This is a genomic window from Natronosalvus vescus, from assembly GCF_023973145.1.
Taxonomy (GTDB): Archaea; Halobacteriota; Halobacteria; order Halobacteriales; family Natrialbaceae; genus Natronosalvus; species Natronosalvus vescus.
On record NZ_CP099546.1, the window covers coordinates 2,725,411 to 2,780,185 of the forward strand.

General features: G+C 62.0%; 61 protein-coding genes, 1 tRNA gene and 2 pseudogenes (2 of these 64 running past the window's edge). 31 read left to right on the plus strand and 33 right to left on the minus strand.

Going from position 1 to position 54,775, the window contains the following annotated elements; translation table 11 throughout:
- Positions 1-193: the end of a VOC family protein gene (locus NGM68_RS13110; protein ID WP_252698688.1), read on the plus strand. 212 nt of this gene lie to the left of the window's left edge; only the last 193 of its 405 coding nucleotides appear in the window; the start codon falls outside the window, past its left edge; its stop codon occupies positions 191-193.
- Between the two features lie 9 nt (positions 194-202).
- Here the strand turns inward: NGM68_RS13110 and NGM68_RS13115 are convergent, their stop codons facing one another.
- Entirely contained in the window at positions 203-1,039 is an 837-nt protein-coding gene (locus tag NGM68_RS13115; RefSeq protein ID WP_252698689.1) for a universal stress protein, read from the minus strand.
- A 133-nt stretch (positions 1,040-1,172) separates the two neighbouring features.
- On the opposite strand from NGM68_RS13115, the gene NGM68_RS13120 reads away from it, so the two are divergent.
- The 4 genes from NGM68_RS13120 (at position 1,173) to NGM68_RS13135 (ending at position 4,315) form a co-directional block, all read left to right on the plus strand.
- On the plus strand, positions 1,173-1,607 hold the full coding sequence (locus NGM68_RS13120; protein ID WP_252698690.1) for a universal stress protein: 435 nt from the start codon (positions 1,173-1,175) through the stop codon (positions 1,605-1,607).
- Between the two features lie 104 nt (positions 1,608-1,711).
- The gene (mobA, locus tag NGM68_RS13125; protein ID WP_252698691.1) at positions 1,712-2,374 is read left to right on the plus strand and encodes a molybdenum cofactor guanylyltransferase; all 663 of its coding nucleotides are present in this window, start codon (positions 1,712-1,714) and stop codon (positions 2,372-2,374) included.
- Between the two features lie 227 nt (positions 2,375-2,601).
- Positions 2,602-3,141 carry a hypothetical protein gene (locus NGM68_RS13130; protein ID WP_252698692.1) on the plus strand — a complete coding sequence of 180 codons (540 nt, stop codon included), beginning with the start codon at positions 2,602-2,604 and terminating at the stop codon, positions 3,139-3,141.
- A gap of 283 nt (positions 3,142-3,424) precedes the next feature.
- Positions 3,425-4,315 (plus strand): hypothetical protein, encoded by an 891-nt coding sequence (locus NGM68_RS13135; RefSeq protein ID WP_252698693.1) that lies wholly within the window; start codon positions 3,425-3,427, stop codon positions 4,313-4,315.
- A 105-nt stretch (positions 4,316-4,420) separates the two neighbouring features.
- Here NGM68_RS13135 and NGM68_RS13140 read toward each other — a convergent pair whose 3' ends face one another.
- Complete coding sequence (locus NGM68_RS13140; protein ID WP_252698694.1) at positions 4,421-5,785, minus strand: DNA cytosine methyltransferase; 1,365 nt, start codon at positions 5,783-5,785, stop codon at positions 4,421-4,423.
- Between the two features lie 149 nt (positions 5,786-5,934).
- Between NGM68_RS13140 and NGM68_RS13145 the strand changes: the two genes are divergently transcribed.
- Positions 5,935-6,135 (plus strand): hypothetical protein, encoded by a 201-nt coding sequence (locus NGM68_RS13145; protein ID WP_252698695.1) that lies wholly within the window; start codon positions 5,935-5,937, stop codon positions 6,133-6,135.
- Between the two features lie 10 nt (positions 6,136-6,145).
- Here NGM68_RS13145 and NGM68_RS13150 read toward each other — a convergent pair whose 3' ends face one another.
- The 3 genes from NGM68_RS13150 to NGM68_RS13160 form a co-directional block, all read right to left on the minus strand.
- Positions 6,146-6,994 carry a TdeIII family type II restriction endonuclease gene (locus tag NGM68_RS13150; RefSeq protein WP_252698696.1) on the minus strand — a complete coding sequence of 283 codons (849 nt, stop codon included), beginning with the start codon at positions 6,992-6,994 and terminating at the stop codon, positions 6,146-6,148.
- A gap of 134 nt (positions 6,995-7,128) precedes the next feature.
- On the minus strand, positions 7,129-7,392 hold the full coding sequence (locus tag NGM68_RS13155; protein WP_252701429.1) for a DUF7521 family protein: 264 nt from the start codon (positions 7,390-7,392) through the stop codon (positions 7,129-7,131).
- 5 nt (positions 7,393-7,397) lie between these two features.
- Positions 7,398-7,772, minus strand: a complete 375-nt coding sequence (locus NGM68_RS13160) for a winged helix-turn-helix domain-containing protein (protein ID WP_252698697.1) — start codon at positions 7,770-7,772, stop codon at positions 7,398-7,400.
- Positions 7,773-7,888: 116 nt separating this feature from the next.
- On the opposite strand from NGM68_RS13160, the gene NGM68_RS13165 reads away from it, so the two are divergent.
- Positions 7,889-9,610: a carbamoyltransferase family protein gene (locus NGM68_RS13165; protein ID WP_252698698.1), complete on the plus strand. Its 1,722-nt coding sequence runs from the start codon at positions 7,889-7,891 to the stop codon at positions 9,608-9,610.
- Positions 9,611-9,682: 72 nt separating this feature from the next.
- Here the strand turns inward: NGM68_RS13165 and NGM68_RS13170 are convergent, their stop codons facing one another.
- Positions 9,683-10,288: a flavodoxin domain-containing protein gene (locus tag NGM68_RS13170; RefSeq protein WP_252698699.1), complete on the minus strand. Its 606-nt coding sequence runs from the start codon at positions 10,286-10,288 to the stop codon at positions 9,683-9,685.
- Positions 10,289-10,467: 179 nt separating this feature from the next.
- Between NGM68_RS13170 and NGM68_RS13175 the strand changes: the two genes are divergently transcribed.
- A complete protein-coding gene (locus NGM68_RS13175; RefSeq protein ID WP_252698700.1) occupies positions 10,468-11,232 on the plus strand; it encodes a DUF2270 domain-containing protein in 765 nt (254 codons plus the stop codon).
- A 117-nt stretch (positions 11,233-11,349) separates the two neighbouring features.
- Here the strand turns inward: NGM68_RS13175 and NGM68_RS13180 are convergent, their stop codons facing one another.
- Together NGM68_RS13180 and NGM68_RS13185 are read right to left on the minus strand one after the other, a co-directional pair.
- Entirely contained in the window at positions 11,350-11,910 is a 561-nt protein-coding gene (locus tag NGM68_RS13180; RefSeq protein ID WP_252698701.1) for a hypothetical protein, read from the minus strand.
- On the minus strand, positions 11,907-12,455 hold the full coding sequence (locus tag NGM68_RS13185) for a hypothetical protein (RefSeq protein WP_252698702.1): 549 nt from the start codon (positions 12,453-12,455) through the stop codon (positions 11,907-11,909). Before NGM68_RS13185 ends, NGM68_RS13180 begins: the two co-directional genes overlap by 4 nt.
- A gap of 269 nt (positions 12,456-12,724) precedes the next feature.
- Between NGM68_RS13185 and NGM68_RS13190 the strand changes: the two genes are divergently transcribed.
- The 9 genes from NGM68_RS13190 to NGM68_RS13230 all read left to right on the plus strand — a co-directional run bounded on the left by NGM68_RS13190 (position 12,725) and on the right by NGM68_RS13230 (position 23,198).
- The gene (locus tag NGM68_RS13190; protein ID WP_252698703.1) at positions 12,725-13,453 is read left to right on the plus strand and encodes a DsbA family protein; all 729 of its coding nucleotides are present in this window, start codon (positions 12,725-12,727) and stop codon (positions 13,451-13,453) included.
- A 516-nt stretch (positions 13,454-13,969) separates the two neighbouring features.
- Complete coding sequence (locus NGM68_RS13195; protein ID WP_252698704.1) at positions 13,970-14,317, plus strand: four-helix bundle copper-binding protein; 348 nt, start codon at positions 13,970-13,972, stop codon at positions 14,315-14,317.
- A 3-nt stretch (positions 14,318-14,320) separates the two neighbouring features.
- Positions 14,321-14,848: a DUF2243 domain-containing protein gene (locus tag NGM68_RS13200; protein ID WP_252698705.1), complete on the plus strand. Its 528-nt coding sequence runs from the start codon at positions 14,321-14,323 to the stop codon at positions 14,846-14,848.
- 257 nt (positions 14,849-15,105) lie between these two features.
- Positions 15,106-16,257, plus strand: coding sequence for an MBL fold metallo-hydrolase (locus NGM68_RS13205; RefSeq protein WP_252698706.1), 1,152 nt, complete (start codon positions 15,106-15,108; stop codon positions 16,255-16,257).
- A gap of 125 nt (positions 16,258-16,382) precedes the next feature.
- Positions 16,383-18,866 carry a cbb3-type cytochrome c oxidase subunit I gene (locus NGM68_RS13210; protein ID WP_252698707.1) on the plus strand — a complete coding sequence of 828 codons (2,484 nt, stop codon included), beginning with the start codon at positions 16,383-16,385 and terminating at the stop codon, positions 18,864-18,866.
- 162 nt (positions 18,867-19,028) lie between these two features.
- Complete coding sequence (locus NGM68_RS13215; protein WP_252698708.1) at positions 19,029-19,850, plus strand: endonuclease/exonuclease/phosphatase family protein; 822 nt, start codon at positions 19,029-19,031, stop codon at positions 19,848-19,850.
- Between the two features lie 61 nt (positions 19,851-19,911).
- Positions 19,912-20,568: a phospholipase D family protein gene (locus tag NGM68_RS13220; RefSeq protein ID WP_252698709.1), complete on the plus strand. Its 657-nt coding sequence runs from the start codon at positions 19,912-19,914 to the stop codon at positions 20,566-20,568.
- A gap of 136 nt (positions 20,569-20,704) precedes the next feature.
- Positions 20,705-22,279, plus strand: a complete 1,575-nt coding sequence (locus NGM68_RS13225) for an AMP-binding protein (protein ID WP_252698710.1) — start codon at positions 20,705-20,707, stop codon at positions 22,277-22,279.
- A 112-nt stretch (positions 22,280-22,391) separates the two neighbouring features.
- Positions 22,392-23,198, plus strand: a complete 807-nt coding sequence (locus tag NGM68_RS13230; protein WP_252698711.1) for an enoyl-CoA hydratase/isomerase family protein — start codon at positions 22,392-22,394, stop codon at positions 23,196-23,198.
- A gap of 772 nt (positions 23,199-23,970) precedes the next feature.
- On the opposite strand, the gene yqeC is transcribed toward NGM68_RS13230, so the two are convergent.
- A complete protein-coding gene (yqeC, locus tag NGM68_RS13235) occupies positions 23,971-24,705 on the minus strand; it encodes a selenium cofactor biosynthesis protein YqeC (RefSeq protein WP_252698712.1) in 735 nt (244 codons plus the stop codon).
- Between the two features lie 289 nt (positions 24,706-24,994).
- Here yqeC and NGM68_RS13240 point away from each other — a divergent pair, with 289 nt between their 5' ends.
- Both NGM68_RS13240 and NGM68_RS13245 read left to right on the plus strand, forming a co-directional pair.
- Positions 24,995-25,399 (plus strand): helix-turn-helix domain-containing protein, encoded by a 405-nt coding sequence (locus NGM68_RS13240; protein WP_252698713.1) that lies wholly within the window; start codon positions 24,995-24,997, stop codon positions 25,397-25,399.
- 4 nt (positions 25,400-25,403) lie between these two features.
- Positions 25,404-26,645, plus strand: a complete 1,242-nt coding sequence (locus NGM68_RS13245; protein ID WP_252698714.1) for a M20 family metallopeptidase — start codon at positions 25,404-25,406, stop codon at positions 26,643-26,645.
- A gap of 43 nt (positions 26,646-26,688) precedes the next feature.
- Here NGM68_RS13245 and NGM68_RS13250 read toward each other — a convergent pair whose 3' ends face one another.
- From NGM68_RS13250 to trxA, 4 genes are all read right to left on the minus strand, one after another.
- Positions 26,689-27,795 carry an aminotransferase class V-fold PLP-dependent enzyme gene (locus NGM68_RS13250; RefSeq protein WP_252698715.1) on the minus strand — a complete coding sequence of 369 codons (1,107 nt, stop codon included), beginning with the start codon at positions 27,793-27,795 and terminating at the stop codon, positions 26,689-26,691.
- Between the two features lie 50 nt (positions 27,796-27,845).
- A complete protein-coding gene (locus tag NGM68_RS13255) occupies positions 27,846-28,436 on the minus strand; it encodes a vitamin K epoxide reductase family protein (protein WP_252698716.1) in 591 nt (196 codons plus the stop codon).
- Between the two features lie 272 nt (positions 28,437-28,708).
- Positions 28,709-29,734 carry an NAD(P)/FAD-dependent oxidoreductase gene (locus NGM68_RS13260; RefSeq protein ID WP_252698717.1) on the minus strand — a complete coding sequence of 342 codons (1,026 nt, stop codon included), beginning with the start codon at positions 29,732-29,734 and terminating at the stop codon, positions 28,709-28,711.
- The gene (trxA, locus tag NGM68_RS13265) at positions 29,731-30,093 is read right to left on the minus strand and encodes a thioredoxin (RefSeq protein WP_252698718.1); all 363 of its coding nucleotides are present in this window, start codon (positions 30,091-30,093) and stop codon (positions 29,731-29,733) included. The genes NGM68_RS13260 and trxA overlap by 4 nt, the downstream gene beginning before the upstream one ends.
- A 257-nt stretch (positions 30,094-30,350) precedes the next feature.
- Here trxA and NGM68_RS13270 point away from each other — a divergent pair, with 257 nt between their 5' ends.
- The gene (locus tag NGM68_RS13270; protein ID WP_252698719.1) at positions 30,351-31,274 is read left to right on the plus strand and encodes an ABC transporter ATP-binding protein; all 924 of its coding nucleotides are present in this window, start codon (positions 30,351-30,353) and stop codon (positions 31,272-31,274) included.
- Complete coding sequence (locus NGM68_RS13275; RefSeq protein WP_252698720.1) at positions 31,267-32,052, plus strand: ABC transporter permease subunit; 786 nt, start codon at positions 31,267-31,269, stop codon at positions 32,050-32,052. Before NGM68_RS13270 ends, NGM68_RS13275 begins: the two co-directional genes overlap by 8 nt.
- Before the next feature lie 84 nt (positions 32,053-32,136).
- Here the strand turns inward: NGM68_RS13275 and NGM68_RS13280 are convergent, their stop codons facing one another.
- The 9 genes from NGM68_RS13280 to NGM68_RS13320 form a co-directional block, all read right to left on the minus strand.
- On the minus strand, positions 32,137-32,523 hold the full coding sequence (locus NGM68_RS13280) for an ArsR/SmtB family transcription factor (protein ID WP_252698721.1): 387 nt from the start codon (positions 32,521-32,523) through the stop codon (positions 32,137-32,139).
- A 562-nt stretch (positions 32,524-33,085) separates the two neighbouring features.
- The gene (gene rpsJ / locus NGM68_RS13285) at positions 33,086-33,397 is read right to left on the minus strand and encodes a 30S ribosomal protein S10 (protein ID WP_425493624.1); all 312 of its coding nucleotides are present in this window, start codon (positions 33,395-33,397) and stop codon (positions 33,086-33,088) included.
- On the minus strand, positions 33,394-34,659 hold the full coding sequence (gene tuf / locus NGM68_RS13290) for a translation elongation factor EF-1 subunit alpha (protein ID WP_252698723.1): 1,266 nt from the start codon (positions 34,657-34,659) through the stop codon (positions 33,394-33,396). Before tuf ends, rpsJ begins: the two co-directional genes overlap by 4 nt.
- Positions 34,660-34,887: 228 nt before the next feature.
- The gene (locus NGM68_RS13295) at positions 34,888-35,832 is read right to left on the minus strand and encodes a homoserine dehydrogenase (RefSeq protein WP_252698724.1); all 945 of its coding nucleotides are present in this window, start codon (positions 35,830-35,832) and stop codon (positions 34,888-34,890) included.
- A complete protein-coding gene (locus NGM68_RS13300; protein WP_252698725.1) occupies positions 35,832-36,410 on the minus strand; it encodes an amino acid-binding protein in 579 nt (192 codons plus the stop codon). Before NGM68_RS13300 ends, NGM68_RS13295 begins: the two co-directional genes overlap by 1 nt.
- Positions 36,411-36,644: 234 nt before the next feature.
- The gene (locus NGM68_RS13305; protein WP_252698726.1) at positions 36,645-37,007 is read right to left on the minus strand and encodes a NifU family protein; all 363 of its coding nucleotides are present in this window, start codon (positions 37,005-37,007) and stop codon (positions 36,645-36,647) included.
- Between the two features lie 86 nt (positions 37,008-37,093).
- Positions 37,094-38,650, minus strand: a complete 1,557-nt coding sequence (locus NGM68_RS13310) for an LVIVD repeat-containing protein (RefSeq protein WP_252698727.1) — start codon at positions 38,648-38,650, stop codon at positions 37,094-37,096.
- A gap of 104 nt (positions 38,651-38,754) precedes the next feature.
- Positions 38,755-39,732: an ROK family protein gene (locus NGM68_RS13315; protein ID WP_252698728.1), complete on the minus strand. Its 978-nt coding sequence runs from the start codon at positions 39,730-39,732 to the stop codon at positions 38,755-38,757.
- A gap of 261 nt (positions 39,733-39,993) precedes the next feature.
- Positions 39,994-41,130, minus strand: a complete 1,137-nt coding sequence (locus NGM68_RS13320) for a thiolase family protein (protein WP_252698729.1) — start codon at positions 41,128-41,130, stop codon at positions 39,994-39,996.
- A gap of 369 nt (positions 41,131-41,499) precedes the next feature.
- Here NGM68_RS13320 and NGM68_RS13325 point away from each other — a divergent pair, with 369 nt between their 5' ends.
- The 6 genes from NGM68_RS13325 (at position 41,500) to NGM68_RS13350 (ending at position 43,807) form a co-directional block, all read left to right on the plus strand.
- A complete protein-coding gene (locus NGM68_RS13325) occupies positions 41,500-41,670 on the plus strand; it encodes a DUF7560 family zinc ribbon protein (RefSeq protein WP_252698730.1) in 171 nt (56 codons plus the stop codon).
- A 185-nt stretch (positions 41,671-41,855) separates the two neighbouring features.
- The gene (locus NGM68_RS13330; RefSeq protein ID WP_252698731.1) at positions 41,856-42,494 is read left to right on the plus strand and encodes a rhomboid family intramembrane serine protease; all 639 of its coding nucleotides are present in this window, start codon (positions 41,856-41,858) and stop codon (positions 42,492-42,494) included.
- Positions 42,495-42,560: 66 nt separating this feature from the next.
- A tRNA-Ala gene (locus tag NGM68_RS13335) sits at positions 42,561-42,632 on the plus strand.
- A gap of 177 nt (positions 42,633-42,809) precedes the next feature.
- Complete coding sequence (locus NGM68_RS13340) at positions 42,810-43,040, plus strand: DUF7563 family protein (protein ID WP_425493573.1); 231 nt, start codon at positions 42,810-42,812, stop codon at positions 43,038-43,040.
- Positions 43,033-43,491: a J domain-containing protein gene (locus tag NGM68_RS13345; protein ID WP_252698733.1), complete on the plus strand. Its 459-nt coding sequence runs from the start codon at positions 43,033-43,035 to the stop codon at positions 43,489-43,491. The genes NGM68_RS13340 and NGM68_RS13345 overlap by 8 nt, the downstream gene beginning before the upstream one ends.
- A gap of 1 nt (position 43,492) precedes the next feature.
- On the plus strand, positions 43,493-43,807 hold the full coding sequence (locus NGM68_RS13350; RefSeq protein ID WP_252698734.1) for a GNAT family N-acetyltransferase: 315 nt from the start codon (positions 43,493-43,495) through the stop codon (positions 43,805-43,807).
- A 127-nt stretch (positions 43,808-43,934) separates the two neighbouring features.
- Here the strand turns inward: NGM68_RS13350 and NGM68_RS13355 are convergent, their stop codons facing one another.
- The 5 genes and pseudogenes from NGM68_RS13355 to NGM68_RS13375 all read right to left on the minus strand — a co-directional run bounded on the left by NGM68_RS13355 (position 43,935) and on the right by NGM68_RS13375 (position 47,431).
- A complete protein-coding gene (locus tag NGM68_RS13355) occupies positions 43,935-44,435 on the minus strand; it encodes a GNAT family N-acetyltransferase (RefSeq protein ID WP_252698735.1) in 501 nt (166 codons plus the stop codon).
- A 124-nt stretch (positions 44,436-44,559) separates the two neighbouring features.
- The gene (locus tag NGM68_RS13360) at positions 44,560-45,783 is read right to left on the minus strand and encodes an RNA-guided endonuclease InsQ/TnpB family protein (RefSeq protein ID WP_252698736.1); all 1,224 of its coding nucleotides are present in this window, start codon (positions 45,781-45,783) and stop codon (positions 44,560-44,562) included.
- A gap of 195 nt (positions 45,784-45,978) precedes the next feature.
- Positions 45,979-46,110 (minus strand): annotated as a pseudogene (locus tag NGM68_RS13365) (ribbon-helix-helix domain-containing protein); the annotation flags it as partial.
- A gap of 98 nt (positions 46,111-46,208) precedes the next feature.
- Entirely contained in the window at positions 46,209-46,568 is a 360-nt protein-coding gene (locus NGM68_RS13370; protein WP_425493574.1) for a chorismate mutase, read from the minus strand.
- Positions 46,565-47,431 (minus strand): shikimate kinase, encoded by an 867-nt coding sequence (locus NGM68_RS13375; protein ID WP_252698737.1) that lies wholly within the window; start codon positions 47,429-47,431, stop codon positions 46,565-46,567. The genes NGM68_RS13370 and NGM68_RS13375 overlap by 4 nt, the downstream gene beginning before the upstream one ends.
- Before the next feature lie 133 nt (positions 47,432-47,564).
- On the opposite strand from NGM68_RS13375, the gene NGM68_RS13380 reads away from it, so the two are divergent.
- Positions 47,565-47,993 (plus strand): DUF5796 family protein, encoded by a 429-nt coding sequence (locus NGM68_RS13380; RefSeq protein WP_252698738.1) that lies wholly within the window; start codon positions 47,565-47,567, stop codon positions 47,991-47,993.
- Positions 47,993-48,247, plus strand: coding sequence for a DUF7508 domain-containing protein (locus tag NGM68_RS13385; RefSeq protein WP_252698739.1), 255 nt, complete (start codon positions 47,993-47,995; stop codon positions 48,245-48,247). The genes NGM68_RS13380 and NGM68_RS13385 overlap by 1 nt, the downstream gene beginning before the upstream one ends.
- Positions 48,248-48,364: 117 nt before the next feature.
- Here NGM68_RS13385 and NGM68_RS18210 read toward each other — a convergent pair whose 3' ends face one another.
- From NGM68_RS18210 to NGM68_RS13400, 5 genes and pseudogenes are all read right to left on the minus strand, one after another.
- Positions 48,365-48,499: a DUF7128 family protein gene (locus NGM68_RS18210; RefSeq protein WP_256469886.1), complete on the minus strand. Its 135-nt coding sequence runs from the start codon at positions 48,497-48,499 to the stop codon at positions 48,365-48,367.
- A 75-nt stretch (positions 48,500-48,574) separates the two neighbouring features.
- On the minus strand, positions 48,575-49,168 hold the full coding sequence (locus NGM68_RS13390; protein WP_252698740.1) for a DUF7097 family protein: 594 nt from the start codon (positions 49,166-49,168) through the stop codon (positions 48,575-48,577).
- Between the two features lie 122 nt (positions 49,169-49,290).
- Entirely contained in the window at positions 49,291-49,536 is a 246-nt protein-coding gene (locus NGM68_RS13395) for a hypothetical protein (RefSeq protein WP_252698741.1), read from the minus strand.
- 1 nt (position 49,537) lies between these two features.
- Positions 49,538-49,672, minus strand: coding sequence for a hypothetical protein (locus NGM68_RS18215; protein ID WP_256469887.1), 135 nt, complete (start codon positions 49,670-49,672; stop codon positions 49,538-49,540).
- A gap of 172 nt (positions 49,673-49,844) precedes the next feature.
- Positions 49,845-51,080, minus strand: a pseudogene (locus tag NGM68_RS13400) (RNA-guided endonuclease InsQ/TnpB family protein).
- A 220-nt stretch (positions 51,081-51,300) separates the two neighbouring features.
- On the opposite strand from NGM68_RS13400, the gene NGM68_RS13405 reads away from it, so the two are divergent.
- A complete protein-coding gene (locus tag NGM68_RS13405) occupies positions 51,301-52,368 on the plus strand; it encodes a DNA-methyltransferase (protein WP_252698742.1) in 1,068 nt (355 codons plus the stop codon).
- Positions 52,369-52,518: 150 nt separating this feature from the next.
- Positions 52,519-54,375, plus strand: coding sequence for an ATP-binding protein (locus NGM68_RS13410; RefSeq protein ID WP_252698743.1), 1,857 nt, complete (start codon positions 52,519-52,521; stop codon positions 54,373-54,375).
- Between the two features lie 31 nt (positions 54,376-54,406).
- Here the strand turns inward: NGM68_RS13410 and NGM68_RS13415 are convergent, their stop codons facing one another.
- A protein-coding gene (locus NGM68_RS13415; protein ID WP_252698744.1) for an HhH-GPD family protein crosses the window boundary here: on the minus strand, positions 54,407-54,775 show its 3' end. It continues 702 nt past the right edge of the window; 369 of the gene's 1,071 nt are visible here — the last part of the coding sequence; the start codon falls outside the window, past its right edge — the gene reads right to left on this strand; the stop codon is at positions 54,407-54,409.

A 54,775-nucleotide genomic window follows, 5' to 3' on the forward strand; every position in this document is an offset into this window, starting at 1 on the left:
GTCGCCCGAACACATTCCGATTCACCTCGATCTCAACGTGGCGGATCGCGACGCTGCCGTCGAGCGGCTGACCGAGTTGGGAGCGACCGTCCTCGAAACCAAGACCGAAACGACCGGCCCGTACACCGAAACCTGGACTGTCATGCGCGACCCCGAAGGAAACGGGTTCTGTGTGCAGTCGCCACCTCGATAGCTGCCCGTCCTATTTCGAGAGCGTCCGAACCGTCAGGACGGGTGCCGGAGCGGTCGCGACGACCCGCTGTGAGACGCTCCCCACGACGAGTCGCTCGAGCGACGACAGGCTCTCGACGCCCATGACGACGAGGTCGATATCTCGTTCGTCGGCGTAGGCGACGATTTCCTCGTGCGGGATGCCCCGCTGTATCGCCCGTTCGCTCGAGAGCCCGCGTTCGGCCGCCCGGGCGGCGATGACGGCCGTCGACTGCTCCCCGACGGCTTCGAACGACTCGAGGACGACGTTCGTTCGCGAGTGAACGTCGTCGACGACGTACAGCGAGTGGACGGTCGCCCCGGCGGCCTCCGCCAGGTCGAGGCCTGCGTCGACGGCCCGATCTACCCCGGGTCGGCCATCGGTTGCGATCAGAATGTCGTCGAACTGCTCCTGTACGGTCTGGACGGAGCCGTTGACCGTCAGGACGTGACACCGTGCTTCGCGGACGACGGCGCTCGCGACGCTGCCCATGATCCAGCGCTTGAGCCCCGTCCGGCCGTGGGTGCCGAGGACGACGAGGTCGATTCCGTTCTCGTCTGCGTACTCGAGGATCGCACGGCTGGGATGCCCTGTTGGAACGCTCGTGACGACGTCACACCCGCGGTCGATCGCCGCCGATTCGATTTGCTCGACCCAGTCACGGTGGCGCTTTCGCTCGGTGTCAGTGGGGGTTTCCCCCTCTAACTCCTCGAGAACGGAGACGACGTGAACGGTCGCACCGGCCGCTTCCGCGATGGCGAGCCCCTGTTCACCTGCTCGTGTCGCGAGGTCGCTTCCGTCCGTCGCGATGAGTACGTGGTGGTACATTGCGTCTCCTACGACGGCTGGCCCCTTGAACGACTGTCCTCAGTGTCAGCTACCGGGAAGGCGCCGACTCCCTCTGGCGCGGTCGAGTCATTCCATCCCACACGTTTTTGCGACCGGCTTCGAAGTTTTCCGTATGGCCACACACGTTCTCGTTCCGGTCGACGGCTCGCCAGCCGCCCGAAAAGCGCTCAAGTACGCCATCGAACAGCTTTCGGACGGGACGTTAACGCTGTTGTACGTGATGGATCCGATGATCGAGTTCAGCCGCCAACAGGCCTATCCCGGCTTTAGGCTGGACGACGAGTTCAAAAACGAACGGGAGAAGGGCCAACACGTCCTCGAGTCGCTCCTCGAGACGGTTCCGGACGGTATGTCGGTCGAGACGGAACTCGAGGCTGGGCGGCCCGCGGAGACGATCGTCCGCTACGCCGACGATCACGACGTCGATCAGATCGTCATCGGGAGCCACGGCAAGCGTGGGGTCGCCCGCTTTTTGCTCGGGAGCGTTGCGGAAACGATCGTTCGCCGGTCGGTCGTTCCCGTCACGGTGGTTCGCCCGACAGCGTAGCGAAGACGGTAGTTCGTGGGTCTTCGGGCTCGAGGCTCAGTACGGGACGACGTCTCTGGAGAGCGGGCAGACGTTAATAGTGTCGGATACGAACGCGTACGGTGATGACCGATCCCGAACGCGCTGGCGTCATCCTCGCGGGTGGCTTTTCGACCCGGTTCGGTGAGTCGGACAAAGCCGTCGCCGACCTCCAGGGGACTCCGATGGTCGCTCGCGTCGCGGAGCGAGTCGCTTGCGTCACGGACGAACTCGTCGTCAACTGTCGGGCTGAACAGGTCGAGGTTCTCACGAGCGCACTCGAGGAACTCCCCGTAGACTATCGATTCGCCGTCGATCCGACGCCCGATCTGGGGCCGCTTGCGGGGATCCTGGCGGGCCTCGAGGCCGCCGAGGCACCGCTTTCGGCCGTCGTCGCGTGTGATATGCCGTTCGTCGACCCGCACTTTCTCGCGTTTTTGTTCGAGGTGGCCGAAGGCGAGACGACTGTCGCCGGCGAGAATACGGAGTCTGTGGCCACGGAACCGGCGGCCGTCGTCCCGAAACTCGAGGACGGCTGGTATCAGACGACCCAGGCAGTGTACCAAACCGAGCCGATGGCCACCGCCTGTATGGAGGCCCTCGAGGCGGACGAGGGCAAGATTCTGGCCGCCCTCGACCGTCTCGAGTGGGTAGTCGTCAAGGAATCGGCGGTGCTGGAACACACCACCCTCGAGACGTTCGACAGCATCGACACGCAGGCTGATCTCGAGACGGCTCGAGAGCGGTGATCCGTGTGGTCGCAGTAGCGGCTCGACTCGAGGGTGCTGTGTCGACGGTAACCTCGTCGATCTCGATCAGCACCGCTGACCTCGAACTATACTTTTTGTAGTTACGGCGGTTTCGTAACTATATATTTTGTAGCATTGTACACACTCACACTTCACCATCTGTAGTAGTGGGGACGATCGAACCTGAGCCGGAACTATCATTCCACTTCGTTACGTGGCGATGACACATGGATCACGCCGACAAACCCGCCGACACCGAGGACAAAACGCCGTGGCTACGCTTCGGCGAGCAACGCGAGGGGACGTTCCTCGAGTCAGTCGCCCCGGAAATTGGACTGGACGCCGACCGAAACCCGGCCAAAGACGACGATCCAACCGCCCTCGACCTCCTCGTCGACGGCGAAGCGGCCGACCTGAAGACCCAGGAGACGCCGTTTTTCACCGCGGAATCGAACTACGACCTCCCGCCGCAGTACGTCGTCACGTTCAACGCCAACGACTACCGTCGATACCAGCGGAAGAACGACCCGGCTATCCTCTTCTGGGTACGATGGCACGACGAACTCAGCGGGTACGGAGCCTCCGTGGAGGAGATGGAGGGGGTCTGGCGGCTGTCCTTCGACCGCCTCGAGTCGATGATCGAGTCCGGGGACGCACCGTTGCACCAGTACAGACGCCGCATCGGAGATCGAATGAACGCGAACGCATCCTACCTCCTCGACCTGCGACGGATGGACTGTCTCGCCTGTTTCGTCGGCCCCTGTTGAGTGCCCTGAAACGAGTCACCAGCCACGACGATTCGTCCGTTTTCGTGTCGACGACTTTCTGGTCGCCAGTAAGGGATACTCGAGACCCAGGGTAGCAGTAAGGAACTCGAGACCCTGGATGGCGGTGAGAAGTTCGAGCGACGAAATCCCGACAGCGGCGCGTACCCGGAGGCAGAACGCACGTTCCTCAACCGGTTCGACTGCGGTGACCGTTCGGCCACGCCGGCAGTCAGACCGATCGCCTACATGATTTACAACCAGCGATGTCGTGCTACGCCGTGACATGGGAACCGAACGCGACAATCAGGTAATCCGCCGCCGAACGCTGCTTACGGTGGCGGCCGGGACAGCGGGTCTGTCCGCATCGGGGATTGGAACGGCGACGGCGAACCGATCCGAGGGCTTCAGGAGCGTTTCGCGGTGTCCGGACGCGACGATCGGGACGGATATGGCTCCCTGCGAGGGGGCGAGCGTGGACGGGTGTGCGGACGACCATCCGAAAACGATGGAACTCAGGGAGCGAGCGCGGGAGACGATCGACACCAGGTACGACACCGTTGGGAAGTTGATCGATCGAGGTTTCGTTCCGTACTTCGACGTCAAACGCCCGGGTACCTCGTCCGGCTGGTCACACTGGTTGAACCCCGAGTACATCGGCGACCACGTGCTGCTCGACCCCGACCGCCCCGAATCCGTTCTCGTCGACAACGAGTTATGGCGACCGATCGGCCTCATGTTCATCGCAACCATCGACGGCGATCCGGTCGACGTACCGCCGACGCTCTACACACAAGATGGGGCGGAGGATGGCATCGACGGCACCGACGACACGGACGACACGGACGGTCGATGTTCTCCCTGGCACTATCACCGGGGGTTACCCGGTCGATTCGCCTGGAAGTACTACCGGCAGGTGTACGAACGCGACTATCGGGACGGGGAACTGTCGATTCCGTGTCGAACCCCGTGCATGATGCACGTCTGGGCCGTTCCACATCCTGACGGAACACACGCTCACGGTGCGCCGCCGCCGGAGAATCGCGGCGGCCCGCCGGCGAACGACCCCGGGTTCGACACTGACGTGGATCCCGACGAGGAGCCACTCGGCTGGTCGGTGCTCCCTGACGCGGTCGTCCCTGACCGGAAGCCTCGAGACCTCTTTGGATCGTGGTGAGGCTCGAGCGTCCGCCGGTCGTCGATCGTCGAAGCGGTGGCAGGTGCATGTAACGAGAGCAAACGGGCCTAGGTCAGGACGTTCTCAGAAGCGAGACGGCATCGCTCACTGCGGATGGGGTGGTTTCTTCCCCGCGATATCGAGTACGTGCTCCCCCAGCCGTTTTGCCATCAGCGGCGGTACCGCGTTCCCGATCTGATTGGCGACGTCGTCGAATCGACCCTCGAACACGAAGGTGTCCGGGAAGCTCTGAATTCGCGCTCCCTCGCGGAGCGAGAGTCCCCGGTTTTCGGTCGGATGCAGCTTGTCCCGTGGGTTGAAATCCGTCGTCATGATGGTGTTCGACTGGCCGTCCGGCTCGAGGCGCATGTACCGCGGCCGGATCCCCGATTTGGTGTTCAGGTCGTAGCCGAGGGTGCCATCTTCCTCGTCGGTACGGATCCACCCGTCGTCGTGGAGCCGCTCGAGTGCCTCGTAAACCTCGTCATCGTCGTGGTCGATCCCCTCGGCGATGAGATGGTCGGGCACCGCGCCGACGGACTTACCGTTCATCCTGTACGCCTTCCGGGTTCGGTGACGGGCGATGAAGTGGAGGGCGTCCCGTTCGACGGCGCTAAAGCGGTGTGCCAGCAGATCCCAAACCTGGCGATAGCGGTCGCCAAAGCGGCTCGAGCGGTACATCTCGCCTGGCTCGAGGGCGTCGACGATGTGGCGGGTGTCCTCGTCGGTCGCCGGCTCCTTCGCCGTGTGATTCTCGGTCGTGGTTGCACCGTCGCGTACGAGCGGGAGGTACTCGTTGTCGGGGAACTCGGACAGTGGCGGCAGGTCGACCGTCCCGTCTTCGGTCGGGTCGGGAAGATCCTCGAGGGCCGCCGAGACGGTCGTCCAGCCCTGCATCCGCTCGCCCTCGAGGGTCAGTTGCCCGCCCCCGCCTTCACTGTGGGTGCCGGTCGGGAGCGACGGCTCGACGGTGAGATCCTCGCGGACGCCGCAGTAGATCACTCGCTCTCGGGTCTGTGGGACACCGAAGTCGGCGGCGTTCAGCGTCTCCCACTCGACCCGGTAGCCGGCGGCCGCGAACTCGGCTTCGATCGCCTCGAGGAACGCCTCGCCGATGGTGGTCATGCCGGCGACGTTCTCCATCATCACGTAGTCGGGTTCGAAGTGGGCGACCCACTGGATGAAGGAGAAGACGAGCTGGTTGCGCTCGTCGTCCAGCCGCCTGGAGCCGCGAGCGTCGCTGAAGCCCTGGCAAGGTGGACTGCCGAAGACGACGTCCACATCGAGATCCTTGATTTCTGAGGGAACGCCCTCGCTGATGTCGTGTAGAATGCCGGTTCCCTCGTGGTTGGCCTCGAAGCTCTCGAGGGCGCGCTCGTCGGTGTCGACCCCGTAGCGAACGTCGATGCCGGCGTCCTCGAAACCGGCGCTGAACCCACCCGCACCACAGAACAGGTCGATCGCGTTCATTTCCTATCCTCGATTGACTGCGGGGGTATATATGCATCGGGGAACGGCCGCGAGGTGTGTCTCGAGTTCGTATACACGCTGCTACCGTAGTTGGTTGAAATAATTTCTATTCAGCACTTTAATAACTAACCGCCGATAACGCCTGATACATGGCATCCACGACGAATAGCGTGATGAAAACACTCGGGATCATAGCAGTGTTCGTACTGCTGGGGGTACTTTTCACCGGTATAACGCTGCTGGACATCGGTGCGATGTATCCGGTCTTCCACACGACAGTCGTGTTGATTGTGCTGTATTTATTTTACAGGCTCGTGGTCGCCGTGGAGACGATCGCCAATAACGAGTGAGTTGACAACGCTACAGCGTTTCGTCCCCGGCGAGCGCTTTCAGCTTCTCGATGTTGCCAGCTGACTCCTCGAGCAAGAAGTTAAAGAGCCCCTCCATCGTCCCCGGGCCGCCGATCCCGTCCCAAAACTCCTCGGCGATGAGCATCCCGTCGCTCGATTTGACGTCGAAAAACGCCTGCGGAGGCCACCAGCTATAGTCCTCGAGGCTGCCGTAGGGATTGAACGGGAAGACGTACCGACAGATCGGCGTCGGTTCCTTGCGGTGTTTGTAGGCGGCAACCGTCTTCAGCATCTGACGTTTCGACTCCATCGTCTGATCACGGTTGGGTTTCGGCGTCTTGATTTCGGCGGCGAGGGGCTGCCCGTTTCGAAAGTCCTCGATCCAGAGATCCCACGTAATCCGTCCGATCGGCTTGAAGCTCGACTGGCTCGAGTCGACCGCCAGCACCTCGGCCGTTTCGCGCTCCCAGTCGGGTTCACGGTCGCCGTCGGCTAGCTCACCGATGATCGTCTCGATTCGATTCTCCTCGGCGTGGCTCAACTCGAGGTCGGTACAGGCGTGCTGGGTTTCGGCCGGGCCGACGGCGTCGTTCGTGTTCGCCACCGCGCGCCCGAACTCCTCGTACATCTGCTGGCCGAGTTTCTGGGTGAAACTGCGTTCGAAATTAGCGAGTACCCAGAACAGTGGCGAGGGCATCATGATCGCCTTGAACGCCTCGTTGCGCTTGAACTCCGGCCAGTCGAAGTTGCCAGCCTTCTCGAGGGGGCGCTCGAAGAAGCCGTCGGTCACCGCCCGTAGTTCCGCCTTCGTCGCCGGATCCAACTCTGTGTCACCGATGTGCTCGAACCGTTGCTCCATCGACCGATCCTTACGCCGTCTCCGCAAAATGGTTTGGGTGTTTGACTGTCGGCTTTTATGGTGCGTCCTCGGTCTCTACGGAACCATCCACCACATTCGATTCTCGGTCATCCTGCAACACCCACCGCAATCGATTACTTCGTCAGCGAGACCAGCACGAGAATCAGCCCGCTCGAGACGATGACCGCCTGAATGAGGCCTGCAGAGAGGATCGACGTGCCAAAGACCAGGTAGATGAGTCCCTCACAAATCGCTCCCGCGCCGATGAAGACGAACCCGGCGGAGACGTACAGCATCGGTTCGCGACCGTTGCGACGGTAGCCGTGGTAGGCGAGGTAGGCGACGGCGAGGCTTAACACGAGCGTAATCAGTTTCGCGAGTACGAACGGCGCCTCGATCGAACTCATCGGTCGCCTCGTAATTCGTCCCACAGCGCCGTAAAGTTGTCAGCGAGTTCGTCACGCGTCTCGAGCGTGAGCGTCAACTCCCCGCCCGTGAGGCTGACGTGCAGTCCCTCGAGGACGGTCTCGAACTCGCTTCTGTGCGAGCCGTCGGGCCCGATCGTGGTGCGTTCCTCGAGGAGGTCGTGTTCCTGTAACATCGACACCCGTCGATAGATGGTCGCGAGCGAGGCGTCACACGCGTCGCTCAGCGCTTTTGCGGTCATCGGTTGTCGATCCGCCTCGAGCAGTATCTGGCGCGCGTAGTCGTCCGCGAGTACTTGGAAAATCTCCGACGACTCCGACGACCCACCGTGCGCGGTTCCCTTCGAATGCACGGTGGCCCGCTCACCGTTCTCACACAAATAAGCGGCGATTTGCCTGGTCAGCAAAAGTCCACTGGTGTTTTGTACCAGTCCGTTACCCTAGAGGGTAGCGACGAATTCACGGAACCATGACTGACTATCTGCTCGCATTTAAACCCGCGATCGGTCTCTACGGACAACACGACCCGAGTGCCGTCCTCTTCGAAGACGGCACGCCGGTGTTCGGTGTCGAGGAAGAGCGCTACACGCGGGAGAAACACGCCACCGAGACGTTCCCCGAAAACGCGATTCGAGCGTGCCTCGAGTATCGCGACCTCCACCTATCGGACGTCGACCGGATTCTGCTGCCGTACGATCCCTCCCTCCGTAGCGAGATTACCGGGCACTACCTGACCGACGCGATACGCGTCCCCGGCATCGTACGGAAAGCGTCGGCGCTCGAACACACCCTCGTCACGCAGGTGCGCAGCCGGTTCGTCCCGACCCGTCAGATCGAGTCCCGCCTCGAGGAGATCGGCACGCCGGTACCGCCGGTCGAAACGCTCGCACACCACCGCTGTCACGCTGCCAGTGCGTTCCACCCGTCTGGGTTCGACGAGGCCGTCGTCCTCACGATTGACGCCAAGGGGGAGTACGATTCGACGGTCGTCTGGTACGCCACACCCAACGGGCTCAGGCGAATACGGACGTACGATCACCCAAACAGTCTGGGCCTCCTTTTCGCCATCGTCACGGAGTTCCTCGGCTACAGGATGTTCAACGGGGAGGGGAAGGTGATGGGGCTCGCTCCCTACGGGGAGGACAACCCGCAGATCGAGCGCGTCCTTCGCGATCTAATCGAGACCGGCGTCGACTACGACGTCACCGAACTCACCAAACGATGGGGGACGGGCTACGGAATCGAACGGCTCGAGGATGCCTTCGGACGCTCGCGAAACGAGACGCGCGGGGAGTTCGACCAGTGGGAGAAAGACCTCGCCCACACCGTCCAGAAACTACTCGAGGAGACGGTCGTCGATATCGTCGAGGACGCAGTAAGACAACTGGGCACTGCGAACGTCGCCCTGGCCGGCGGCGTCGCCCTCAACTGCAAGCTCAACAAGTACGTCCGGGAGTCCCCGGCGGTCGACGACGTGTTCATCCAGCCGGTCGCCCACGACGCGGGGCTCGCACTGGGTGCCGGCTGGGCCGAGCAACGCTCCGACGCGGTCGACCGGCAGACGACCGTCTACCTCGGCCCGTCCTACGACACCGAGGAGATTCGAGAGACCCTCGAGACGAACAAGATCGCCTACACGGAGCCGAACGACCTCGAGCGCTACGTCGCCGAGCGACTGGCCGACGGACAGCTCGTCGGCTGGTTCCAGGGACGGATGGAGATTGGGCCGCGTGCGCTGGGTAGTCGAAGCATCCTCGCCGATCCCAGAACGGCCGCCTCGCGCGACCGGGTCAACCGCTTCGTCAAGCACCGCGAGGAGTGGCGTCCGTTCGCCCCGTCGATGCTCGAGGAGGCAGCCCCGGAGTACCTCGTCGACGGCGGGCCCGCACCGTTCATGATCGACGCCTACGACACCAACCCGGACAGGGTGGACGACCTCGAGGCCGTGATCCACCCCGCTGACGATTCGACGCGACCACAGACCGTTCGCGAGGAGCAACATCCCCGGTACTATCGACTCATCTCGGAGTTCGCGGACATCACCGGCGTCCCGGTCGTGCTCAACACCTCGTTCAACGACCACGCCGAACCGATCGTCCGGACGCCGACACACGCGATCAAAGACTTCTACGGGATGGGGCTGGACGTGCTCGTGCTCGAGGATCTCGTGGTCGAGAAGGGGTCATCGTAGCGTCGCTGGTTCGGTCGCCTGTTCGAGTCGTCCGACATCACCACACGATTTCTCGGTTCGAACCGACTGCGATCAGCCGGGATCGCTGCTCGAGTCGATTTCCGGATCGCTCTCGGGGGGCGTCACGCCGAGTAGCCCCTCCACGAAAGCGGCGATGTCGGCGGCGAACGCCTCGACTTCGTTCCAGTCGGTGAACTCGATGTCGCCCGCTGGGTCGGGATCGGGTGGATCCTCGACCGTTCGCTTCGCAATTTGTTTCATCAGAAGTCGTTTGAGGAAGCCGTACTCCGAGTAGCGCAGCGCCCCGCCGAACAGCCCGATTCGGTCGGGATGCCAGCCCGTCTCCTCGATGAACGTCTCGACGTAACCTGCGGCCTGTTCGGCTCCCTGCTCGTCGGCAGAGGAGAGCGATACCTGGAAAAACGCCGTCGGCATCCCGGCCAGCGTATCTCGGTTCACCTGTACGAACTTCCTCACTGTAGATTGCTGTTTTCCGGCGTGGATGGACGACCCGACGAGTACCGCGTCGACATCCTCAAGCGCGACGTCGCCGTTCCGGACGCTCACGTCGACCGTCGTCGCTTGGTGTCCACGATCGGTGAGAACGTCGGCGATTCTGGACGCTACCTTCGCAGTCTGGCCTTCTCCAGTTCCGTAGACGATGTAAAACGAGCGCATGGGACACTCGAGGGGACTACTCGATCGAGGACGATAAAGGAAGGAGGCCAGCTATCGTCGACGATTGATGCCCGACTCGACCGGTGGCGTTCCCACAATCCGGGTCGCTCGAGACACCCTCCTCCCTAAATCCGGGGGACGTTATATCGCATCGCCGGTGGAAGGACGACCGATCGACGATGCCCGAGACTTCCGACGACGGAACCGACACCGCTGGTAGCGGAACCGACAGTTCCGCCGACGGAACCGACACCGTCGACGAGGAGTCACCGGACGGCGAACTGGGTGCCAGACTGAGCGAGGACGAATCGGATCTCCAGTCGATTCTCGGCCACGCCTACCGTGGGGAACTCGACCGGGAGACGACCTGGCGGTCGCGGCTCGACCAAACGACCACCTGGAGCGTTACCGTCATGGCCGCTATTCTGACGTGGGCGTTCTCGAGCACTGACAACCCCCACTACGTACTCCTCGTTGGCGTCCTCGCGGTTGGACTGTTCCTTCTGATCGAAGCACGCCGGTACCGAGATTACGACGTCTACCGGGCGCGGGTACGACTGTATCAGCAGTATTTATTGGCGAACGCGCTGGATCCGTCGGACACGCTCGAGCGGGAGGACTGGCGAACCGAACTCGGCGACGATTATCGGCGCCCAACGCTCAAAATCTCGCTGTTCGAGGCGGTGGCGAACCGACTCCGACGAATCTACCTCGCCCTGGTGAGCGTGCTCTGTCTCGCCTGGCTCTTCCGCGTGACGGCGTTTCTCGCCGATCAGCGCCTCCCGGAGTCGGCTTCGATCGGGACGGTTCCGGGTACCGTCGTCATCGCGGTTGTCGTCCTCGGCTACGGATCTCTCCTGGCGATCGTATTCTGGCCACACGAACGTGAGGCGAAAGGGGAGTTCCGAGATACCGAAATCGCCGACTGGAAGGATCGGGAGTGAGCCTGGACTGAGCGGGCTGATATACTGATGCACCGTCGAACGCCGACGTCATAGCGGCTGGTCGATCGGAGCGTGCTGACAGCGATTTCCCAGCGCCCATCGGTCACTCCGGGGCGGTTACCGACGGCACCGCCGACACGTACGTCTGTGCCGGACGACTATCAGCCCCGCGAGTATCGCCACCGAGAGTGCCCCGAGAATGGGACGGTACGGATCGAAGTACGTCATCAGGGTGGAGGAGCCGAACAACACCAGCAGGAACGCGTTACAGGTCGGGCAACCGACCGCCAGGAAGCCGCCGATCAGGCCGACGAACGCGCCGCGATCGGATTCGGTCGCGTCATCCCTCGCCGTGACGTTACCTGTCGTTCCGCCGGCCGTCGCGTCGTCAGATGTCGTTCCGGTTCCAGTAATTTTGTCACCCGTCTCGAGTTCGGATCCTGCGTCGTTCACCGTGATGGAAACCCGTTGCGTTGCGTACCCCCCGGCTAACAGCGCCGTCAGCGTCAGGAACAGATATTCGACCGGCGTCCGGGGAACCATCCGCATATAGAACGGGTTTGGGATGAGGCCCGTGACGAACCCGAACAATCCGAACACGCCGACGGCGACCAGCGCTCCCAGACTGATGGCTCGTCGACCGGGTCGAATCGGGCGACACGCGTAGTCGTCGGTCACGTCGCCCCCTCCGTTCCGAGCCGGCACCGTTCAGGATGGCCTGCCCGCCCTAAGAAGAAGAGGATGAGCGCCAATCCGGCGATCCGAAGGAGCGCACCTTCGTATGGGAGCATCGCCAGCCCGCCGGCGAATCCGAGAAAGCCGAGCAGGCCCGCACCACAACTTGCACACCCCGACGCGAGAAGACCGGGGAGCACGCCCGAGAGGTCGGCGAGACTCGAGGGGCCGACGATCCGAAGCTGTGCGACGACGTTGACGACCGCGACGCCCGTCAGGAGGGCGTAGAGGACGACGATGCCGAGGCCCGTCCAGCCGTCCGTTCGGTAGATGGTCTCCGTGAGCGAGCGAAGCACGTAGTCGAACCAGTGGAGGCCGTCCCCGAGCATCTGGATCGTGAACTCCGGCATCGTACTCAACACGAGGACGACGTAGGTCACGGCGGTGACGACCACCAGGCCAGCCGTCCCCCGCCAGGATTCGAACGGATACGTGACGGCCTCGTGGAGGTTCCTGACGAAGCCGTCGATCCGTTCGCGCCAGTTCATCGAACCCCCACCTCGTAGCGGGAATCGTCGGTCCGTCCCACGACCTCGATCAGTTTCACAAACGCGGTCAGTGGAGTCTCGAGCGACGAAACTGGTGCGGTGACCGGGAAAACGGCCTCGGGGGGCGAACAGGTACCTGTCTCGCCGATCGACGTCACTGTTAGGTGGGAAAAGGGGGTCGATCCCCAAATGTCCACCCGCGATTTGCTGGGCCAGCAAAACGGCGATTCCGTTTAGAACCGGGAGTATGTATGGGTGGTGAGAACGATATGTCGCTGGATCAGCCGTCGCGTCGAGCCGTCGTCGCCGGAGCTATCTTCGCCCTCGGTGGTGGGGGTGCCTACTACCTCTCACGCGCTGAAAACGACCCAGGTCACGCCGTGGATCCCGAGGTACACGCGAGCGATGAAATGTCTGACCTGGGCGTCGAACTGCGTGGTAAACCGATTCTGGGATCGCCCGATGCGCCGCTCGAGATCTACTACTGGACGGACTTTCAGTGTCCGTTCTGTGCACAGTTCGAACACGAGTCGCTGCCCGCCGTCGTTCGCGACCACATCGAACCGGGGCGGGTTCGCATGGTCGTCATCCCGTTGCCCTACTTCGGCGAGGACTCGATGACGTCGGCAGTCGCCTCGCGGTGCGTGTTCGAACACGTTCGAGGGGACGACCGCTCGACGTACTGGGACTGGCACGCGGCGGTCATCGATGCACAGGGTGAACGCAACTCGGGGTGGGCGGGGGCTGACAACCTCGTCGAGATCACCCGGTCGGTCGATGGCGTCGACGCGGGGGGACTCGAGGCGTGTCTCGACGACCAGCGGTCGACCTACGAGAGTGAGACCGAGGCCGACGCGGGGCAGGCACGGTCGTTCGGCGTCACGGGGACGCCGACGTTCGCCGTTTTCGACCCCGAGACGGAACGGGTCGGGACGCTCGTTGGGGCGCAGCCGCCGGAACGGTTCGACGAGGCGATCGACCGAATCGAGAACGAATAGTTGTCGTTGCTGGCAGCGTCAAGGGGGTTACCGTAAGCGTTCGTCTCGAAACCCAACACCTCATTACGTGGTTGCAGATATCGTCAGTGTGACTACAGGCCCCTCTCACGACTAACTCGAGCACCTCAGAGAGCAGGTCGAGGCGGTAGAAGCCCGACTCGATGCACAATCCTCCCAGTTGCGACTGTTCTGGGGACTCCTCCTCGGTGGAATCGTGACCATCGTTCTCCTCTCGCTCTCGTTGCCAGTGACAGTCCTGGTGGTGTTGTTGGGCCCGCTGATCGTGGTCGTAGTGGCGCTTCTGTTTGCCGTTCTCAAGCGGGTGCGGTGACAGCAGTCTGCACATTACCCACAGCCGCCGAATCGCCCGTCTCAGGTGCCTTCGGACGGTAGTCAAACACGCAGACACTGTTCTGCGAGCTATTGGGCGCTCCCTCGAGTCACGGCACGCGTCGACGATGGCTTGCACCGGCATGTGAGACGTTGATTGACCCGAGAGGTGTGCGTTTGCCCGTCATGGCGGTAGAAGCTATTTCACACGCGGACGACCAGATGCAGGAGTGTATCGACAACTGTCTCGAGGCAGCCCAGGTCTGTGAGTGGTGTGCGGACGCCTGTGCGGACGAAGGCGAAGCGATGGCCGAGTGTATCCGCCTCTGTCGCGACGTCGCCGACCTGGCGACCCTCCACGCGCGGTTCATGGCTCGGAACTCGAGGTACCACGCCGACCTCGCGTCGATCTGTGCGGACGCGTGTGAGGCCTGCGCCGAGGAGTGTGCCCAACACGACCACGACCACTGCCAGGCCTGTGCCGAACTCCTCCCGGTGTGTGCGGAAACCTGCCGCGAGATGGCCGCCCACTGATCGATGGCGGATCGGGAGGATACCTGGTTCGGACTCTCCGAGCGAGTGAAACCGCTCGCGCAATCCGGAATCGTCCTCGGCGTCGGGCTGGGCGGTTTCGTCGACGGCATCGTCCTCCACCAGCTCCTTCAGACCCACCACATGCTGTCCGCTCGGACGGACACGACGAACCTCTCCGAGCTACAGCTGAACGTCCTCGCCGACGGCCTCTTTCACGTGGGCACGTTCCTCTTCACCGTCGTCGGCATCGGCCTACTGCTGCGCGCCTGGAGACGACCCGACGTCCCGCCCTCGAGTCGCGTCTTCGCCGGCTCGATCCTCGTGGGCTGGGGCCTCTTCAACCTGGTCGAGGGGATCGTGAATCACCACGTCCTCGAGTTACACCGCGTCTGGCCCGATGGCCCCGGCGGCGCCCCCCTCTGGGACGTGGCGTTCTTGCTGTTCGGCGTCGCTTTGCTCGTGGCGGGCTACGGGCTCGCCCGGAGCGCGGACGCGTCGACGCCCGATTCACCCATCGATTTCGAGGGCTGACCCTCGAGTCGATTCTGCAGAGCCGCTGTCACGGTTGCCTGTGCAAGGGAGGGTGCTGTTTTGCGGAGCCGTGGACGACTACGAATCCTCGTACCTCCATATTAGGGGGTCTCTCGATCCGTGGCGACGAGATGTGACTGGTGCCGTGGGAAAACAGGTTTCCCGATGCGGGTCGAAACCGATCCCGCTAGCTTCCGGCACCCGCGCAAGGCCGAGCACTTTCACCGATCACGACATACTCCAACGAGACAATCCTCATGGTATCCCAGATTTCGACGGCACAACTCGCAGAGCGGATCGACAGCGGCGAATCGTTTGCACTCATCGACACTCGTCTCGAAGACAGCTACGACGGGTGGCACATCAACGGTTCAGCGAACGTCCCCTTCCATCCTGACGACGGACTCTCCGAGGACGACCTCGATCGGGTCGAGGCAGCCGCCGACGGACAACCGGTCGTCGCCATCTGTGGGAAGGGACTCACGTCGGCCCCATTCGCCTTCGCCCTCGAGGATCACGGCTACGACGTCACCGTCGTCAAAGGCGGGATGGAAGACTGGAGCACGGTCTACGAGGTCGTCCCGGTCGAAACGGCCACCGACGACCTCGTCGTTGTGCAGCTCCAGCGACGGGCGAAGGGCTGTCTCGGCTACGTTATCGGCTCGAAACGCGCCGGTGAGGCCGTCGTCGTCGACCCGACCCGCCAGACCGATCGGTTCAAAGTCGTCGCCCAGGAGGCTGGTCTCACCATCGACCGCGTCCTCGATACACACGTCCACGCCGATCACATCTCGGGCGGGGCAACGCTGGCCGGGGAACTCGAGGTACCCTACCACCTGGGCGAACACGCGACCGACCGAGCCGTCGAGTACGACTACGAACCGCTGGCAGATGGCGAGACGATCTCGGTTGGTGACGTCGAGATCGAGGTCACAACGCTGCACACCCCGGGACACACGACCGAGATGGTCAACTACCTCGTCGACGGCGAGATCCTGTTGACCGGCGATACGTTGTTCGTCGAGTCGGTCGGCCGGACGGAGCTCCAGTTCGGCGACGAGGACGCCTCCGAGGGAGCTGCACTGCTGTACGAATCGCTCCACGAGACGATCCTCGAGTTGCCCGACGACACGCTCGCGTTGCCGGGACACGTCTCCGTCGCGGCCGACGGCACGTACGCGGTTGGCTCGCCGGGGGAGACGATCGGTGCCCACCTGGGAACGCTCCGCGAGGAACTCGAGTTGCTCGGACTGAGCGAGGACGAGTTCGTCGAACGGCTGACGGAGAACGCCCCCGAGAAGCCGGCGAACTACGAGCAGATCATCGCGATCAACACGGGGTCGGAGGCGCCAGACGACGAAAACGAGGCGACGGAACTCGAGACCGGGCCGAACAACTGCGCGGCTTGATCGGCCGACGACGGTGCCCCAGTCCAAATCATCACCCTACCGAACGGCGTCGTGACGGGGCGTATGCAGGTTGTACCTATTACTACCCGATGGATGTGTGAGTCAACGACACACGGGTCACTTCTATGGCAGACGACTTCCCGCCAATGACGTCGGCCAAGCGGTGGCTAGTTACCACCAACCACAAGGACGTGGGAATTCTCTACCTGGTGACCGCCCTCTTTATATTCGTAGCTGCTGGTCTGCTGGCGATGCTATTTCGCCTGCAGCTGTGGTCACCCGGCGGCGGTTTCCTGTCCGATAGCGCGTTCAATCAGGCCGTGACCGGCCACGGGATGTTGATGGTCTTTTGGTTCATCTCGCCGCTTGCCTCGGGCTTTGCGAACTACGTCGTCCCGCTACAGATTGGGGCCAAAGACCTCGCATTCCCCCGACTGAACGCGCTGAGTTACTGGTTTTACCTGTTTTCCGCCATACTCGTTATACTCTCGTTTTTCGTGGGATCGACCTACGCCGGCGGGTGGACGATGTACGCGCCGCTGAACGTGCCGACGTACACGCCGGCGATGCAGGCGACCACCGGTGGCAACGTCACCATCCTCGCGCTGATCATGTTTATTCTCTCGATCACCCTCGGGACGGTGAACTTCCTGACCACGATTCACCGCTCGCGGGCGGAGGGACTCGGGCTGTGGAACATGCCGCTGTTCACGTGGTCGTGGCTGCTGACGGTCTGGATGATGCTGTTCGCGTTCGCAACGCTACTCGCCGCCGTGGTGTTGCTCGCAACCGATCGCATCCTTCTAACCCAGTACTTCGCGACCGACCAGGGATCGAGCCTGTTGTGGGCGCACCTCTTCTGGTTTTTCGGCCACCCGGAGGTGTACATCGTCTTCTTCCCCGCGCTGGGGATCATGTTCGAGACGTTCCAGACGTTCTGTGGCCGGCGACTGGTCGGGCGCAAGTGGGTCATCATTTCGATGGTGCTCGTCGCGGTTCAGTCGTTCCTGGTCTGGATGCACCACATGTTCTTGACCTCGATCAACCTCGAGATCAAGACGCTGTTCATGGCGACGACGATCGGGATCTCGCTGCCGTTCGACCTGATGGTGTTCGCGCTGATCTACACGATGGTCAAGGGTCGAATACGGTTCACGACGCCGTTCCTGTTCAACCTGGGGGCCCTGGTATTGTTCATCCTCGGCGGTATCACCGGGGTGTTCCTGGGCGCGGTCGTCCTGGACTACGAGTTCCGTGGCACCTACTGGGTCGTCGCCCACTTCCACTACGTGATGTTCGCGGGTGGGACGGCACTGATCGGCGGTATCTACTACTGGTGGCCCAAGATCACCGGGAAGATGTACGACGAAGCCCTCGGCAAGATTCACTTCGCCGTCTTCTTCGCTGGCTTCAACCTGCTGTACTTCCCGATGTTCCTCGCCTGGGAAACTCCGAGACGCGTTTTCCACTACCAGGAGGGACTGCAACTCTATCACCAGATGGCGACCGTCGGCGCGTTCGTCCTGGGGGGATCGTTCCTGATCATGTTTTACGCACTCGGCAAGAGCCTGGTGGCTGGCCCCGACGCACCGGACAACCCCTGGGAGTTCTCCCGCACTGCCGAGTGGGCGATCCCGTCGCCGCCACCGCTCGAGAACTGGGCCGGCCGGCCGAGCTACGCCAGCGGTCGCCTCGAGTTCGTCGATCAGCCGTCAGCGACGACCGACGGCGGTGCGTTGCCAACTGAAACGGGCACGATGGAGACCGGCACGGGTACGGCCGGTGAGCACGACGGCGAACACGTCGACCACGCCAGCATCTGGCCCTTCGGTATCGGCCTCGCGATGTTCGTCTTCTTCCTCGGGTTGTCGGGGCTGACGCCGTATCTCGCGAATTTCGCCGAGCCGAGAGGGGCGACAATCGTCGATTCACCGGAGCCAAACGCGGTCTATCCGATTCTCACCCTGATCGGCCTCGCGATGCTGTTTTACACCCTCTGGCAGTTCGGAATGGAGCAGTTCAACGCCCCAGATCAACCGATTGCCGAACGCTGGCCGTTCGACGGCGTCGGAAAGACGAAACTCGGCGTCTGGTTCTTCCTGGCCTCGGACGTGATGGTCTTCGGTGCCATCATCGGCGCCTTCCTCTTCCTGCGGATTCATCTGGGCTGGAGCGAGTGGACGACCGTCCCGCCTGCCGCGTGGCCCGGCCTGCTCAACACCTACGTGCTGTTGACCTCGAGTTTCACGGTCATCCTCGCGCTCGTCATGGCCGAACGCGGCAACAAGAAGGGACTGCTGGCGGCGCTGTCGGCGACGATGCTCCTCGGACTGACCTTCATGGGCGTGAAAGCCTGGGAGTACAGTTCGAAATTCGCCGAGGGCGATTACTGGTTCAGCGGCCTCGAGTACTCCGTGTACTACGTGACGACCGGCATGCATGGCTTGCACGTTCTCTTCGGCCTGTTCGTCGCCGGGTTCATGCTCGTTCGAATTGCGACGGTTGACGCCTACCTCGAAGATCCACGTCCAGTGGAGTTCTTCGGGCTTTACTGGCACTTCGTGGACATCGTCTGGGTGTTCCTGTTCCCGCTGTTCTACCTGATGTAGCGTCTCATTTTTGGGTGGTGATCCCCGATTCCCCATTCGAGCCTCCGGCAGCATTCCAGGTCGGAGAAATAGTTATGGTCGCTACGGCCTGACTGTATGCACGCGTGGATGGTCAGTCTCCGTGGCCCGTAGGGTAACTGACCGCAACACACTCGAAACCGCATGAAAATTCTGTCGTGTAACGCGGGGTATCTGCTCGGCTATCAGAACGTGTGCTGGGGCTACGTTCCCCCGCCGATTGGGTCGCTGGTCGGCGACGGGAACGTTGAACGCCAAAAGCTCGAGCAGCTCGTCTCGGTGATCGATCGCGAACGCCCCGACATCGTCTCGCTGCTCGAGGTCGACCAGGGCTCCCACCGGACGGTCACCGACGGGCAGTTCCGCACCATCATCGAGTCGCTCCGGGAACAGGGACTCTCGTACACTGGTGCCGTGCGCAACAAGTACGGCAACGCTACCGGCAGCGCCAGCGACAAGGGCTACGGCTACACTGTTGGCCCCGAGTCACTCCCCTTCTTTCGCCACCTGGGCAACGCCGTCCTCTCACACTCGAGTGTCGCCAGCACGCCGACGCCCCACTACCTGACGGCGGGTCGCAAACGGCTCGTCCTCGAGGTCGAGCTTACGGCAAACCTGGTCGTGTTCGTGGTACATCTCTCCCTGGGATCCCGGAGTCGGGTACGACAACTGACCGAGCTGGCCGACCTCGTAGCCGACCGCTCCAACGGGCGGAACGTCGTTGTGACCGGCGACTTCAACACGTACGACGAAACGGGTTCACTGGGCACCTTCGCCGACCGAACCGGCCTCGAGATCCGGGTTCCTGGCGAGACGGTTCCTGAGAGACCGTTCGACGACTTCTTCGTCGACTCCCGTAGCCTCGACCTGTTCGTGTGCTCGCCAGGTCTCGAGATCGACCGCTGTGACGTCCTCGACGTCCAGCTGTCGGATCACCGCCCGATCGTCCTCGAGACGAGTGGATGATTGGACGGGGCTCGAAATCGAATCAACTACACTGATTACCGTCGACGGTAGACACCAGCCAATGAACGAGATCGAGGCCAGATCGTCCCATACACTCCTGGGAACGAACGACGGTGATCGACGCGTTCAGGCGGCGCTGGCCGACCTGCTTGCCGAGGACGGGACGGTCTACATCGTCAGCGGATACTTTACCTACCAGGGGTACCGCCAGATACGCGACCACGTCGTGTCCTTTCTCGAACGATCTCGGGAGAACGAACTCGTCGTGGTCGTCGGCCCCGCATCCGACCAGTTCTCCTCGCGAATCGCCTACGACCTGTGGTCGCTGGACGGATACGATCAGGTGTCCCTGTACAAGCAGCCGCGAGGACTGCACGCGAAGCTCTACGTCCGCGACGGGCCGAACCCACGGTGTATCCTCGGCTCGGCGAACATCACGCAGGTCGCGTTCGAGTACAACATCGAACTGGGTCTCGAGATGATCCGGGATAGTCCCGACCACCCGGACATCCGGCCGCTTCTCGAGTGGGTCGACGAGTTGGTGGCGACGTCCGAACCGCTCAGGCGACGCGACCTCTTCGGCCCCGTACAGGTCGGCAGTTCGTTCGTCAACTGGTCGAACAAAGCCCGATTGCTCCCCATGCGGAACGTGGCGCTCAGGGTGATCCCGATTCTGTTGTTGATCTTCCTCTTTTCGGGACTGTTCCGCTTCGTGTGAGTCCCAGCTCCGTCTCGAGACGGTCGCCCGTTCTCCGTGCCCTGCACCGGTATCGACTGCCGTCGTAGCCGCGTGAGCGTACCGGGTTCGATGACCAACGTCAGTGTATTTAGAGGCCGTTTCACAACAACTAGTCATGACTCCCGAGGCGTTCGACTGGGTTCACGCACACGCGAACCGCACGCCGGAGCGAACCGCCGTCGTTGACACCGCCACCGGTGATGAGCTGACCTACGAGGCCTTCGACGAACGAGCCAGTCGCTTCGCTGACGTCCTCCGGAACGCCCTCGAGGTCGACCCGGGAGCACGCGTCACGATCCTCGCCCACAACGGGGCCCGGTATCTCGAGGTGCTGTACGGCTGTGCCAAAGCCGAGACGCTGTACGTCGCGCTCAACTGGCGGCTGGCCCCGCCGGAACTCGAGTACGTCATCGACGACGCCTCGCCCGACGTGCTCGTCTACGATCCGGCGTTCGCCGACGCCGTCGAACAGCTTCGCTCGCGTATCGACGTCGACCATTACATCTCCTTCGGGGAGCCCGATCACGACGATGACCGTGCCTACGACGCGGCGATGGAGCGCGCCAGCGGCGACCGGATCCGGATGCCCGACCGCGAGCGAACCGACACGTGGGGACTGTTGTACACCTCGGGGACGACCGGCCGGCCGAAGGGCGTTCGCCAGACGTTCGACATGGTGCTCTACAACGCGCTCAACATCGGCATCCCGACCGACCTCACGGCACGGGACACGACGCTGAACGTGCTCCCGTTCTTCCACACCGGTGGACTGAACCTCTACACCAACCCGACGCTCATCCAGGGCGGTACCGCAATCGTGCAGCACTCGTTCGATCCCGGCGAAGCGCTGGCGATTCTCGAGGATCGGGCGACGGTGTTCTTCGGCGTCCCCGCCGTGTACCGGGCGCTGTACGACCATCCGACGTTCGCGGAACGTGACCTGTCGTCGGTTCGCTCGTGGGCCTCCGGCGGGGCACCACTCCCGGTCAGCCTACTCGAGGCGTACGCCGACCATGATATCGTGATCCGCCAGGGCATGGGGATGACCGAAACCGGGCCGACAGTGACCCTGATCGACCGGGAACGGGCCCTCGAGAAGGCCGGCTCGATCGGCCAGGCGTCGCCGTTCGTTCGTACTCGAATCGTCGAGGTCGATGGGAGTGGTGATGGCGACGGCGATGATGGCGATACTGGCAATGCCGGTACCGCCGAGACGGTTCCACCCGGCGAAACCGGCGAACTCCAGGTCAAAGGGCCGGGCGTCACGCCCGGCTACTGGAACCGACCGGACGCCCAGGAGGAGGCGTTCACCGACGGCTGGCTCCACACCGGCGACGTCGCCAGACGGGACGAGGACGGCTACCTCTACATCGTCGATCGGCTGAAGAACATGTTCATCAGCGGGGGCGAGAACGTTTACCCGGCCGAGATCGAACACGCGCTGGACGAACACGACGGCATCGCTGAGGCTGCTGTCGTCCCCGTCCCCAACGACCAGTGGGGCGAGGTCGGGTACGCGTTCGTCGTCCCCGAACCCAACGTCGACCTCGACGAGGACGGCGTCCTCGCGTTCTGCCGCGGCCGACTCGCCGGCTACAAGGTACCGAAGACGGTCGACCTGATCGACGAACTGCCGCGAAACGCCGCGGGTAAGATCGAACGGCCGACGCTCGAGGAGCGGGCCCGATGACGACGATCGGGCGTATTTCGGTTGGTACGCCAACGAGTACGAACGGAGGGGAGATGACGACGAATCGCGGCGTCTCGAGCCCACCGGCAGCAGGGTTCGACTGGGCCGACCGATGACCGCGAGCGAGTTCGTCGATACGTCCGTCTCGGAGGGGATTGCGACGATTCACGTCGATCGAGCCGACCGCCACAACAGCCTCGTCCCCTCGCTTCTAACGGAAATGCTCGAGGCGGTCGAGCGAACGGCCGATGACGAGTCCGTTCGCGTTATCGTCCTTCGGACGGCCGGACCGACGTTCTCGACCGGCGGCGACGTCGCTTCCTTTTACGATCACTGGGAGTCGATCGTCGACTACTCGAGCGAGGTCGTCGGCGCGCTGAACGACGTTATCGTCGCGCTCCGGACGGCTCGCCCGCCCGTTATCGTCACCGTCGACGGACAGGTCACCGGCGGGTCACTCGGACTCCTGCTCGCGGCCGACATCGTGGTGATGAACCGGAAGGCGACAATCACACCCTACTACCCCGTCGTCGGCTTCAGTCCGGACGGCGGCTGGACGGCTCTGCTTCCGGAAATTATCGGACGAACGCGGACGATGCGGATTCTCGCGACGAACGAGACTATTTCCTCCGAACAGGCGCTCGAGTGGGGTTTGGCAAGCGAACTCGTCGGCGGTGATGGCGACGGAGACAGCGACAACATCGGCGAGGGCGACGGTGCCGTCCACGAGCGAACCGACGCCATCGCTCGAGAGATCGCCTCGATGAAGCCCGGCTCGATCGAGCGGTCGAAACGACTCGTGGGACTCGAGCTTGCCGAGGTCGAACGGCGGTTAGAACGCGAGCGCCGGGCCTTCATCGAGCAGATCCAGACCGAGGAGGCGCTGGAGGGAATGGCAGCGTTTCTCGAGACGTTGTAAGCTTCTGCGTATGTGGAATTTTCGGTGGATGAACGGGAATTGGTTGCTGAAAACAGACAACGAGTTCAGCACGAGAATGAGTTTTAGTTCATCAGACTTTACTGAACAGCCATCCATTTCGGATCCAAACTAAGCGGTGGTAACAATTGATACTACGAGGGAGGATAGATCAGACTCCACTTCCGATCAAGGGTTGTGGGACAGACTTTTAACGAGGGTAAATACGCCCAGTGAGAGGACTATTCCTCCAGCGAGGGACCAAATGAGCGTTTGATACAATCGGCTCGTTTCGATTCCCGTGGCGTAACTATAAAAATGAATATACAGGTGAAGGCCCCGGACGAGCGCGAGTGCTCCGAGACCAATGAGCACTCCCGAACCGATCAGGTAACCGCCAACCGTCATTCGTTGAACGACTTTCGATAGTGTGTCTCCGAAACTGGCGTTTGTTGTTTCAGTAGAATTCATATTCCGACTACATTGATACGGGGCAAAAGAATTACCCAAGTTAAAATGGTCACTTTAGGTACGAAGCGAGTGCTTCGCTCACTGCACTACCTGGATGTTACACACTGTTTTTGCCAGTTGGCGGTTGGGTCATATTTTATACCGATACACTACCAACCTGTATTGAGCGTTCGCCCCTCGCGTAGACCGCACTCTACCGAGTGCCATATTCGTACGTTGAGTTCAGCACGACAAATCTTGAAACGTATCAGTGATGCATGATTTCAACAGGATCACGTCTCTCGAGGCTCGTCACAACGGTGACTCACTCGAGTACGTCGATCACCGGCTCCTCCTCGAGCAACCGCGTGATGACGACCCTCGAGACGGCCTCGTGCTGGCAGACGAGGTCGCCGATCTCACGTGCGGTCGCCACGAGGTCGGGGGTGTCGGCCATGTTGAGCAGGGGGATTACGGTTGCCCCATCGGGAACGCGTTTCAACCCGCCGCCCGGGCTCGTGAGGATTGTCGCCACATCCTCGACGCTGATGTGCTCACCGATCTCGAGGCCCGTGATTGCGGCGACTTCCTCCGGGCGATGAACCACTCGATCGTCCAGCACCTCGCCGACAGCTCTGACGCTGGCGATAGGAACGACCGTCGTCGCGGACGTAGGTAGCTGTGGCTCGCGCTCGTCCGGTGCTTTGAGCCACCGTGTCCGTGCCCCATCGGCTTTGACCAGGATGGGGACGTCGACCTGTGCAGCGAGGTCGTCGATCACCGACGGCTCGTAGCCGCGGTATCGATCCCCTTCGTCAGCGGCGACCAGGCCGAGCGGCCAGTCTTCTGTGCGCTCGAGGGCGTCCTGGGGGGAGTCAGTTATCCTGACGGTGCTGACGTGTTCCTCGAACGGCGGGATGCGGACGGTCGCGGTGACCACCGCTCGCTCGAGTTGGTTCGCGAGGGCGTACAGCGTCGACTTCTTCCCGCCGGCGCCAACGACGCAGGTGACGCCACGGTCGGCCTCGAGGGTGTCGACCAGGGGAGCCGACGGCGGCATCAGTCGTCCACCTCGAGCGAGCGAGCGGCTGTCTCGGCTGGTGACATCGACCCGTCCGGTGAAAGTGCCACCGTCGGGTGCTCGAGTCGGTTCATGTGTCGTTCTTTCACTCGAGGTATATAGGTCTCAGTGCTTTCTCAGGCCGCTGAGACCACGGGGAGAGCGTGTGTCCCGAAAGGATCGAATCGGTGTTTTGGCCGGCTGAACACCCCGATAAAAGCTGTATAACGAGATTGTACAATATTCGCACAACCCTTATAGCACTCCGGTTCCTACTCCGATCAAGAACATGGCAAATTCGATGGCTGAACAACTTCAGCAGGACATGGTCTGTGAGGGATTGCTGGAGTGTATCCACGGGCTGAAACAACTCGATAAGGACTGCTACCGGGTGCTCGTCGAAAGCGAGGAGCCGTTGACCATCGACGAGGTCGCCGACGAAGTCGACCGGGAGCGCTCGACGGCGTATCGCTCGATCCAGCGCCTGCTCCAGAGCGGGTTCATCCAGAAAGAACAGATCAACTACGAACAGGGCGGGTACTATCACGTCTACCGGCCGACCGACCCGTCACAGATCGCCAACGACATGCAGCGCATGCTCAACGACTGGTACGCGAAGATGGGCCAACTCATCCAGGAGTTCGAGGACAAGTATTCGGAAACTGCCGAGACGACCCCCATCGCCGAAAGCTAATCCCGTGTCGTCTCCAGACGCTGCTTTTCACCTCGAGTCCGCGGCCATCGCCGAGACCACGCTCGAACTGGTGGCCTTCGATACGACCAACCCGCCCGGAGACACCCGCGAGATCGTTCGCTGGATCGAGTCGACGTTCGACGACCTCGGCCTTGAGTCAGAGCGGGTGACTGCCGACCCTGCGAAACCGAATTTACTTGCGACGCTTCCCGGCGAGAGCGAGCGAACGCTGTTGCTCAGCGGCCACCTCGACACCGTACCGTACGACCTCGGTGGCTGGTCGTACGATCCGCTCGGCGAACGCGTCGGCGACCGGATCTACGGCCGGGGGACGACCGACATGAAAGGGGCGGTCGCGGCTATGGTACACGTCGCTCAAGCGTTCGTCGAGTCCAACACCCGGCCACCGGTCACGCTCGGCTTCGCATTCGTCAGCGACGAGGAGGTTGCCGGCGATGCAGGGCTCGAGGCCGTCCTCGAGGCTGGCCGCCTCGCCGTCGACGGTTGTGTGATCGGTGAGCCGACGGGATCGGTCGGCGCCCAGTCGGTGACCGTCGCCGACCGGGGCAGCATCTGGCTCACCCTCGAGGCGACCGGCGAGGCCGCCCACGGCTCCCGACCGATGTTGGGCGTGAACGCTATCGACCGGCTCTGGAACGCAATCGAGGTAATCAGAACGCGTCTCGAGGGTCGGTCGCTCTCGGTTCCCGACCCCGTCGAACCGATTATCGAGGAGTCAGTCGACTACTACGAACCCTCGATGGGTGCCGAAAACGCGCGGCTGCTGTTCGAACATCCCACCGTCAATCTCGGCACGATCGAGGGCGGCGAGACGGTCAACAGCGTTCCGCGCTTCGCACAAGCCCGCCTCGACATTCGGCTTACTGCAGGCGTCGAGACGCCAGCCGTCCTCGCGGCTATCCGCGAGTGGATCGACGACTGTGAGGGCGTCTCGATCGCCGCCGTCAGCTCGAGCGTCGGCACCTACGAGTCGCCCGACTCGCCACTGGTCGCCGCGACGGTCGACGTGGCGACCGACGTCCTCGAGGAGCCGGTGTATCGCCGGAGCGCCACCGGTGGTGGCGACGCCAAACGGCTCAGAAACGCGGGAATTCCGACTATCGAGTTCGCCGTCGGCACCGAAACGGTTCACGCCTGCGACGAGTACACGACGCTCGAGGCGCTCGAGAGAACCGCCGAAACCTACGCTCGGTTGCCGGCAGCGTTCGCCTCGCGTCTCGAGTGAACGGTGTGCAATGGTGTGTAAAACCGATTTTCGCCGTCCACCCCTACAACGCCTCGAGCAGCGCGTCGATGTCGTCTCTGGTGTTGAACGCGTGCACTGACACCCTGACCGCCTCCGGGTACGGCAGCGATCTGACGACGACGTCCTGGTCGGCGAGTCGTTCGACGGTCTCCACTGGGTCGTTGACGTCGATCGTGACGAGGCCGGATTCGAACGATCGCGGGCTGAGCAAGGCGCTCTCGTCGATCCCGTCTTTCAGGTACGCTGTGAGTTCCGCGATCCGGGATTCGATGGCGTCCGTACCGAGTTCGTGGTGGAGGTCGATGGCGGCCTCGAGCCCGGCGAAGGGTGCCGGACTGGTCGTTCCGACCTCGAACCGTCCCGCGCCGGGGGCGTACTCGTAGTCTGCGGCGTAGGCCTCGACGACGCTTCGGAAGCCGATTTCGTGGGGGATGCAATCGTGCTCGAGCCCCTCCCGAACGTAGAGGAAGCCGGCGCCGAACGGCCCGAGGAGCCACTTGTGGCCGGCTCCGACGACAAAGTCCGCGCCCCATTCTGTGACGTCGACGGCGACCTGACCCGGCGACTGGACGGCGTCGACGAGTACCAGTGCGTTAGCATCGTGGGCGACGTCGACGATCTCGCTGATCGGTACCTGGGTGCCGTGTGTCCAGGTAATCGAACTTACGACCAACAGCGTCGCGTCCTCGGCGACGGCTTTGACGGCCTCGAGATCCACGCGGCCGCGATCGGTTTCGAGGACGCGGACGTTGATTCCCCGCGTGTCCGCGAGTAGTTGCCACGGCAGGATGCCGGCTGGGTGCTCGAGATCGGTTCGAACGACGACGTCGTCCTCGTCCCACTCGAGGGCGCCGGCGACGCGGTTGATACCGTCGGTCGTGCTCTGGGTGAGCGCGATTTCAGACTCTTTTGCGCCGAGCAACTCGGCCACGGTGGCTTTGGTGGCGTCGTACTGGCTGCCGACGGCCTGGTACATGCCCTCGGCCATCGGGGCGTCGTACTCGTGATGTTCGAGGGAGGCAGTTGCCGCGTCGACGACCTGCCGTGGGCTCGGCCCACCGGCACCGGTGTTGAGGTAGATGCCGTGATCGAGAGCGGGAATCCGCGTTCGAAGTATGTCGAAGTCCATTGTGGTGTACTCTCTGAGTGGATGATTATGAATGGTGGTTCCGCGGCCGTTTAGACGCCGGGGATCGGCGCGAGCGTGATGCCGTACATCGCGGCGATCGTGATCCCGATGACGCCGACGACGACCGGCGGCCAGATGCGGGTGCTCGAGATGGTCGGCGCGCTGTGGCCGCCACCGAGGTACTTCACGATGACCTCGATCGTAAACAGGCTCGTCGTCGCGGCCGCCGAGAGCATACAGAACGGACAGATCGCGCCGATAACGCCCAGCTGGAGGTAGACGAAGTACGCCGACGCACCGAGGCCACCCAGCGTGATCAGGAAGATCCCGCGCTCGAGCAGTTCGTGTTTAGTCTCGAGCCAGAGACCGCCCATGACGATCATCGTTACGTAGTAGCCGGCGCCGAGGAGGGCGAGCGGGATCGGGCCGACGTACGCCCACGCGCTGGTGATGACGGCCATGCTGCCTTCGGGTTCGATGCCGGTCGGGAGCGGGAGCGCCCAGAAGTGGACGGCAGTGAGGAAGATGCTGGCGCCCCAACCGATGATCGCGATGCCCAGGAACGCGCCCAGGAGTTTGTTCACGTACGGCTGTCCGGTATAGGATTGCGTCGCAGTGCTTGTCGAAACGGTATCGCTCATTGTATCTGGATCTCTCTTCCGTTTCACCTTAAGTCTTTGCACGAACGTTACAATACCACACAATACTAAATGCTATTGGCTCGACGACTAGTATCACGAGCATATACACTAAACGGTTAAACTCGGCGCTTTATTCCCGGTTGTACGATGCGAGCAGTGCTATGTAAATTTTAGCTCAGGACTCCAATTGTGGTGTTATAACAATATTATCGCTTCGAATTCGATACGGCGGATCAACCACGGTGATGCTCACATCGGGTCGCCGACGGTGATCAGTCGCTCGAGTTGGCCATCGGCGTGACGGGTTCGATGACGGGATCGGTGGTCTCGAGCCAGTCCTCGGCGTCGAGGGCGGCCATACTGCCTGTCCCGGCCGCGGTAATCGCCTGCCGATAGTCGGGATCCATCACGTCGCCGGCACCGAAGACGCCCTCGACGGCCGTCTCGGTCGTCATCCCGTCTCGCGTCACGAGGTAGCCCTCGTCGTCGAGATCGACCGACGTTGCCTCGAGGAAATTCGTGTTCGGGACGTGGCCGACACCGTAGAAGACCCCGCCGACCTCGACGTCTTCGTGCGTGACGTCCTCGTCGAGTTTGGCCGTCGGGTGTCCGTCGGGGTGACTGACGAGCGTCGCACCCGTCACGCCGGTCTCCTGAGAGCCGTGGATCTCGAGCAGTTCGGTGTTCCACCGAAATTCGATCGAGTCGTGCTCGAGGGCACGTCGGGACATGATGTCCGAGGCCCGGAGTTCGTCCCGGCGGTGGACGACCGTGACGCTGTCGGCGAACTTCGCGAGGAAGAGCGCCTCCTCCATCGCACTGTCGCCGCCGCCAATGACGAGGACGTCGTCGCCGCGATGGAACGCGCCGTCACACGTCGCACACGTCGACAGTCCGTACCCCATCAGTTCGTCTTCGTTCTCGGCACCAACCCAGCGTGCGCTCGCGCCGGTAGCGACGATCAGCGACCGCGTTCGGACGGTGTCGCCGGTCGAAAGCTCGAGTTCGAATGGGCGCTCCTCGAGGTCGGTCCCCTCGACGGTGCCGTGGGTGAACTCGGCGCCGAATCGACTGGCCTGTGCTTTGCCCTGCTGGATCAGCTCCATCCCGCCGACGCCCTCGGGGAAGCCGAGGTAGTTCTCGACCTCCGTGGTGAGCGTCAGCTGGCCGCCGGGTTCCGGTCCCTCGAGGACGAGGGGCTCGAGGTCGGCGCGGGCGGCGTAGACGGCCGCCGAGAGACCCGCCACGCCGGAGCCGACGATGACGATCTCGTGGACGTCGTCTCGTGTGTCGCTCATTCGCTCGTGTAACCCTCGATCAGTGTCCGCAGCTGTGGTTCGGGCAGGACGCCGACGTGCTGTTCGACCTGTTCGCCATTGGCGAAGACGACCATCGTCGGCACGCCGCGCACGCCGAACTCGGCGGCGAGTGGCTGGTGCTGGTCGACGTCGACCTTGGCGATGACGGCGTCTGTCTCGTCAGCGAGCCCCTCGAGGACGGGGTCGAGCATCTTACACGGGCCACACCAGGTGGCGAAGAAGTCCACGAGGACGACCTCGTGGTCACTCACGACGTCCTGGAGGTGCGCGCCGCCGTCGATATAGACGGGTTCGTCAGTCGACTGTACCGGTGATCCGCTGTGTGCATCTGTTGCCATCACGACCTCGTATGGGTCGAGACCGTTTAAAGGTTTGCATAGTATTTACAATATTGAACAACTGGAATTGCCTGCCGAAGGCCATAAAATACGAATGTTCGCACAATGGGCGTTGTGCTGGTGTCCAGAAGATCTCTCTCAAACATTGGTATCGTATACTTTGTGCAATACACTGGAACCGTGGCGTGTGTGGGGGAATACCAACTCAACACCCCACGCACCCATACACACAAATGGATCGACACGAACCCTACCGTATGGTCGCAATCGAACTCGAGGGGCTCACCAAGGACTACGGCTCGGTGCTCGGTGCCGATTCGTTAACGTTCGATGTCGAGCGTGGGGAAATCTTTGGCTTTCTCGGCCCGAACGGTGCCGGGAAGACGACGACGATTCGAATGCTTCTGGGATTTATCTCGCCGACTGCCGGTTCCGCCCGGATACTCGGCCACGATATCCGCGATCGGAAAGCGTTGCTCGAGGCCAAACGGAACATCGGCTACCTCTCGGACGACCCCGGCTTCGACGAACAGGCGACCGGCACTGAGATCCTCGACCTCCACGCGGCGGTCAAAGGCGACGAACGCCGCGAGGAGCTCCTCGAACTGTTCGACCCGCCGCTCGAGCGCAAGATTCGGGAGTACTCCAGGGGCAACATCCAGAAACTGGGGCTCGTCACGACGTTCATGCACGAGCCGGAGCTGGTGATCCTCGACGAACCCACGAGCGGGCTCGATCCGCTGATGAAACAGCGGTTCGCTGACTTCCTCCGGGCGGAACAACAACGCGATGTGACGGTCTTTTTCTCCTCGCACATTCTGAGCGAGGTGCGCCGCCTCTGTGATCGGGTCGCCATCATCCGTGACGGACGGCTCACGACGATCGATCCGATCGACGCCTTGCTCACCCGCAGCGGCAAATCGATCCGCATCCACAGCGCCGATCCGATTCCGACGACTGCGCTCGACCTCGAGGGCGTCCACGACCTCGAGGTGGGCATCAGCGAGTCATCCGAGGCACGCGAAGCCGACGTGTTCACCGAATGTGCGTTCACGTTTACCGGCGACATCAACCACCTGCTCGGTCGCGTGTCGGGGTACGACCTGCTCGATCTCTCCATCGAGGAAGCTCCGCTCGAGGACGTGTTTATGCGGTTTTACGGGGGTGACGACGATGTTTGAGTTCTTCCGCTACGACGCGCGCAAACGGATCCGTGGGAGCGTCTACATGATCCTCGGACTCAGCCTGCTCGTGGCGATGATCTTCTGGGTGTACCCTTCCTTCCGGGATTCGTTCCAGGAGGACGAACTGCTCGAGGCGTATCCGGAGCAGATGCTACAGTTGTTCGACATCCAGACGATGGCATCGCTCGAAGGCTTTCTCGCGTTCGAGGTCTACGTCTTCGGCTGGATCATCCTACTCGGCCTCTATTTCGCGTACAGCGCGTCAGGGCTCATCGCCGACGACGTCGATCGTGGCCGGATGGACACGACGCTGGCGATGCCGGTGTCTCGTCCACGGCTGCTGGCCGAGAAGTTCGCCGCGATTGGCGTCCCGATCGTCACGATCAACCTCGTGATGCCAGTGGTCGTTCTGGTCGGGGCCTGGCTGATCGACGAATCTCTCGCTGTCGCCGACATCTTCGCCATCCACCTGTTGTCGATTCCGTACCTGTTCGCTTGTGCCGGAATCGGGCTGGTCTGTTCGGTCGTGTTCAATCGGGCGACGATCGCGCAGCGGGTCGCCCTCGCAACGGTCTTCGGGCTATTCATGCTCGAATCCTTGCTCGAGGGGACGGACTACGAATTCGTTGGCGCGATCGCCCCGATGCGCTACTTCGATCCGAACGAGATCCTCCTCGAGAGCAGCTACGACCTCGTCGGTGCTGGCGTCATGATTGCGATGACGCTCGTCTTCGTCGGCGTCAGTCAGTTCTGGTTCGTTCGAAAGGATATTTGAGGGGTATCCGATTTGCGTGAATGAAACGAGGGAACGAAAACGACGAGAGCGACGAGAGCTACGAGAGCAGGAACAAACGGAGACTCAGGCGCTCAGACAGTGTGAGAGTTCGAGTTCGACGCCTGCGTCTGGCGTCACCGAGATTTTGACGTCGTCGATGGAGTGGCCGTACTCGCTCGTGTGCTTCCCGGAGCGACGAATCCGCAGTTGTTCTTCGACCAGGGACGCCTCGGTGAGCAACTCGACCTTTCTGTAGGTCGTCGACAGCGGCACGTCACAGCGTTCCGAGAGTTCAGACGCGGAGAGAAACGCGTCGGTGTTGCGGAGTTCCTCGAGAATCGTCCGGCAGTCGCCGTCGTTGAGTGCGTTCAACACGGTGGTGATATCTTCTTCGCCGGAGACGGTGATTTCGCCGTTCGTCAATCCATTGTGACCGTACTGGCTGGTTGCTGCCATCGGCGATTGGCTCATACACTATGGTGGGGGCTATACTGCCTCCAGTGTACACCACCGATATGGTGGGTTGTTTATATACCCCCGGTGTGCCGGGTGACAACCGATCCGATCTGAAACGCGATTTGACACTAACTCGGTGCCGTGTGACCTGGTCGCGCACTGTGTCCACGGACTGCGGTCCGGTCAGTGGCGTCATCGTTGTGAGTCGGGGTGAGTCGTCGCCTGTGTAGGATACCTCGGCCTACTGCGAGCACTACCCTGCGACGGATCCCGGCCTCGAGGAGCCACACTCTTGAGACGCACCTCGAGGGAACGAAGCGCCCCGGGAGAACGCAATGATGAATCCGACGGTGTGACCACGACGACTTCGGCTCGAGAGCTGTGTACTCGCCAGCCCGTTCGATCAGCTACTATCCTCGACAGCCACAGATCACACGGGCCTCACAACAGTTCCCGTACGGCTACAGCAGCTTTCGCACGGCCGCGCCAACGATCCCAGCAAGAGCTCACGGCGTGAAAATGAAAAATCGCAATCGATCGTCGAGATCAGTGACTCGAATCGAGAGGGGTCGTCCCCTTAGTCCTCGAGGACGATCTCGATCGAGACGTCGTTTGGCACCTGGATGCGCATGAGCTGTCGGAGTGCGCGTTCGTCGGCGTCCAGATCGATCAGGCGCTTGTGGACGCGCATCTCCCAGTGCTCCCACGTGGCGGTGCCTTCGCCGTCAGGTGACTTTCGCGCTGGCACCTCGAGCGTCTTCGTCGGCAGCGGAATCGGACCGCTGAGGTTGACGCCGGTGTTGTTCGCAATCTCGCGGACGTCCGCACAGATGTCGTCCAGATCGCCTGGGTTGGTGCCCGCGAGTCGAACGCGTGCCTGCTGCATTATTTCTCGTCGACGCTCAGGACTTTGCCAGCGGCGATGGTCTGACCCATGTCGCGGATGGCGAAGCTCCCGAGCTCGGGGATCTCGCTTGCTGGCTCGATGCTGAGGGGCTTCTGCGGTCGAATCGTCACGACGGCAGCGTCACCCGACTGGATGAAGTCGGGGTTCTCCTCGGCAACCTCGCCGCTCGAGGGATCCATCTTCTTGTCGATCGACTCGATCGTACACGCGACCTGGCTCGTGTGAGCGTGGAAGACCGGCGTGTAGCCAGCGGTGATCACCGACGGGTGCTGCATGACGATGATCTGGGCCTGGAACGTCTCGGCGACGCTCGGTGGGTCGTCGGCGGGACCACAGACGTCACCGCGGCGGATGTCGTCTTTGCCGATGCCGCGGACGTTGAATCCGACGTTGTCACCGGGGCCGGCCGAGGGCACTTCCTCGTGGTGCATCTCGATCGTCTTGACCTCGCCGCCAACGTCGCTTGGCTGGAAGGAGACGTTGTCGCCGACGTTCATCGTCCCGGTCTCGAGTCGCCCGACTGGGACGGTACCGATGCCGGAGATGGTGTAGACGTCCTGGATTGGCAGACGCAGCGGTGCGTCGGATGGCTCGTCGGTCTCTGGCAGGTCGTTGAGGGACTCGAGGAGGGTACGGCCGTCGTACCATGGCGTGTTGTCGGAGGCCTCGGCGATGTTGTCGCCTTCGAACGCCGAGATCGGGACGAACGAGTCGTCCGAAACCTGGAACTGTACCTGGTTGAGGAGCTGGTTGACTTCCTCTTTGACCTCGTTGAAGGTGTCCTCGGAGTAGTCGACGACGTCCATCTTGTTGACACCGATGATCAGTTCGTTGATACCGAGGGTACGAGCCAGGAAGACGTGCTCCTGAGTCTGGGGTGCGACACCGTCGTCTGCGGCGACGACGAGGACGGCGTTGTCCGCCTGGGACGCGCCCGTGATCATGTTCTTGACGAAGTCACGGTGACCAGGACAGTCGACGATGGTGAAGTAGTACTTGTCCGTGTCGAACTCCTGGTGGGCGATGTCGATGGTGACACCACGCTCTCGCTCCTCAGCGAGGTTGTCCATGACGTAGGCGAACTCGAATCCGCCTTTGCCTTTCTCTTCGGCTTCCTGTCGGTGCTGCTCGATGACGTGCTCGGGTACGCTTCCCGTCTCGAACAGGAGGCGTCCGACCAGCGTACTCTTTCCGTGGTCGACGTGGCCGATAATGGCCAGGTTCTGGTGCGGTTTGTCGCTCATTGTTGTAGCTCACGCGCAAAGGCGCTTATATCGGTCTCTTTTGCCCGATGCGGTTAAAACCATTTCGAAAGCGTATTCGAGCCACCCCCGCGCTTGCTTGCGGTTTGTGAGTCTGACACACGCATTGAGCAACCGTCGGATTGAACGGTCACGATCGCTGGCAGCCCAGGATGCCCCCGCTCAAACCACAGAATCGACGGGCAGCGGTGGTGACGCCCCTGTCACCGGTTACAGCCGGCCAATATCCGAGAGTACCGCCGTCGCCGTCTCCGGCCCGCCGGCACCTCGCCCGCTCGAGTACAGGTCGCCCGCGTGCCGGGTCTGGATCTGGACGATGTTCTGGGTGCCCGAGACTGCCATTGCGCCGTTTTCGGGGACAAGTCGTGGGCCGACGCGGACGCCATCTCGCGTCGCCTCGCCGACCAGCCGAATCGTCCGGCCGTCCTCGGCCGCGAGTTCGAGCGCCGTTGGTGGGAGGGCCTGAATGCCCTCGACGTCAGCGTCTGCGAGGGAGAAGCCGCCGTCGGCGAGCACGTTCGCCAGGATGACGCACTTCAAGGCGGCGTCGGTGCCGTCGACGTCGAAGGTCGGATCGGCCTCGGCGACGCCCAGATCCTGAGCTTCCGCGAGGACGTGTTCGTAGTCGAGCCCTTCGGTTGCCATCCGCGTCAGGATGAAGTTCGCGGTGCCGTTGAGGACGCCTCGAACTGCGGACACGGCCTGTGGCGTGCAGTCTTCTATCGTCGAGAGGACGGGGATCGCCCCGCCGACGGCGGCCTCGAACCGGAGCGAGCCGGAACTGTCTCGCTCGAGTGCGCGCACCTCGTCGTAGCGTTCGGCCACGGGGCCTTTGTTCGCGAGTACGACGTGTTTGTCGTCCTCTAGCGCCCGCCGTACGTGTGAAAAGCCTGGTTCGGCGTCTCCGAGCGTGGTGGGGGTCGCTTCGACCAGGACGTCGTAGTCGGTCTCGAACACGGTCTCGGGCTCAGCGGTGCCGAGCGGTTCACCGCCGGCTTTCCGCTCGAGAGCCGCTTCGACGTCGAGTTGCTCGGCGTCGGCAGCGATAGTTGCTCGGCTCGAGTCCGCTAGCGCGACGACCTCGTGGCCGTACTCGGCAGCGAGGTCGGTGACGGCGGCGCCGACGGCGCCGGCACCCAGTATGGCGAGGCGCATCACCGATCACCTCCCGCCAGCGGTTCGACGAGACAGAGGTCTTTCGCGTCCGCGAGGCGCTGGAGGTGGTTCAGGACAGGACGAGCACTGTCAGTGTCGACCGCGAGGCGCAACCGCGCACTCGAGGTGGCATCCATGCCGTCCGGCGCGGCGAGTGAGAGGTCGAGCACAGACGCGTTCGCGTCGCGTTCGATCGTCGAGAGCGTATCCGAGAGGTCGGTTTCGACGAGGTGGCCGACGAGCACGACCGTCAGTTCCTCGCCGTAGCGTTCCGGCCCGGCCTGGATCACGTTGATGCCTGCCTCGCGCAACGCGGCGACGATGTCATCGAACCGGCCGGGGGCACACTCGAGGTCGACCTCGACGGGGATGTGCCCGCGCGGGGTGATGTTGCCGCGTTCGTGGTGAATACTGAGGAGGTTGCCCCCGTTCTCGCTGATGGGTGCCAGTGCCCGAAGTAATTCGCCTGGCTCGTCGACGAGTTCGAGGCGGACGGTGTACGCCTGGACGCCACCATCCGTCTCGGGTGGATAGTCGGCGTCAGCTGTCGATTCACCGGCAGCGAACTCGTCACTCATCGACGATGCCTCCCGGTGGGCGTCCACGCGTTTTCATGGGTACGTCTGGGCAACGGGACTAAAAAAACGTATAGGCGGTCGCAAAACTGACCGGGCGTGTGAACAGGGTGCACGCTCGAGTCACACAGTCGGAAGGTGGAAGCCCACGACCGAAGTCGTGGCTTCCTGATAATACGCTCGCGTCACGACACGGACTCGACCTGTGACGGCCACGAACAGCCCGCTCGAGCCGCCTCAGATGTGATCTTTGCCGGGATTCGACGATCCCCAGTCGCCCCGACCGCCCTCCGTACGGTCGATACCCATTATCGATTCGGCCTGTTGGGGCCCGCCGAGACTCTCGCGTGGATCAGGAACCCGAACCGTCACGTCCGTGATCTCGGGCCAGGTGAGCAACTCGGCTTCGATGTTTCCCGTCGTGATGTCGGCAACCTCACAGCCGCTACAGCCGCCCCCGAGTTCGATGATTACCTCACCGGTTTCCGGGTCGGCCTCTCGAACCGCACTCGTGCCGCCGTGCATCTTGATTATCGGCATCTCGCGGGTCAGCCACTGCTCGACGCGTTCGTTGAGCGGGGCGTCGTCGGCGTCGGTCATTATCGGCGTTAGGCGACCCACCGCTGAAAGGGTTTGGTTTGGCGACCGGTGTCGAGGCGGCTCTCGTGGCCGGACGAGTCGTCCAATCAGTCGTTCTCGCTATTCTCCGTTCGAGTTCGACGCCGACGCTCGAGGGCGGCCACACCACCAGCGATGCCGGTCGCTGTCGCGAGCGAGGTAAACCCTGGAATCGGATCGTCTTCCGTGGTGTCGTCCGCGGCCGGTGCCGTTCCGCTCGAGTCGTCCGCATCCGTCGTCTCGTCGGTGTCGCCAGTGTCGTCGTCTCCACTTTGATCCTCGTCAGATTCCCCGGTATCGTCGCCGTCGCCAGTATCGACACCACTATCATCGGTGTCGTCCGCCTCCTCGAACGCCGGCGGGTCGACCTGTTCGCCGGGCTCGCTCGGGAACACGTACAGCGCGCCGTCGATTCCAGCACCGGGAATGAGTGGCGTGGAACTGGCGACGAACGTTTCCCCCGACTGGGCGACGCGGGCCGTCCAGAAGCCAGCCGCTGTGGGGTCGCGCCAGGCGGTAATCTCCTCGGGTTCTTCGAGCACCGAGAGGTCGTGAATCGTCACGCCACCCTGATACCACGACGAGTAGAGCCAGCCGTCTCGAATCTCGAAGTTGTGTGCTGTCGTCCACTGGCCGCCCTGGTAGGTGGCATCCGGCGAGTCGGGGGCCTCGATAGAGGCCGCGAACACCGGGTCAGTAGGATCGCTGACGTCGAAGAGATCGATGCCACCCGGCCCGTCTGCTTCCGGAGCGTCGGTCTCCCAGGCTTCTCGACCAACCGCGAGGATCGTCCCCGTGTCGTCGACGGCCGAGTAGTGGTCGTTCCCCGGGAGGCCGAGCTGATAATCGGATTCTTCCCCCTCGTCGATCTCGAGCTGGGACTCGACCGTCGTCTCTGTAACGTGTGACAGATAGGTGGGGTCGGCCGGTTCGCTCACGTCGAGCAGATAGGTGCCGGCGTTCCAGTACGCCAGGTAGGCGATCCCCGATTGAACGTAGACGTCGTGGAGATACCAGATATACGGACTGACGTCCGCCCATCGAGGTTCGTGTTCGAGCAGCGACCAGCGACCGACCTCTTCGGGCTCGTCGTCGCTGACGTCGAAGATGGCGAGGGGATTTTCCTCGAGGTCGTTGGCGACGAGGTAGAGTCGGTCGTCCTCGAGAAAGCAGTTGTGGATGTGATAGCCCGTCTCGTAGGGTTCGCTCACCTGAACGGGGTCGGCGGGATCGCTGACGTCATAGAGGACGAACCCGTTGAATAGCGACGGGTTGACGCCGCCAGGACCGACGACCGCGAGTCGATCGCCACTGACCTTGACGTCGAGGATATCACTGAACTCTGGATAGTCGTCTTCGAGGAGGTTGCGACGGTCGGCGAGGATCGTCGGGTCACTTGGATCGGAGATGTCGACCGTGACGAAGCCGTCGATCGCCGCGATGTAGACCGTCTCCCCGTCGTCACCGACGACGGCTTCACACGCGCCATCGACGTCGACGACGCCGAGGGGTTCGTAGGACTCCTGGGCAGTCGTTCGCGTTGCCTGTGCGCTCGAGGCGGAGAGGCCGAGAGCTGTTCCCGCGGTAGCAACGCCGAGAGAACGAAGGAGGGCTCGTCGTTCCATATTCACAACACGTACTGATGGCATAAAACGCTGTGTGCTTTGGCGTTGATCCCGGTCGCTCGTCGCTCGTGGTCACGAACAGCAGCCTACCGGTCGGTCGAGCCTTACGACCGCATCAGCCGTCGGTCACCCGTCCCCTCGGTGAGCGCACTCGCTAGCGCCCCCTCGAGAACCACGTCGTCACCTTGTTCGGTCACCGTGATCTGGGGAACGTTCGACATCACCATGTCGGGGACGCGCTCGCGAATCGGATCGACCACCAGTTCCTCGTTGTTGAGGACGACCGCTCCTCCCAGCGAGACGACCAGTGGGGCGTAGGAGTGGACGATGTTCGCGATGCCGATCGCGTTCCAGTGAGCGAGCTGTTCGATCGTGTGGTCGGCCAGTTCGTCGTCTCCGGCCAGCTCGAAGACGTCTTTGGCAGTGAAGTCGGGATCCTCGAGCGGGAGGTCGGTCTCGATGGTCGGATCGTCCTCGGCGAGCAACTTGGCGTAGCGGGGGATGTTGTTTCCGGAGCAGTAGCCTTCCCAGTGGCCGTCTTTCCCACAGCCACAGGTGAGTCGCCCGCGCGGGTCGACGACGCAGTGGCCGACTTCGCCAGCGTTGCCGTCCCAGCCGTCGATGATGTGGCCGTCACAGCACACACCCGCGCCGATCCCCGAGGAGATCGTGACGTACACCATGTCATCGGGATTGCGATCGGAATGAAATCGTTCACCGATGACGCCCGCGTTGGTGTCGTTGTGGAGGTACACCTCCGCGGAGTCGACGAGCTTCGAAATCGGCCCCGTCAGCGGGATTCGATCGATCGTATCGGGAAGGTTTGCGGGATCGATCACCGCGCCCTCGGCGAGGTCGAACGGGCCGATCGAGCCGATCCCGACGGCCTCGACCCGTGTCGGTTCGACTCCTGCCTCGTCGCAGGCGTCCCGCAGCGTCGCCAGCACTTTCTCGGTGACGTCGATCCCGGTCGGGCCTCGTGGCGTCCCGTTTCGGCTCTGACCGAGGCACCGGCCGTCGCCGTCGCCGACGATCGCTCGAACGTTGGTTGCGCCCAGATCGACGCCCGCGTAGTAGACCATTCCTATCCGTGAACGCGACGGCCCGACACTTAACTGCACACATTGTTACTCGAGATCGAGTAGCCCTCACATTCCCCGTGTCATCGGGGAACGTACCGGCACAGAATTTCGGGAGTGGAGCGGCTCGAGATCGGTGTCTCGAGGGCGTGCTCTGTTCGGGACGATCCGTTTTGGTCGTCGCTCTGTTAAAGACGACCCGCGTTGGAGGTCACACCGTCTGCGTGACGATCCGACAAAAACGATCTCCTTCGGTCGATCGCGTTACTCGACCTCGAACTCGATTGCCGCGCCCTGGCCGAATCCGACACAGAGCGTCGCCAGACCACGGCCGCCGCCGCGCTCGTGGAGTTCGTGGATCAAGGTTACCGGCAACCGGGCACCGGAGGCACCGAGCGGGTGACCGATCGCGATCGCCCCGCCGTTGACGTTGAATTTCTCTGGACCGACGCCGAGTTCGTCGCGGCTGTAGACACACTGGCTCGCGAACGCCTCGTTGAGTTCCACCAGATCGTAGTCGTCGATCGCTCGACCCGTCCGGTCGAGCAGCCCGCGGGTGGCCGGCACCGGGCCGATACCCATCACGGTCGGGTCGACGCCCGCCACGTTGTTGCTGCCGACGGTCGCCAGGATCTCGAGGTCGTGTTCCTCGGCGAACGCCTCGCTCGTGACCATCACGCCGGCCGCGCCGTCGGAGATCTGGGAGGCGTTGCCGGGGGTGACCGTCCCGTCACCTTTGAACACCGTGGGGAGACCCGCGAGCGTCTCGAGGTCGGTGTCCGGACGGATGCCCTCGTCCTCGGTGATCGTCCCTTCGTCGGTCTCGATGGGGACGATCTGGTTCTCAAAGCGACCCTCCTCGGTCGCCGCGTGCGCGCGCCGGTGACTCTCCAGGGCGTACTCGTCCTGGGTTTCCCGGTCGACGTCGTACACTTCGGCGACCTTCTCGGCGGTCATCCCCATCTGGAGTTCGCCGACGTTGTACTCGGTGGCCAGCTGTGGGTGGAGGTGGACGTGGCCCTCTCCCATCGGGTTCCGGGACATGTTCTCGACCCCGCCCGCGATGATGCACTCGCGCTGGCCGGCGCGGATGGCGTCCGACGCCGACATGATCGTCTGCATGGACGAGGCACACCAGCGGTTGATCGTCGTCGCCGGGACGGACTCGCCGAGGTCGGAGAGCAAGGCGATGACTCGAGCCACGTTGTTGTCCTGCTCGCCCCGCTGCTGGGCGCAGCCCCACATCAGGTCGTCGATGTCATCCCCCGAGAGCCCCGTCTCTGTGAGTATCTCGTTGACGATCGGAATCGACAGATCCTCGCTTCGCACGTCGGCGAACACGCCGCCGTCTTTCCCCTGTGGCGTCCGCAGCGCCTGCACGATCACTGGTGTCTGTGACATACGTGCTCAAAGGTTCTTCACGGACTTAAATGGCCGTAGAACTGTCGGGGACGCGAGCGGAGTTTACTGGCTCAGTTCGGTGGCGTGGCTCGAGCGTCGTCGACAAGCTATTTTCTCGAGCGGTCGTGCTTTTGCCGGTTGTAGACAGTAAGATGCTAAACTACAGAAAGTGACGTTTTTATGTAATTGGTACTGTCACGCAATTGGATCCGATGGCCTGGCGGATGCACGCGATCGAGAGTCACCAGCATCGCCATCGATGGTACCTGTCGCAAGCGAACCCACAGACCGATCCTGATCGGGCGAGTTCTCACGACCTCAGAACAAGAGGTGGGAACTTATTACTGAACAGTGTATCACTCAGTAACAATGAGCACAAGTGAGGACTTCATCTTCGTCTGTCCGGAGTGTACACAGTCCATCACGGTCAACGCCTCCATGCGAAACGCACTCGTCGAAAACGGGTGTGTCGTGTGTGGGTCGACCGTGAGCCCAGATCATTTCGAAACCGCACCGGAGGAGTCACGACCTGAGACCTGACACCAGAGACTGTTCGAACGGCCGACCTCTCTTCTCTCTCCTGTCGACTATCCAGATACATTTGAATACGGGCAGGATCATTGAGTGGCGGCATCTCCGCGATAGAACGGCACGCTAACGACCCCATTCTCGAGTGCTGGTGGCTGAATCCTTTTGTATCTGCTCGAGGTACGTCTACCCGTCCCATGTCCTCCGATCCCGGCACCGGGAGTCCGATCCTCGAGACGCTCGCGCTCTTCACCATCGTGTTTGTCCTCCAGGCGATCACCTCCCTGTTCAGCATGGCCATGATGGCAGGACTGTTCGTCCTCGAGGTTCCCATCGAGAACCAGCCGTGGACGATCGTGACGAGCGTCTACGCCCATGCAGGCGTCGGGCACCTCCTCTCGAACAGTATCGGTCTGGTGCTCTTCGGGTGGCCGATCGCCCGGGCGACGACGCGCGTGCGATTCCACACGTTCTTCATCACGATGGGGGCGATCGCCGGCGTCTCCCAGGTGGTCATCACGAGTGCGCTGGCCTCGCTGGCTGGATCGGGTGGAGCAGCGGGCGTCCTCGGGGCGAGCGGTGCCGTCTTCGCCCTGATGGGGTATCTGCTGGCCGGGAACCGGCTGTCGGACGGATTGGCGTCCCGGATCCAGGTGCCGCTGTGGATGACCCTCGTCGTCTTTCTCGTGCTCGCCGGGGCCACTACGATCCTGACGGCGGCCCCGCAAGTAGCCCTGATTGCCCACTTCACCGGCTTTTTCCTCGGGTTGGTCGCCGGCCGTGCGGGCCTGCTCGAGGTGTCGCGGACGAGACAGCCGACGGGGCGGGCGGCTTGAGAGGCAGTGACGGCCACTTTGGCGAAACACAAGGTACAAATACAAACCGCGGGTAGGAATGCTCGAGGGCTCGTAGATCAGTGGCAGATCGCTTCCTTCGCAAGGAAGAGGCCCCGGGTTCAAATCCCGGCGAGTCCATCACGATTCTGACACGTTTCGAATTATCCCGTTAGTCGCTTCTATAGCGACTCATTTCCATTGTGCGTTCGGGGAACGGGTGTAATTTTCCAGCGATTTGAGACGAGTGGTTCCCGCGCGGGTCTCGCCTCGACGCTGTACGCCAATTCGGTCGAAGGAAAACGGGGGGTGGTCGCTGTGGCAGTGAGTCACCGGCCGTCCTCGAGCGGATCGACGTGCCGCCACTGTGGAGCCCACGTAACCACCCAGTTCACTCGGGTGTTCGGTGACGATCGCGACCGCGCCCACCGCTGTGGCGAGTGCGATTCCTACCAACGGCTGTCACGCGGGAGCGGCGCGGGGGTCGACGTCGCGATTCCAGATCCCGAGACGTCGCCCGGTCGTCACGGGGGTGAGTCCGATGTCTGACCTGGAGTGGCCGGATGCCTTACTGCGGACGGCTGAGGAAGACCGTGAATCCTATCCAGGGAACTTCCGCGTTCAGACTCGGCGCGCGTTCCAGAACATCCTCGGCGAGCTGAAGACGTGGGACGGTGTCACCGACGTCCAACTCGAAAGCGGGGCAGATCACCTCAAACATAATTCGAACCTCTCGTACGCTAACGCTTCGAAACCGGATGATCCGGGCGTCGTCGCCTACTTCACGAAAGACGGCGAGCAGATGGCTGCGGCGTGTGATCGGTGGGATAACCTGCGCGACAACGCCCAGGATATCTACCACTACCTGCACGAAACTCGGATGCAGAAACAGCGCGGGACGGTCACCGCCGAAAGCGAGTACCAGACATTTCGACTCCCGAGCGCTGGTGAGGCCGTCGAAGCCACCGCATCACCGTACGCTGTCCTCGAGGTTGCGTGAAATGATCGATGACGGATACCGACTCTTCGCCGTCTCCGTAGATGACGAAATAGTTGCGCTCGCAGGCGTCGGGATTCAGGTGAACATGTACTACGGTCGCCACGTATGGGTCTATGAACTGGTGACGGACGCCGACCATCGATCGGAGGGGCACGGTCTCAAACTCCTCTCTTTCGTCGAAGACTGGGCAGAGGAGAACAACTGTGAACTCGTCGCGCTCTCTTCGGGTCTCCAGCGGGAGGATGCACATCGCTTCTATGAGGAACGGGCCGGGATGGAACGGGCCAGCTACGTGTACAAACAACCGCTGGAATAGCCTGTCGTCGCATGCCAGGTCTTGATAGCTGCTCTAATCACCGCTCGTCACGTTACTCATCTTTGTTCAAGTCTCGGACTGGTGTTACAGTTATCGCACATTTTGCCGTTTCAAGCTGCGAGGCAGATTAGACAGACCGTTTGAGCCGAAGTGAATTTCGGTCGCTTGTATCGCTGTAGGCCTCTCGCTCTCCAACACTCTCAAATCCATGTTTTTGGTAGAACGATTTGCCAATTTTGTTGTTAGGCACGATAGAAACCCATTGTTCGGTCGCACCGTGCTCGAGTTGCTGTTTCGTTATCGCTTCGAGCAATCGGGTACCAATTCCTCGGCGTTTTGCTGATGGGGCAACGTAGAGGACGAATACCTCGCCGACGTTCGGTTCGGTGAGACCACCACCACCCGCACCAACGACTTCCTTGTCATTGAGCGCGACGAGCCAGCCATCCCAGTCCTCTGGTGAGCGTACTTCCTGCGCCACTCGCTCGGGAGTGTAGAACTCCTCTATGGTCGCTTCGATTTCTTCGTCGGGAAGGATACCGGCGTACGTCTCGCGCCAGCCTTCAGCACAGACACGACAGATTCCATCGACGTGCTGCTGTTCCGCTGGGGCGATGACGACATCCATACCAATAAAAACTCTTCAAGACGACAAAATTACTCCGATGATTCCGTCTCAGTCACCGCTCTCACCCTGGTCAACAACCCCGACCTCAAGGGTCGGGGCTTGTCAGTGAACTCCCGCTCTGCCGCTAGACAGCGGAGGCGTTGAAATCGCCGTTCGCGTTCACCGTTCCTGACTTCAGGGCTAGTTGACTGGTAGCCCGTCCAGACCCAGACTTGAGCCAGTTCTGGACAAGACGCCACGCCACATTTCGAGCCGCATTGTAATCCGCGTGCAACTCCCTCCCGCACTTCAGACACTCGAACTCGTCGCCATCACGGTTGTCCTCGTGAGTGAACCCACACTCGCCGTGACTGCATCGCTGTGACGTGTACTGTGGAGCAACGGTATCGACGTCGATACCGTGTTCCTCGGCCTTGTACTCGACCTGTCGCTGAATCTCGCGGAACGCCCACTGCTGGAACTTCGAAGCATTCGAGATGCGCGTCCAAATCCACGTTAACCGCTCAAACGCGATATGCGTGCAGTCGTTCTCGATGGTTTCTCGAACGATACCGTTCGACACATCGTGTAAGCGGTGACGACTCCACTCGGCAAACCTGTCACCGATTGACTGGATGGTGAGGTGTGCCGAGCGTGTGCCTGTTTGTTGCAGGTTTCCACGGCGACGTTCGTACTCGTCTCGCCTGTGGTTGAGTTCGTCCGCGTTGCCGAGGAACGCTCCTGTGCTGGTAACGGCGAGGTAGCCGTCCACGTTGAGGTCAACGCCGAGAACCACTCCGTTCTCGGTCTTCTCGTCCGTAGAAACAGGGTCAACGTCTTTCTCGACGGCAACGTGGAGATAGTATTCTCCGTCACGCTTGTGGAGCGTGGCCTCTTTCTTCTCCCACTTGTCCTCGTTCCAGTACTCCTCAAACGGTGTTCCCTCGTCGTGGTATGGGAAGACGTACTCGGCTTTCACGCGACCTTCCACGGTGGAGAGTGTCACATGGTCGTCGTTGTACGTGATGGTGCGCCCGTTGTACACGATGACAGTACCCCGGAACTCTGGTTTGCTCGTGTTCTTAGTGTCTCCGAGCAAGTCGTGGCAGTTCGACAAGGCGTCGGCGGCGAGGTTTCTCGCAGATTGGACGAGACTGGCTTGGAGATTGGTCTGTTCGCGGACTTCGGTGTACGTGGCTTTGTGGAGTTTGTTTTTGGCTTTGACAAGGTGGTCTGGGTCGTCGCTCCATCCGTGGTCTGCGACGTGTTGGGCGGCGTGTCGGAACTCTTCAAACGTCTGGTCAACAGTCGAGTGTTGTGACTCGGGGATGGTGAGTTTGACTTGGATGTTCCTGACCACCTCTGCCATACTTCATTAGACGAGACATAACTATTTAATGATTAGTGTTTGGCAGCGTGGGGGAGTTAGCCGTCCTGTGATGCGTGGTTATATTCCCAAGTGTCGGCTTCCTCCCCGAGGTCAAGTCGTTCGAGAATCGGAGATTCTCGTGATCACGGAAACCTCAGGTTTCCGAACGACCTCGGGGTATCCGCCTCGACCGCCGATGAATTCGCTCCGACTATTGAATCCCCGTCCTTGCCACGTGTCTTCGATTTCGTCGAGAAACGACCGTGTGACTTTGAAGTTCACCGTGAGGATCTCGTCGTCGCCATTGTTCGTGGCCGCTTCAGACATACGCTAGTATTACCAGCGTGTTACTGTAGGTGTTTGGGCGCTCAAACATTGACGCCATCGGAAGGTGGGACAAGAGTGCACAACGACTGTGTTGCTTGCTACCGATTCTCGCGCTGGTGTACTTTGTTCAACTCGATCAACAATCTGAATATCGCCTTCACGAGATTTGCATCAACGTCGAAACGATCGGCGTTCTCTCCGGCTCGATCCATCACGCGAGTCTCCTGGCTCTCGTCGGTCGTTGGGAGTCCTTCGGCATCTTTGACCTGGGCGATCGTATCGGCCACGTACGTTCGTCGCGCGATGAGTTCGACGATGTCGCTATCGATCTCCTGAATCTCCTCGCGCAACTCCTCGAGATCCATCTCATCGGGCGTTCGCGTGTTGGGGTCGCTTTCGCTTCCGGTTTCCGAGCCAGTGCCGTCGTCCGCATCCGCTGTAGGGGTATCGTTCGTCATATCGTCTTTGTGCCGTCGTTTCGCGTTCGAACCAGTCGGGTCTCGCCCGGTCGCTCGTTCCACCGTTCACACACCGTCTCGAGCGCCGTCCGATCGCCGACGGCGACGTAACTTGGCCCGGTGCCAGACAGCGAGACGCCGTCGGCCTCGGGGAGGGCCTCGAGCATCGGTTCCGTCGATTGTTCGAGTGCGCCACAGAAGGCGAAGCCGTTGACGGTCATGGCCTCCCCGTAGCGCCCATCGAGGGCGAGTTCGGCGACGAGGTCGGCGGTCGTGGCGATTTTGGTGCAGGCGTCGACGTCGGCGTCGGCGCTGAACGATTGGGTCGGTGGGGTGTACACCGCGGCGTGCCAGTCGGCTGGCTCGCGTTCGAGCAGGCGGTCGTCGGTGTTCTCGGTGATCGTCACGCCGCCGAGCATGCTCGCGCTCGCATCGTCGAGCGCGCCCGTGACGGTGACGCCGGCGTCGCGGGCCGCCTCGACGCCGAGCAGGCAGGCCTCGAGGGGGTCGACCTCGTCGGCCAGTCCCAGTGCGTCGAGGGTGGCGAGCACGGTCGCGTTGGCTGCTGCGCTCGAGCTTTTGAGGCCGGAGGCCATCGGCACCTCGCTCTCGGTGGTGACGCGAGCGTCCATCGCCGAACTGGCGTAGCGCTCGAGGGTTATCTCGACACAGCGTTCGATCAGGGTGGTGTCGGCGTCGGGAGCGTCGGCGACGCTGCCGGTGGTCTCGTTAGTGCCATCGTCACCGTCGATCAACTCGACCGTCGCCGTCGTCTCGAGGTCGATGGCGAACGCCGAGCCGGTGCCGGTGGCGAGGGCGTTGAGTACGGTGCCTGCCGCTGGTGCAACCGCCCGACCGTCCATACAGCCACTCTGTCGGAGGGACTACTTACGACTGGTGGTCGGTGCGGTTCTGGCCGCAACACAGATTCCGCCCGCTTGCGAGACGAACGCCGAGTTCGTGGTGTTTTTGACGACAGCGCCCGAGCGTTCTGGTATGAGCACCCGCAGTAACGTCGCCCCGAGCACGCTTCCGGTCGAGCTCGTCGACGGCGGCGTCGTCGTCCGCTACCTCGACGGTCGTGAAACGTTCTACAACGGCGTCCCCGACCCCACCGAAGGGAGCGTTCGGTCACCACCGGGCAAAGAGGTACACGTGCTGGTCACCGATCCCGACGGCGTCGAAGGCGTGATGACCTACGTCAACGACCGCAACACCCACGAGGACATCCTCGAGTCGACGGGCGTCGGGCGGGTCATGCTCGAGTCGACCGACGAGGAGGAGTTGTTCCCCGGCGTAACCGTCACCACGGAGGGGTATTCGGTTCGCGTCGAGGCCGACTTCTCGATCGTCGACGGCCGGGTGTTCGTCTTCGCCGAGGACGAGATGAGCGAACACGCCTACGAACTCGTCGACGAGGACTGATGCCGCTTCGAAAACCCTGGCGCGACCTCGATCGGACGACGGTCGCCCGTGCGCCGGATCGCCCCGGCGTCTACGAATTGAGCGATGACGAAGGGACGATTCAGTCGGTCGGTGCCGGCGTCCTCCGCGACGACCTCAAGACGGCGCTGGCCTACGGCGACGGCGAGCGCGTCCGCTGGGAGACGACGCACACGCTCGAGGCGGCCGAGGAGCAGGCCGCCGAACACCGGCGTCGGGCCGGTCTGGACGGATAGTTGGGTGCCGATTGTCGATTATCGATCGTTGATGGGGGTTTATCGCCTGTCGATTCCGACCGTCGGCAACCGGTCGTCGATGCGACTGGTACGGGTACTGCAGTGAGAGTCCAGGGACTACTGGATGTACGACGGGCCGGCCGCGTCACAGTGTCGTTCGTGTTCCTCGGCGTCGGTCTCGAGGTCGAACAACAGCCCGCACTCTTCGCACTCGTACCAGGTGGCGTCGTCACGCTGGGTGGAGACCACCATACCGACGTATGACACACACAGCGGCAAAACCGTTTCTCCACCTCTCACCCCTCGAGCCGATTGACTCTGCCGATTTCAATCCTCGCGGTCGACTCGCTCGGCCGCCGTCTCGAACGCGGCTTCCTCGAGTTCGCGACTGCGTCGTCCCTCCTGAGCGGCGAGTGCCTCCGGATCCGGCGCGACGTCGTCGGTGATTCGGGCCCACGACCCGTGCACCTTCGCGTGGCACCATCGACAGAGGTAGACGGTGATCTCGTGGCTGAGCGTTCGCCCGTCCCGGGCGTACGACAGGTGGTGTTCCTCGAGTAGCGGACGGATGCCTGTTCCATCCGCTCCGGTGTGCTCGGATCCGATGCGACGTTCCTCGAGGCCACAGCGGACGCACTCGCGGTCGTGGTTGCGCGAGCGGAAATGGGGGCAGATTCCCCACTCCGGCACGTCATCCGCGTTTGCAACCGACGAACAGCCACCACAACTGCCCTCGCTCTCTGGATCGACGACCGGACACGCGTAGTCGTGGGCTGCCCGCTCGCGGGCGAACTCGGGGTCGTGCTGGTAGTGGTCGTAGGCGTACCGGCAGCGCCCGTCGCTCGTCAGGTAATCGCAGACGCCAGCGAACGCGTAGGGGTCGTCGACACCTACTGACGTTCCTCGTGGCGTTTTCTCCATACCTGTGTCGTTGGCGCGAGACTGTTTGAATCTGCTGTCTCCGTTCGTGGCCACTGTCTCTGGTTCTCGTGGGCTCGGCTCGATCCTGGATCCGGCCCTGGGATCGACCCCTCTCGAGACCGCTACCGCTGGTTCGATCGGTTCGACCAGTACAACGGGATCAACAGGACGAGAAACACCGTCCCCATCGCGGCGATCGAGACCCAGATGGTCGCGATAATTCGCTGGTCGAGGTAGCCGGCGATCTCGAGCACCCACAGGAGGCTGTACAGTCCCGCGACGATCACGACGGTCACGTATATTCGGAACGCAAGGCCTGTGAGGTGATACAGCAGCGTTTTCGACGGGATGAGTCGGTCGTATCTCATATCACAGGGGAAGAAAGTCGAACTCGACGCTGATGAGGACGGTACCGACGACGGCGATCACCACGACCGCTGCCGAAATAACCAGAATCCACCACGCGAGTGGGCTGAGATCGTCCCGGAAACTGGTCAGTCCCATCGTTGACTGTCTGTGAAAGGTAAGTATGACATAATAAATGCACTGGTCGGGAGGATAGTTCAGTGCTCGAGGCGTCCATTCGACCTGTTACCACCGTCGTTACGCGAGTAACCGTGCACGGTGGCCTGTAGGTGAGTGCGGCTCGGTGAACTACTCCTGCCTACTCAGCCGCTTACACGGCTTCCTTGAGGCAGGAGCTTCCTGTTTCAACGACACGACTTGCAGACACAGAACGAACGTCCACAGCGGTCGCAGTCTTCACAGGCGTACCTTTGGAGTGAACCACTCCTAGTTTCTCCAAACCACGAGATTTGACGTTCAGCGCCGCGTTCCAATCCCTATCCAACTCGAACCCACAGGATGGGCACGAGTGTTCCCGAACCCACAGCGGCTTCGCAGTCTCTACCCCACAACACGCACACTCTTTCGTCGTGCCGTGAGCAGTCACTTCCACGTAGTGTGTGCCGTGCTTGTCACAGTGGTGTTCAAGAATCGAACGGAAATCGCTCCATCCGACCTCGGATTTGTTCCGAGCGTTCCCCTCGGATTCGAGCATCGACTTCACGTCGAGGTTCTCAACGAACACAGCGTCGTACTCTGTCGCGTAGAAGTGCGCGAGCTTGTGCTTGTAATCGCGCTTCTTGTTCGACATCCGAGCGTGAACCTCGGCCACTCGACGGCGTTGTTTCTCCCAGTTGTTTGACTCATATTGCTCGCGTTCGAGTCGCTCTCGCTCATCTGATAAGTCGATTCGCCCAATGGAAAGCCCGTCAGAATCGTGAACGAAGTTGAGCACACCGAGGTCGAATCCCACAGTGTCCTCCTCATCGATGTCTTCTGGGTCTGGTTTCTCAGGTTCCTCAGTACTGATGCAGAACGAGGCGTACCACGCGCCAGTCGGCTCTTTCTTCACCGTGATCTCTTTGATAGCGTCGTGCTCTGGGAGGTTTCGGTGGAGTCGGATTGGAATTTCAAGTGTATCGCCGCGAACCTTTTTGAGTCTCAGAATTGCTCGGTCTCTCGGGCCACTCTTCGTGTCGAGTTCGAAGCCCGATTGCCGATACGTGAAACTCTGAAATTCACGCGGTTACTTCCAGTTCAACGAGCCAACGCTGTATCCTTTGGCTTTCAGTTTGCCGAGGTTGTTGATGTTGGTTCGGATGCGTTCGACGGCTTTCTGTAACACTGTGGAGTAGACTTGTTTCAGGTCAATCCACTGTTGTTTGAGTCTGGGTAAGTCGTCTCGGACTTGCCAGACGCGCTGTCGAAGCGTTCCGTCGTCTTCTGGTATCTTGTTGAATTCGTGGAGTGCGTGGTTGTAAACTTGTCGCACGGTGTTACGAGTCCAGTCGAGTCTCTCCCGCTGTTCGCTCGTCGGGAAGAGTCGACATTTTGGACTGTACTCCATGTGACTTGTCTCCTGCTAGTGGTTGTGGTTAGTTAAGCGTTTTGATTAGAACCGTTTGATATGTGTGCGGGCGCTGTATCCCCGCCCTACTCGTTCACTCCGCGTTGCTTCGTTCGCTCCTTGAGGACGGGGGCTTAGCGCCCTATCTTTCAGCTAAACACCACACTCCGGCGGCGTTCGGTAAGAAGACCTAAGGGTTCGACGCCGACAGAGAGAACCAATGGAGACGACCCACCGCGTCGTCGTCGGCGACGCTCGAGACCTCACACAGGTCGGCGACGAGTCGGTCGAACTCGTCGTCACGTCGCCGCCGTATCCGATGATCGAGATGTGGGACGACCTCTTTCGACGGCTCGACCCGGCGATCGGAGACGCCCTCGAGGCCGGGGACGGTCGCGAGGCGTTCGAGGCGATGCACGCCCAGCTCGACCAGGTCTGGTCGGAACTCGAGCGCGTGCTCGTCGACGGTGGCATCGCCTGCATCAACGTCGGCGACGCGACCCGGACGCTGGACGGTAGCTTTCGAGTGTATCCGAACCACGCCCGGATCCTCGAGGCGTTCGAGACACGTGGCTTCGACCCGCTCCCGGACATCCTCTGGCGAAAGCCGGCCAACAGCGCCGCGAAGTTCATGGGCAGCGGGATGATCCCCCCGAACGCGTACGTCACCCTCGAGCACGAGTACGTCCTCGTCTTCCGAAAGGGGAACACCCGGCGGTCGTTCCCGCCCGGCGACGACGACCGGTACCAGGCGGCGTACTTCTGGGAGGAACGAAACCGCTGGTTCACCGACCTCTGGACGGACGTCACCGGTGAACTCCAGACGCTCGAGCACCCAGACGACGACGTTCGGGAACGCTCGGCAGCCTACCCACTCGAGATCCCCTATCGGCTGTGCTGTATGTACTCGGCGTACGGCGACACCGTCCTCGATCCGTTCTGGGGAACGGGGACGACGTCGCTCGCGGCGATGTGTGCCGGGCGCCACTCTGTCGGCTACGAACTCGAGGAGGCGTTCGTCTCGGTGTTCGACGATCGACTCGGGCAGGTACCGGATCTCGCGCGCTCGGTGGCGACCCGCCGCCTGGAGCGTCATCGGGCGTTCGTCGAGGCCGAGCGGAAACGATCGGACGGGACGAGCCTCGAGTACGACGCTGAGTACTACGACACGCCGGTGGTCACGCAGATGGAGTCGGGCATCCGGCTGTACACCGTGGCGAACGTCGACTCGACGGAGGACGGCTATCGGGTCGCCCACATCCCGCTCGAGGACGATTCGGTGGAGTGATTCGTGCCCGCTCGAGGTACTCGTCCTGTACGTAGTCGCCTCGAGCCAACATGTGCCGCCCTCGATAACGGATTAATCGGCTCCCTCCACCTTTTCGTTGAATTAGTATACTATCGATGAAATTATACTACGCCGCACTAATACTGCGCTGTGACATCTCCGGTGCACGTAGTCATCGTCGCGGGTGACGCCACCCTCGCCAGCCAGCTCCGGGCTGCGCTGACCGACGGTAAAGCGCCGATCGAGGTCTGTCTCGAGCCTGATCCCCAGGCGGCAATCGCTCGAGCGGCCGATCACGTCGAGAACCCGGTCGACTGTCTCGTCGCCACCGAGGATCTGGGCTCGACGACCGGACTCGACATCCTCGAGGCTATCCGACGGACACGACCGGGATTTCCGGGCGTGTTCGTGACCGACGGCGCAGTCGATGCGATAACGCGGATGGCCCACACCGAAAAAGCAACCGACTACGTGTTCAAACAGTCGGTCGCAGCCGGCACCGGTGAGCTTCAGACCCGAATAGTACAGACGTGTCGTGACGCCGATCGAAACGAAACCGATCGCCACGAACGGATTCTCGCTGAACGAACCAAAGAGCTCTCGGCGATCCACCAGGCCGCTGAACTGCTGTTATCCACCGATCAACCATTCGAGTCGCTCCTCGAGGAGTTCGTCAATATCGTGAGACGCGCGTTCTGGTCGCCCGCGCTAACTGACGTTCGAGTGGCTATCAACGACCGGGTGGCATCGACGGGAACGTTCGACACTGGCGAACATTCGATACTCGCGACCGAGACGACCTCCGACGGAACCGTCGTCGAACTCGAGGTCGTCCACCACGATGACCCAGAGACGCCCACCTCGTCGCCGTTTCTCGAGGAAGAACAGCACCTGATCGAAACGTTGCTCACGCTGTTTGCGGGTCGACTCGAGCGCCAGCAGTACGTCGCCGAACTCGAGCGGGCTCGCGAACTGTTTCACAACGCCGAGAAACTCGGGAAGGTCGGAGCCTGGGAGATCGACTTTCGGACGGACGACCTCTACTGGACCGACGGTACCCGGCGCATCCACGACGTCCCGCTGTCGTACGAACCGACCCTCCAGAAGGCGTTCGCCTTCTACCATCCGGAGGATCGTGAGCGGGTCGAGTCGATCATCGCCGCCTGCCGGGAGACGGGCGAAACGATCAGCGGCGAGTTTCGGCTGGTCACGGCCCAGAACGCAGAAAAGTACGTTCACATCTACGGCGAACCCGTGACCGACGAGACACAGGACGTGACCTACCGTGGCTACATCCAGGATCTCACCGAGAGCGTCCAGCGCACCTACCACATCGACGTCCTCGATCGTATGCTCCGGCACAATCTCCGCAACGACCTCAACATCGTCTCCGGGTATGCCGAGGAGATTGCATCCAGGGGAGATCGTACGGTCGCTGAGTCCGCGGCGCATCTGCAACGAACCGTGTCGAAATTGCTCGATTCGGTGAACAAGGGGCGAAAAGCCTCGAAAATTCTGTTCGATACGCAGCGACCCACGTCGATCGACCTCACCGAGGCGATTCCGCGATGGGCACGCGATCTACAGCGGAGACATCCCGGTGCCGAGATAACCATCACCCCGGCATCGACGGACTCACCGCTCGTCGCCGTGAGCCCCGGCCTCAGACAGGCGGTGACAGAACTCGTCGAAAACAGCGTCGAACACAGCGATCGGGACACTCCACACGTCCAACTCGATCTCGAGGCCAACGCGGAGACGATCGAGATACACGTCCGAGACGACGGGCCGGGTATCCCCCGTCACGAACGAACGCTCGTCCTCGATGACGTCCCGGTCTCGCCACTCGAGCACAGTAGCGGCATCGGGCTCTGGCTGACGAAACTGCTGGTCGACCGAACCGGTGGGATGCTCTCGTTCCCGGACGATCAGTCGAACGGGGGTGTCGTGACGATCACGCTTCCTCGCGACGAAGGGTCGGATCGACCGGAACTCGAGATGGAGTGACGAAGGGGTCGGATCCGACAGCGAGCGGCCCCTACCGTTTGAGTCGAACGACGCGTTCGCTCTCGTTGGCGTCGTCACTCGAGGAACCACGGTCTTCTTCCGGATCAGCGTGGATACCGCGTGATCGCGTCTCGAGTTCCACGAGTCCGTCCGTTTCGAGATCCTCGAGCAGTCCCTCGAGCCACTCCCGGCCGTGGTCGCCGTCTGGCGTGTAATCGACGCGGATGCGCGGCCCCAGTTCGTCGAGGGCGAGTTCGTCGTAGGACTCGAGCGTTCGAATTACGCGACCGCGGAACTGGCGGCGACTCCCCTCGAAGGTCGATTGCGTTGGGACGTCCGGAGCGGAGAAATCGCCGGTGGCGTAGGCGCGACACCATTGCCTCCAGGGACAGCCGGTCGC

Bases quoted from the DNA above. Each gene is read 5' to 3' on its own strand.
- NGM68_RS13270 (WP_252698719.1), top strand. From the start codon at position 30,351: ATGGTCGCAATCGAACTCGAGGGGCTCACCAAGGACTACGGCTCGGTG.
- NGM68_RS13280 (WP_252698721.1), bottom strand. From the start codon at position 32,523: ATGAGCCAATCGCCGATGGCAGCAACCAGCCAGTACGGTCACAATGGA.
- NGM68_RS13370 (WP_425493574.1), bottom strand. From the start codon at position 46,568: ATGACGAACGATACCCCTACAGCGGATGCGGACGACGGCACTGGCTCG.
- NGM68_RS13120 (WP_252698690.1), top strand. From the start codon at position 1,173: ATGGCCACACACGTTCTCGTTCCGGTCGACGGCTCGCCAGCCGCCCGA.
- NGM68_RS13380 (WP_252698738.1), top strand. From the start codon at position 47,565: ATGAGCACCCGCAGTAACGTCGCCCCGAGCACGCTTCCGGTCGAGCTC.
- NGM68_RS13145 (WP_252698695.1), top strand. From the start codon at position 5,935: ATGGCATCCACGACGAATAGCGTGATGAAAACACTCGGGATCATAGCA.
- NGM68_RS13395 (WP_252698741.1), bottom strand. From the start codon at position 49,536: ATGAGATACGACCGACTCATCCCGTCGAAAACGCTGCTGTATCACCTC.
- NGM68_RS13130 (WP_252698692.1), top strand. From the start codon at position 2,602: ATGGATCACGCCGACAAACCCGCCGACACCGAGGACAAAACGCCGTGG.
- tuf (WP_252698723.1), bottom strand. From the start codon at position 34,659: ATGAGCGACAAACCGCACCAGAACCTGGCCATTATCGGCCACGTCGAC.
- trxA (WP_252698718.1), bottom strand. From the start codon at position 30,093: ATGGCAACAGATGCACACAGCGGATCACCGGTACAGTCGACTGACGAA.
- NGM68_RS13210 (WP_252698707.1), top strand. From the start codon at position 16,383: ATGGCAGACGACTTCCCGCCAATGACGTCGGCCAAGCGGTGGCTAGTT.
- NGM68_RS13345 (WP_252698733.1), top strand. From the start codon at position 43,033: ATGTCTGACCTGGAGTGGCCGGATGCCTTACTGCGGACGGCTGAGGAA.
- NGM68_RS13225 (WP_252698710.1), top strand. From the start codon at position 20,705: ATGACTCCCGAGGCGTTCGACTGGGTTCACGCACACGCGAACCGCACG.
- NGM68_RS13300 (WP_252698725.1), bottom strand. From the start codon at position 36,410: ATGAGTGACGAGTTCGCTGCCGGTGAATCGACAGCTGACGCCGACTAT.
- mobA (WP_252698691.1), top strand. From the start codon at position 1,712: ATGACCGATCCCGAACGCGCTGGCGTCATCCTCGCGGGTGGCTTTTCG.
- NGM68_RS13360 (WP_252698736.1), bottom strand. From the start codon at position 45,783: ATGGCAGAGGTGGTCAGGAACATCCAAGTCAAACTCACCATCCCCGAG.
- NGM68_RS13255 (WP_252698716.1), bottom strand. From the start codon at position 28,436: ATGAGCGATACCGTTTCGACAAGCACTGCGACGCAATCCTATACCGGA.
- NGM68_RS13350 (WP_252698734.1), top strand. From the start codon at position 43,493: ATGATCGATGACGGATACCGACTCTTCGCCGTCTCCGTAGATGACGAA.
- yqeC (WP_252698712.1), bottom strand. From the start codon at position 24,705: ATGCCGCCGTCGGCTCCCCTGGTCGACACCCTCGAGGCCGACCGTGGC.
- NGM68_RS18210 (WP_256469886.1), bottom strand. From the start codon at position 48,499: ATGGTGGTCTCCACCCAGCGTGACGACGCCACCTGGTACGAGTGCGAA.
- NGM68_RS13310 (WP_252698727.1), bottom strand. From the start codon at position 38,650: ATGGAACGACGAGCCCTCCTTCGTTCTCTCGGCGTTGCTACCGCGGGA.
- NGM68_RS13115 (WP_252698689.1), bottom strand. From the start codon at position 1,039: ATGTACCACCACGTACTCATCGCGACGGACGGAAGCGACCTCGCGACA.
- NGM68_RS13315 (WP_252698728.1), bottom strand. From the start codon at position 39,732: ATGGTCTACTACGCGGGCGTCGATCTGGGCGCAACCAACGTTCGAGCG.
- NGM68_RS13295 (WP_252698724.1), bottom strand. From the start codon at position 35,832: ATGCGCCTCGCCATACTGGGTGCCGGCGCCGTCGGCGCCGCCGTCACC.
- NGM68_RS13320 (WP_252698729.1), bottom strand. From the start codon at position 41,130: ATGTCACAGACACCAGTGATCGTGCAGGCGCTGCGGACGCCACAGGGG.
- NGM68_RS13260 (WP_252698717.1), bottom strand. From the start codon at position 29,734: ATGAGCGACACACGAGACGACGTCCACGAGATCGTCATCGTCGGCTCC.
- NGM68_RS13165 (WP_252698698.1), top strand. From the start codon at position 7,889: ATGACTGACTATCTGCTCGCATTTAAACCCGCGATCGGTCTCTACGGA.
- NGM68_RS13205 (WP_252698706.1), top strand. From the start codon at position 15,106: ATGGTATCCCAGATTTCGACGGCACAACTCGCAGAGCGGATCGACAGC.
- NGM68_RS13185 (WP_252698702.1), bottom strand. From the start codon at position 12,455: ATGAACTGGCGCGAACGGATCGACGGCTTCGTCAGGAACCTCCACGAG.
- NGM68_RS13140 (WP_252698694.1), bottom strand. From the start codon at position 5,785: ATGAACGCGATCGACCTGTTCTGTGGTGCGGGTGGGTTCAGCGCCGGT.
- NGM68_RS13390 (WP_252698740.1), bottom strand. From the start codon at position 49,168: ATGGAGAAAACGCCACGAGGAACGTCAGTAGGTGTCGACGACCCCTAC.
- NGM68_RS13405 (WP_252698742.1), top strand. From the start codon at position 51,301: ATGGAGACGACCCACCGCGTCGTCGTCGGCGACGCTCGAGACCTCACA.
- NGM68_RS13195 (WP_252698704.1), top strand. From the start codon at position 13,970: ATGGCGGTAGAAGCTATTTCACACGCGGACGACCAGATGCAGGAGTGT.
- NGM68_RS13385 (WP_252698739.1), top strand. From the start codon at position 47,993: ATGCCGCTTCGAAAACCCTGGCGCGACCTCGATCGGACGACGGTCGCC.
- NGM68_RS13190 (WP_252698703.1), top strand. From the start codon at position 12,725: ATGTCGCTGGATCAGCCGTCGCGTCGAGCCGTCGTCGCCGGAGCTATC.
- NGM68_RS13305 (WP_252698726.1), bottom strand. From the start codon at position 37,007: ATGACCGACGCCGACGACGCCCCGCTCAACGAACGCGTCGAGCAGTGG.
- NGM68_RS13375 (WP_252698737.1), bottom strand. From the start codon at position 47,431: ATGGACGGTCGGGCGGTTGCACCAGCGGCAGGCACCGTACTCAACGCC.
- NGM68_RS13250 (WP_252698715.1), bottom strand. From the start codon at position 27,795: ATGGACTTCGACATACTTCGAACGCGGATTCCCGCTCTCGATCACGGC.
- NGM68_RS13355 (WP_252698735.1), bottom strand. From the start codon at position 44,435: ATGGATGTCGTCATCGCCCCAGCGGAACAGCAGCACGTCGATGGAATC.
- NGM68_RS13240 (WP_252698713.1), top strand. From the start codon at position 24,995: ATGGCAAATTCGATGGCTGAACAACTTCAGCAGGACATGGTCTGTGAG.
- NGM68_RS13150 (WP_252698696.1), bottom strand. From the start codon at position 6,994: ATGGAGCAACGGTTCGAGCACATCGGTGACACAGAGTTGGATCCGGCG.
- NGM68_RS13200 (WP_252698705.1), top strand. From the start codon at position 14,321: ATGGCGGATCGGGAGGATACCTGGTTCGGACTCTCCGAGCGAGTGAAA.
- NGM68_RS13170 (WP_252698699.1), bottom strand. From the start codon at position 10,288: ATGCGCTCGTTTTACATCGTCTACGGAACTGGAGAAGGCCAGACTGCG.
- NGM68_RS13275 (WP_252698720.1), top strand. From the start codon at position 31,267: ATGTTTGAGTTCTTCCGCTACGACGCGCGCAAACGGATCCGTGGGAGC.
- NGM68_RS13220 (WP_252698709.1), top strand. From the start codon at position 19,912: ATGAACGAGATCGAGGCCAGATCGTCCCATACACTCCTGGGAACGAAC.
- NGM68_RS13330 (WP_252698731.1), top strand. From the start codon at position 41,856: ATGTCCTCCGATCCCGGCACCGGGAGTCCGATCCTCGAGACGCTCGCG.
- NGM68_RS13135 (WP_252698693.1), top strand. From the start codon at position 3,425: ATGGGAACCGAACGCGACAATCAGGTAATCCGCCGCCGAACGCTGCTT.
- NGM68_RS18215 (WP_256469887.1), bottom strand. From the start codon at position 49,672: ATGGGACTGACCAGTTTCCGGGACGATCTCAGCCCACTCGCGTGGTGG.
- NGM68_RS13230 (WP_252698711.1), top strand. From the start codon at position 22,392: ATGACCGCGAGCGAGTTCGTCGATACGTCCGTCTCGGAGGGGATTGCG.
- NGM68_RS13175 (WP_252698700.1), top strand. From the start codon at position 10,468: ATGCCCGAGACTTCCGACGACGGAACCGACACCGCTGGTAGCGGAACC.
- NGM68_RS13325 (WP_252698730.1), top strand. From the start codon at position 41,500: ATGAGCACAAGTGAGGACTTCATCTTCGTCTGTCCGGAGTGTACACAG.
- NGM68_RS13215 (WP_252698708.1), top strand. From the start codon at position 19,029: ATGAAAATTCTGTCGTGTAACGCGGGGTATCTGCTCGGCTATCAGAAC.